The 54,205-nt window shown below is 68.7% G+C and carries 58 protein-coding genes, 2 pseudogenes and 1 riboswitch; of the genes and pseudogenes, 32 read left to right on the top strand and 28 right to left on the bottom strand.

The window, feature by feature from the left end; genetic code table 11:
- Positions 1–105: 105 nt before the first annotated feature.
- The 3 genes from ACFVHO_RS22720 to ACFVHO_RS22710 all read left to right on the top strand — a co-directional run bounded on the left by ACFVHO_RS22720 (position 106) and on the right by ACFVHO_RS22710 (position 2,587).
- Positions 106–573 carry an FG-GAP repeat protein gene (locus ACFVHO_RS22720; RefSeq protein ID WP_385717428.1) on the top strand — a complete coding sequence of 156 codons (468 nt, stop codon included), beginning with the start codon at positions 106–108 and terminating at the stop codon, positions 571–573.
- A 166-nt stretch (positions 574–739) separates the two neighbouring features.
- Positions 740–1,348: a hypothetical protein gene (locus ACFVHO_RS22715; protein ID WP_385717427.1), complete on the top strand. Its 609-nt coding sequence runs from the start codon at positions 740–742 to the stop codon at positions 1,346–1,348.
- A 369-nt stretch (positions 1,349–1,717) separates the two neighbouring features.
- Positions 1,718–2,587: a hypothetical protein gene (locus ACFVHO_RS22710; protein ID WP_385717425.1), complete on the top strand. Its 870-nt coding sequence runs from the start codon at positions 1,718–1,720 to the stop codon at positions 2,585–2,587.
- 39 nt (positions 2,588–2,626) lie between these two features.
- Here ACFVHO_RS22710 and ACFVHO_RS22705 read toward each other — a convergent pair whose 3' ends face one another.
- Positions 2,627–3,721, bottom strand: a complete 1,095-nt coding sequence (locus ACFVHO_RS22705; protein WP_385717422.1) for a T6SS phospholipase effector Tle1-like catalytic domain-containing protein — start codon at positions 3,719–3,721, stop codon at positions 2,627–2,629.
- Between the two features lie 273 nt (positions 3,722–3,994).
- Between ACFVHO_RS22705 and ACFVHO_RS22700 the strand changes: the two genes are divergently transcribed.
- The 3 genes from ACFVHO_RS22700 to ACFVHO_RS22690 are packed head-to-tail and all read left to right on the top strand — an operon-like array spanning position 3,995 to position 7,319.
- Positions 3,995–4,990 carry a caspase family protein gene (locus ACFVHO_RS22700; protein WP_385717419.1) on the top strand — a complete coding sequence of 332 codons (996 nt, stop codon included), beginning with the start codon at positions 3,995–3,997 and terminating at the stop codon, positions 4,988–4,990.
- The gene (locus ACFVHO_RS22695) at positions 4,987–6,279 is read left to right on the top strand and encodes a hypothetical protein (RefSeq protein WP_385717416.1); all 1,293 of its coding nucleotides are present in this window, start codon (positions 4,987–4,989) and stop codon (positions 6,277–6,279) included. The genes ACFVHO_RS22700 and ACFVHO_RS22695 overlap by 4 nt, the downstream gene beginning before the upstream one ends.
- Positions 6,279–7,319 (top strand): ComEC/Rec2 family competence protein, encoded by a 1,041-nt coding sequence (locus tag ACFVHO_RS22690; RefSeq protein WP_385717414.1) that lies wholly within the window; start codon positions 6,279–6,281, stop codon positions 7,317–7,319. Before ACFVHO_RS22695 ends, ACFVHO_RS22690 begins: the two co-directional genes overlap by 1 nt.
- Before the next feature lie 93 nt (positions 7,320–7,412).
- Here ACFVHO_RS22690 and ACFVHO_RS22685 read toward each other — a convergent pair whose 3' ends face one another.
- Positions 7,413–8,255 carry a MerR family transcriptional regulator gene (locus ACFVHO_RS22685; RefSeq protein WP_385717411.1) on the bottom strand — a complete coding sequence of 281 codons (843 nt, stop codon included), beginning with the start codon at positions 8,253–8,255 and terminating at the stop codon, positions 7,413–7,415.
- Between the two features lie 227 nt (positions 8,256–8,482).
- On the opposite strand from ACFVHO_RS22685, the gene ACFVHO_RS22680 reads away from it, so the two are divergent.
- Positions 8,483–8,956: a hypothetical protein gene (locus tag ACFVHO_RS22680; RefSeq protein ID WP_385717408.1), complete on the top strand. Its 474-nt coding sequence runs from the start codon at positions 8,483–8,485 to the stop codon at positions 8,954–8,956.
- 94 nt (positions 8,957–9,050) lie between these two features.
- On the opposite strand, the gene ACFVHO_RS22675 is transcribed toward ACFVHO_RS22680, so the two are convergent.
- Together ACFVHO_RS22675 and ACFVHO_RS22670 are read right to left on the bottom strand one after the other, a co-directional pair.
- Positions 9,051–9,326, bottom strand: coding sequence for a hypothetical protein (locus ACFVHO_RS22675; RefSeq protein WP_385717405.1), 276 nt, complete (start codon positions 9,324–9,326; stop codon positions 9,051–9,053).
- A 157-nt stretch (positions 9,327–9,483) separates the two neighbouring features.
- On the bottom strand, positions 9,484–10,038 hold the full coding sequence (locus tag ACFVHO_RS22670) for a hypothetical protein (protein ID WP_385717402.1): 555 nt from the start codon (positions 10,036–10,038) through the stop codon (positions 9,484–9,486).
- A 199-nt stretch (positions 10,039–10,237) separates the two neighbouring features.
- On the opposite strand from ACFVHO_RS22670, the gene ACFVHO_RS22665 reads away from it, so the two are divergent.
- Together ACFVHO_RS22665 and ACFVHO_RS22660 are read left to right on the top strand one after the other, a co-directional pair.
- Positions 10,238–10,873, top strand: a complete 636-nt coding sequence (locus ACFVHO_RS22665; RefSeq protein ID WP_385717399.1) for a TetR/AcrR family transcriptional regulator — start codon at positions 10,238–10,240, stop codon at positions 10,871–10,873.
- Complete coding sequence (locus tag ACFVHO_RS22660; RefSeq protein ID WP_385717396.1) at positions 10,870–11,292, top strand: Dabb family protein; 423 nt, start codon at positions 10,870–10,872, stop codon at positions 11,290–11,292. Before ACFVHO_RS22665 ends, ACFVHO_RS22660 begins: the two co-directional genes overlap by 4 nt.
- 40 nt (positions 11,293–11,332) lie before the next feature.
- Here ACFVHO_RS22660 and ACFVHO_RS22655 read toward each other — a convergent pair whose 3' ends face one another.
- Both ACFVHO_RS22655 and ACFVHO_RS22650 read right to left on the bottom strand, forming a co-directional pair.
- Positions 11,333–12,112 (bottom strand): SDR family NAD(P)-dependent oxidoreductase, encoded by a 780-nt coding sequence (locus ACFVHO_RS22655; RefSeq protein WP_385717393.1) that lies wholly within the window; start codon positions 12,110–12,112, stop codon positions 11,333–11,335.
- 219 nt (positions 12,113–12,331) lie between these two features.
- The gene (locus ACFVHO_RS22650) at positions 12,332–13,183 is read right to left on the bottom strand and encodes an oxidoreductase (protein WP_385717390.1); all 852 of its coding nucleotides are present in this window, start codon (positions 13,181–13,183) and stop codon (positions 12,332–12,334) included.
- A 206-nt stretch (positions 13,184–13,389) separates the two neighbouring features.
- Here ACFVHO_RS22650 and ACFVHO_RS22645 point away from each other — a divergent pair, with 206 nt between their 5' ends.
- Entirely contained in the window at positions 13,390–14,040 is a 651-nt protein-coding gene (locus tag ACFVHO_RS22645) for a helix-turn-helix transcriptional regulator (protein WP_385717389.1), read from the top strand.
- 49 nt (positions 14,041–14,089) lie between these two features.
- Here the strand turns inward: ACFVHO_RS22645 and ACFVHO_RS22640 are convergent, their stop codons facing one another.
- Positions 14,090–14,551 carry a VOC family protein gene (locus tag ACFVHO_RS22640; RefSeq protein ID WP_385717386.1) on the bottom strand — a complete coding sequence of 154 codons (462 nt, stop codon included), beginning with the start codon at positions 14,549–14,551 and terminating at the stop codon, positions 14,090–14,092.
- 247 nt (positions 14,552–14,798) lie between these two features.
- On the opposite strand from ACFVHO_RS22640, the gene ACFVHO_RS22635 reads away from it, so the two are divergent.
- Positions 14,799–15,008, top strand: coding sequence for a DUF1330 domain-containing protein (locus ACFVHO_RS22635; protein WP_385717648.1), 210 nt, complete (start codon positions 14,799–14,801; stop codon positions 15,006–15,008).
- A 96-nt stretch (positions 15,009–15,104) separates the two neighbouring features.
- Entirely contained in the window at positions 15,105–15,845 is a 741-nt protein-coding gene (locus ACFVHO_RS22630; RefSeq protein ID WP_385717383.1) for a class I SAM-dependent methyltransferase, read from the top strand.
- Positions 15,846–15,863: 18 nt separating this feature from the next.
- On the opposite strand, the gene ACFVHO_RS22625 is transcribed toward ACFVHO_RS22630, so the two are convergent.
- Positions 15,864–17,003, bottom strand: coding sequence for a PucR family transcriptional regulator (locus ACFVHO_RS22625; RefSeq protein ID WP_385717381.1), 1,140 nt, complete (start codon positions 17,001–17,003; stop codon positions 15,864–15,866).
- 88 nt (positions 17,004–17,091) lie between these two features.
- On the opposite strand from ACFVHO_RS22625, the gene ACFVHO_RS22620 reads away from it, so the two are divergent.
- The 4 genes from ACFVHO_RS22620 (at position 17,092) to ACFVHO_RS22605 (ending at position 20,554) form a co-directional block, all read left to right on the top strand.
- Positions 17,092–18,147, top strand: coding sequence for a ferredoxin reductase (locus tag ACFVHO_RS22620; protein WP_385717378.1), 1,056 nt, complete (start codon positions 17,092–17,094; stop codon positions 18,145–18,147).
- A gap of 7 nt (positions 18,148–18,154) precedes the next feature.
- On the top strand, positions 18,155–19,273 hold the full coding sequence (locus tag ACFVHO_RS22615) for a fatty acid desaturase family protein (RefSeq protein ID WP_385717376.1): 1,119 nt from the start codon (positions 18,155–18,157) through the stop codon (positions 19,271–19,273).
- Positions 19,274–19,487: 214 nt separating this feature from the next.
- Positions 19,488–19,979: a hypothetical protein gene (locus ACFVHO_RS22610; RefSeq protein ID WP_385717374.1), complete on the top strand. Its 492-nt coding sequence runs from the start codon at positions 19,488–19,490 to the stop codon at positions 19,977–19,979.
- Positions 19,980–20,134: 155 nt separating this feature from the next.
- Positions 20,135–20,554, top strand: a complete 420-nt coding sequence (locus tag ACFVHO_RS22605; protein ID WP_385717371.1) for a hypothetical protein — start codon at positions 20,135–20,137, stop codon at positions 20,552–20,554.
- 154 nt (positions 20,555–20,708) lie between these two features.
- Here ACFVHO_RS22605 and ACFVHO_RS22600 read toward each other — a convergent pair whose 3' ends face one another.
- A complete protein-coding gene (locus tag ACFVHO_RS22600) occupies positions 20,709–21,305 on the bottom strand; it encodes a DinB family protein (RefSeq protein ID WP_385717368.1) in 597 nt (198 codons plus the stop codon).
- Between the two features lie 232 nt (positions 21,306–21,537).
- Entirely contained in the window at positions 21,538–22,461 is a 924-nt protein-coding gene (locus tag ACFVHO_RS22595) for a GNAT family N-acetyltransferase (protein WP_385717645.1), read from the bottom strand.
- 368 nt (positions 22,462–22,829) lie between these two features.
- On the opposite strand from ACFVHO_RS22595, the gene ACFVHO_RS22590 reads away from it, so the two are divergent.
- The 3 genes from ACFVHO_RS22590 to ACFVHO_RS22580 all read left to right on the top strand — a co-directional run bounded on the left by ACFVHO_RS22590 (position 22,830) and on the right by ACFVHO_RS22580 (position 25,557).
- Entirely contained in the window at positions 22,830–23,081 is a 252-nt protein-coding gene (locus tag ACFVHO_RS22590) for a hypothetical protein (RefSeq protein ID WP_385717365.1), read from the top strand.
- 393 nt (positions 23,082–23,474) lie between these two features.
- Entirely contained in the window at positions 23,475–24,062 is a 588-nt protein-coding gene (locus ACFVHO_RS22585) for a DinB family protein (RefSeq protein WP_385717362.1), read from the top strand.
- Positions 24,063–24,165: 103 nt separating this feature from the next.
- Positions 24,166–25,557 (top strand): serine/threonine-protein kinase, encoded by a 1,392-nt coding sequence (locus ACFVHO_RS22580; protein ID WP_385717359.1) that lies wholly within the window; start codon positions 24,166–24,168, stop codon positions 25,555–25,557.
- A 255-nt stretch (positions 25,558–25,812) separates the two neighbouring features.
- Here ACFVHO_RS22580 and ACFVHO_RS22575 read toward each other — a convergent pair.
- Positions 25,813–25,887, bottom strand: a pseudogene (locus ACFVHO_RS22575) (chitinase); the annotation flags it as partial.
- Complete coding sequence (locus ACFVHO_RS22570; RefSeq protein WP_385717356.1) at positions 25,887–26,225, bottom strand: glycoside hydrolase family 19 protein; 339 nt, start codon at positions 26,223–26,225, stop codon at positions 25,887–25,889. The pseudogene ACFVHO_RS22575 and the gene ACFVHO_RS22570, both read right to left, overlap by 1 nt.
- A 371-nt stretch (positions 26,226–26,596) precedes the next feature.
- On the opposite strand from ACFVHO_RS22570, the gene ACFVHO_RS22565 reads away from it, so the two are divergent.
- Both ACFVHO_RS22565 and ACFVHO_RS22560 read left to right on the top strand, forming a co-directional pair.
- Positions 26,597–27,109 (top strand): hypothetical protein, encoded by a 513-nt coding sequence (locus ACFVHO_RS22565; protein WP_385717353.1) that lies wholly within the window; start codon positions 26,597–26,599, stop codon positions 27,107–27,109.
- Between the two features lie 119 nt (positions 27,110–27,228).
- Positions 27,229–27,492 (top strand): hypothetical protein, encoded by a 264-nt coding sequence (locus ACFVHO_RS22560; protein WP_385717350.1) that lies wholly within the window; start codon positions 27,229–27,231, stop codon positions 27,490–27,492.
- 339 nt (positions 27,493–27,831) lie between these two features.
- On the opposite strand, the gene ACFVHO_RS22555 is transcribed toward ACFVHO_RS22560, so the two are convergent.
- Positions 27,832–28,647, bottom strand: a complete 816-nt coding sequence (locus ACFVHO_RS22555; RefSeq protein ID WP_385717347.1) for an SDR family NAD(P)-dependent oxidoreductase — start codon at positions 28,645–28,647, stop codon at positions 27,832–27,834.
- A gap of 540 nt (positions 28,648–29,187) precedes the next feature.
- Between ACFVHO_RS22555 and ACFVHO_RS22550 the strand changes: the two genes are divergently transcribed.
- Positions 29,188–29,574, top strand: a complete 387-nt coding sequence (locus ACFVHO_RS22550; RefSeq protein ID WP_385717344.1) for a RidA family protein — start codon at positions 29,188–29,190, stop codon at positions 29,572–29,574.
- Positions 29,575–29,625: 51 nt separating this feature from the next.
- Here the strand turns inward: ACFVHO_RS22550 and ACFVHO_RS22545 are convergent, their stop codons facing one another.
- The 4 genes from ACFVHO_RS22545 to ACFVHO_RS22530 form a co-directional block, all read right to left on the bottom strand.
- Positions 29,626–29,784, bottom strand: coding sequence for a hypothetical protein (locus ACFVHO_RS22545; protein WP_385717341.1), 159 nt, complete (start codon positions 29,782–29,784; stop codon positions 29,626–29,628).
- A 175-nt stretch (positions 29,785–29,959) separates the two neighbouring features.
- On the bottom strand, positions 29,960–30,412 hold the full coding sequence (locus ACFVHO_RS22540) for a hypothetical protein (protein ID WP_385717338.1): 453 nt from the start codon (positions 30,410–30,412) through the stop codon (positions 29,960–29,962).
- Between the two features lie 32 nt (positions 30,413–30,444).
- Positions 30,445–30,657 (bottom strand): hypothetical protein, encoded by a 213-nt coding sequence (locus ACFVHO_RS22535; protein WP_385717335.1) that lies wholly within the window; start codon positions 30,655–30,657, stop codon positions 30,445–30,447.
- A complete protein-coding gene (locus ACFVHO_RS22530) occupies positions 30,657–31,178 on the bottom strand; it encodes an HAD domain-containing protein (RefSeq protein WP_385717642.1) in 522 nt (173 codons plus the stop codon). The genes ACFVHO_RS22535 and ACFVHO_RS22530 overlap by 1 nt, the downstream gene beginning before the upstream one ends.
- Before the next feature lie 282 nt (positions 31,179–31,460).
- On the opposite strand from ACFVHO_RS22530, the gene ACFVHO_RS22525 reads away from it, so the two are divergent.
- Both ACFVHO_RS22525 and ACFVHO_RS22520 read left to right on the top strand, forming a co-directional pair.
- Positions 31,461–32,000, top strand: a complete 540-nt coding sequence (locus ACFVHO_RS22525) for a GNAT family N-acetyltransferase (RefSeq protein ID WP_385717332.1) — start codon at positions 31,461–31,463, stop codon at positions 31,998–32,000.
- 589 nt (positions 32,001–32,589) lie between these two features.
- Positions 32,590–34,287: a chitinase gene (locus ACFVHO_RS22520; RefSeq protein WP_385717639.1), complete on the top strand. Its 1,698-nt coding sequence runs from the start codon at positions 32,590–32,592 to the stop codon at positions 34,285–34,287.
- A 241-nt stretch (positions 34,288–34,528) separates the two neighbouring features.
- Here the strand turns inward: ACFVHO_RS22520 and ACFVHO_RS22515 are convergent, their stop codons facing one another.
- The 3 genes from ACFVHO_RS22515 to ACFVHO_RS22505 form a co-directional block, all read right to left on the bottom strand.
- Positions 34,529–35,188, bottom strand: coding sequence for a TetR/AcrR family transcriptional regulator (locus tag ACFVHO_RS22515; RefSeq protein ID WP_385717330.1), 660 nt, complete (start codon positions 35,186–35,188; stop codon positions 34,529–34,531).
- A 107-nt stretch (positions 35,189–35,295) separates the two neighbouring features.
- The gene (locus ACFVHO_RS22510) at positions 35,296–35,913 is read right to left on the bottom strand and encodes an ABC transporter permease (protein ID WP_385717327.1); all 618 of its coding nucleotides are present in this window, start codon (positions 35,911–35,913) and stop codon (positions 35,296–35,298) included.
- Positions 35,914–36,034: 121 nt separating this feature from the next.
- Positions 36,035–37,078 (bottom strand): medium chain dehydrogenase/reductase family protein, encoded by a 1,044-nt coding sequence (locus tag ACFVHO_RS22505; protein WP_385717324.1) that lies wholly within the window; start codon positions 37,076–37,078, stop codon positions 36,035–36,037.
- Between the two features lie 384 nt (positions 37,079–37,462).
- Between ACFVHO_RS22505 and ACFVHO_RS22500 the strand changes: the two genes are divergently transcribed.
- Positions 37,463–38,119, top strand: a complete 657-nt coding sequence (locus tag ACFVHO_RS22500) for a TetR/AcrR family transcriptional regulator (RefSeq protein ID WP_385717321.1) — start codon at positions 37,463–37,465, stop codon at positions 38,117–38,119.
- Positions 38,120–38,667: 548 nt separating this feature from the next.
- A complete protein-coding gene (locus ACFVHO_RS22495; protein WP_385717318.1) occupies positions 38,668–38,940 on the top strand; it encodes a PLD nuclease N-terminal domain-containing protein in 273 nt (90 codons plus the stop codon).
- Positions 38,941–39,012: 72 nt separating this feature from the next.
- On the opposite strand, the gene ACFVHO_RS22490 is transcribed toward ACFVHO_RS22495, so the two are convergent.
- The 3 genes and pseudogenes from ACFVHO_RS22490 to ACFVHO_RS22480 form a co-directional block, all read right to left on the bottom strand.
- Positions 39,013–39,693: a DUF4232 domain-containing protein gene (locus tag ACFVHO_RS22490; RefSeq protein WP_385717315.1), complete on the bottom strand. Its 681-nt coding sequence runs from the start codon at positions 39,691–39,693 to the stop codon at positions 39,013–39,015.
- 253 nt (positions 39,694–39,946) lie between these two features.
- A pseudogene (locus ACFVHO_RS22485) lies at positions 39,947–40,150 on the bottom strand (NTP pyrophosphohydrolase); the annotation flags it as partial.
- A 156-nt stretch (positions 40,151–40,306) separates the two neighbouring features.
- On the bottom strand, positions 40,307–43,906 hold the full coding sequence (locus tag ACFVHO_RS22480) for a hypothetical protein (protein ID WP_385717312.1): 3,600 nt from the start codon (positions 43,904–43,906) through the stop codon (positions 40,307–40,309).
- A gap of 520 nt (positions 43,907–44,426) precedes the next feature.
- Between ACFVHO_RS22480 and ACFVHO_RS22475 the strand changes: the two genes are divergently transcribed.
- Entirely contained in the window at positions 44,427–44,708 is a 282-nt protein-coding gene (locus ACFVHO_RS22475) for a hypothetical protein (RefSeq protein WP_385717310.1), read from the top strand.
- A 173-nt stretch (positions 44,709–44,881) separates the two neighbouring features.
- Here ACFVHO_RS22475 and ACFVHO_RS22470 read toward each other — a convergent pair whose 3' ends face one another.
- From ACFVHO_RS22470 to ACFVHO_RS22460, 3 genes are all read right to left on the bottom strand, one after another.
- Positions 44,882–45,643: a MerR family transcriptional regulator gene (locus ACFVHO_RS22470; RefSeq protein ID WP_385717307.1), complete on the bottom strand. Its 762-nt coding sequence runs from the start codon at positions 45,641–45,643 to the stop codon at positions 44,882–44,884.
- Positions 45,644–45,929: 286 nt separating this feature from the next.
- On the bottom strand, positions 45,930–46,346 hold the full coding sequence (locus tag ACFVHO_RS22465) for a hypothetical protein (RefSeq protein ID WP_385717305.1): 417 nt from the start codon (positions 46,344–46,346) through the stop codon (positions 45,930–45,932).
- A gap of 395 nt (positions 46,347–46,741) precedes the next feature.
- Positions 46,742–47,257 carry a PadR family transcriptional regulator gene (locus ACFVHO_RS22460; protein ID WP_385717302.1) on the bottom strand — a complete coding sequence of 172 codons (516 nt, stop codon included), beginning with the start codon at positions 47,255–47,257 and terminating at the stop codon, positions 46,742–46,744.
- 85 nt (positions 47,258–47,342) lie between these two features.
- On the opposite strand from ACFVHO_RS22460, the gene ACFVHO_RS22455 reads away from it, so the two are divergent.
- A complete protein-coding gene (locus tag ACFVHO_RS22455) occupies positions 47,343–48,590 on the top strand; it encodes a carotenoid oxygenase family protein (RefSeq protein WP_385717299.1) in 1,248 nt (415 codons plus the stop codon).
- Between the two features lie 265 nt (positions 48,591–48,855).
- On the opposite strand, the gene ACFVHO_RS22450 is transcribed toward ACFVHO_RS22455, so the two are convergent.
- A complete protein-coding gene (locus ACFVHO_RS22450) occupies positions 48,856–49,332 on the bottom strand; it encodes a hypothetical protein (protein WP_385717296.1) in 477 nt (158 codons plus the stop codon).
- Between the two features lie 682 nt (positions 49,333–50,014).
- Positions 50,015–50,213: riboswitch (cyclic di-AMP (ydaO/yuaA leader) on the top strand.
- 4 nt (positions 50,214–50,217) lie between these two features.
- Between ACFVHO_RS22450 and ACFVHO_RS22445 the strand changes: the two genes are divergently transcribed.
- Complete coding sequence (locus ACFVHO_RS22445; protein WP_385717293.1) at positions 50,218–50,976, top strand: transglycosylase SLT domain-containing protein; 759 nt, start codon at positions 50,218–50,220, stop codon at positions 50,974–50,976.
- 73 nt (positions 50,977–51,049) lie between these two features.
- On the opposite strand, the gene ACFVHO_RS22440 is transcribed toward ACFVHO_RS22445, so the two are convergent.
- On the bottom strand, positions 51,050–51,835 hold the full coding sequence (locus ACFVHO_RS22440) for an MBL fold metallo-hydrolase (protein WP_385717636.1): 786 nt from the start codon (positions 51,833–51,835) through the stop codon (positions 51,050–51,052).
- A gap of 98 nt (positions 51,836–51,933) precedes the next feature.
- Between ACFVHO_RS22440 and ACFVHO_RS22435 the strand changes: the two genes are divergently transcribed.
- The 3 genes from ACFVHO_RS22435 (at position 51,934) to ACFVHO_RS22425 (ending at position 54,115) form a co-directional block, all read left to right on the top strand.
- Entirely contained in the window at positions 51,934–52,536 is a 603-nt protein-coding gene (locus ACFVHO_RS22435) for a TetR/AcrR family transcriptional regulator (RefSeq protein WP_385717291.1), read from the top strand.
- Between the two features lie 88 nt (positions 52,537–52,624).
- The gene (locus ACFVHO_RS22430) at positions 52,625–53,173 is read left to right on the top strand and encodes a GNAT family N-acetyltransferase (protein ID WP_385717288.1); all 549 of its coding nucleotides are present in this window, start codon (positions 52,625–52,627) and stop codon (positions 53,171–53,173) included.
- Positions 53,174–53,248: 75 nt separating this feature from the next.
- On the top strand, positions 53,249–54,115 hold the full coding sequence (locus tag ACFVHO_RS22425; RefSeq protein ID WP_385717286.1) for a GNAT family N-acetyltransferase: 867 nt from the start codon (positions 53,249–53,251) through the stop codon (positions 54,113–54,115).
- Positions 54,116–54,205: the final 90 nt, after the last annotated feature.

Raw genomic sequence — 54,205 nt, 5'->3', positions numbered from 1 at the left:
GCGCCCGGCAGTCCCGGCATCGCCCCGGCCGGGGCTCCTGTCAGTTCCCTTCGCAGGGACCCTTCGCGATCGGGGCGCCGTACGGCACAGTCGGCGGGAAGGAGGGTGCCGGGTACGTCGTCGTGTAGGGGTCCGGGCGCGGTCCGGATCACGCGCGCCCCCCGGGTCGTCGACCGCGGCACGGCGGGGGTGCCCGGTGACGTCGCGGAGTACGACAGCTGCGGGAGGGAGTTGGCCGTCGGCGACTTCGACGGGGACGGGTACAGCGATCTCGCCGTCGGGGGCTTCTCGGCCAGGGCACTTGTGCTGTGGGGGCCCGGCGACGGGCCGACGGGCGCGACCTGGACTGTACCGGCCCGGACGACACCCTGGAGAGGGACCCGAGCCCGCTGCTCGACGTCACGGCGGAGCTGGACGGCCTCGGCCACGGCTTCCGTGCTCTGCTCTCCGACGCAACACCGGCCACCGGCACTCCACGCACTCCGTGTGGGTCAGGTCCGCGCGCCGGGTCAGGAAGATGCTGATCCTGATCATCTCGGACCCCTCAAGGCACTTGGGGGCGTTCCATGGTGACTCCGGGTGACTCCGGTGGAGTTCTCGGTCCTGGTGGTGCGAGGGGCGTCAGTTGACGGAGCGGTCCTTGTCCTCTCAGTGCCGAGTCATCGCCAGGGATCACACGTCGGACCGGCCGGACGCAGGGGGCGTCGATGTCGCCACAGGACCTGGTTACCGTTCTGCCATGACAGACGAAGCCCCGATCACAGCTCAGGATCCGATCGCCGAACACGTCGCCGTCTGCCCCGTCACACCCTTTGTGGTGGAGCAGATCGTCGGTCTGGCGGAACTGCCGTGGGACGACCGAACGGTCCCCGATGCGGCGATGCGGCGTCTGGGCTGGCGCGAAGGTGACGACTTGCCGTTGGAAGACACTTTCGTCACGGCCGAAGGTCATCTCGTTCATCTCGGGAGCCATCTCGCCCTGTCGTTCGCCCACTTCTACTGGGTGGGCGGCGAGGACTGGGGGGAGGACTTCTGGGGCACGTTGTCCGGCTGGTCCAGCCACGAGAACGTCGGGCGAGAGGTGTTCGATGCGCAGATCGATGCCGCTGTCGCCGGATTCAGTGAGCGACTCGGTCCGCCGGAGCGCGACCTCAGGACCGAAGGCGGCACCCTGGCCATGGGGCCGGGCGAATGGCGGCACGCGGCCTGGCGCCGCGGGAGCAACCTCCTCGTCATCGGCCCACGCCACGAAGGGCTCTCCTACTTCCAGTTCGAGGAGGCCGTGGTCTACATCGGACCAGTCGAGAAGACCGCTCCATGGCCCGCTCTCCACGATTTCATCGCCTGAACACCTCGCGACACCTTGCCTCGGACCCGAACGTCATCCGAGGGCGGATACGCGCGATCGGCCTCCGCCTGGACGAACGCAGCGTTGCCCTACACCCGCCGGCCCGGTCTGGGCGCATTGGTGATGTCAGCGGAGTGATCAAGTGTCGGCCGGGGCACCGCTGTCGAGACTGGAGGACCTGGAGCGCTCCGTCGCACCCGAAATGGCTTGTCCCTGGGGCTGATGTCAACCATGATCACCTCATGACGACCAGAAAGGGCCATGCCCTCTAGGCGCCCCGTTCCGCTCTCCGCCGCTCGCGCGCCGCCGATTTCCCGCACCGCAGCGCCCGATGGCCGTGACCGACCGTCCACCCAGGAGAGCCCACCCGTGCAGAAGACCGTCCTCGTCCCCTACGCCCACCTCCCCCGGGCACACCACGAGCGCCACGTCCTGGCCAGTACCGTCGACGTTTTCGGCGCCGCTCACTGGCTGCTCGGTGAACGCGCTCCGCAGCGCGGCGGCGATGTCCCGCCCTTTGACGCGCTGGTCGTGTCCGTCGATCCGGGCGGCAACGTCGAACTCACCGAGCTCAGCGCCGTGCGGGCCCGCTGGCCTCACCTGGACCGCCTGCCCGACGGCGGGTTCGTCGTCGCCGCGTCTCGCGTCCGCCGGCACGAGGACGGGAATCAGGTCCAGGTCTTCGACGCGCTCGGCCGCGAGACCTGGTCCTTCTCCGTCGGGGACGCCGTCGAGCACCTGCTCGTGGACGAGGCCGGCCAGATCTGGGTCGGGCACTTCGACGAGAACCCGATCGGGATCCACCGCTGGAGCTCCACGGGTCAGCACACCTGGACGTCGGACGACGCCCGCATCTCCGGTCTCTTCGACTGCTACGCCCTGAACGTGTCGGGCACCGCCGCCTGGGCGTGCCCCTACACGGACTTCCCGCTCGTCGAGATACGCCCGGACCGCACCGATCGGCCCGTGAGGGTGTGGGCGAACAACCATATTTGGGGCTCCCACGCGGTGGCCGTCCACGGTGAGCGGGTCGCCTTCTACGGCGGCTACGGCGAGGAGCAGGACCGACTCGCCCACGGAGAGATCATCGAAACATCCGTCGAGCCAACGGACGTCGGCCTGCTTACCCAGCCCGATGGCACCGCCCCCGGCCGCCGGCGGGTCGTCGGCCGCGGAAGCAGGATCTACGTCCAGGCTGAGCCCTTCACCACCTGGGGCGTGTTCGACCTCAGCGGCTGATGTGACATCCGCGCGCCCGGATCGCGCGGTGTGATCCCGTCAGCGGGCGCCCGGGTGCGGCGACAGCCATTCCTTGTCCGCCCACCCGACACCGGCCGGGATCCGCTTCGCGTACGCGGCATCGGATTCGATGCGCAGCCGTACGGTGTCGTGCACCCGGGCGCCGTCGGGGACGCGGCGGCGCCGGTAGGTGAGCAGGGCCCAGACGGCGCCCATGCGGTGCACCGTGGCCAGTGCGTGAGCGGGGCGGAGTGTGACGTGCTTCGCGTATGTCCCGTCCTTGAGCAGCAGACCGGAGTCGAGGGCGCCGTCCACGATCCACTTGAGGGTGACCGTGGAGAGCTTCGCGGCATCTTCTGGTTCTGGCTGCTTCGGTTTGTCGCCCTCGAAGGTGCCGCCCACGTCGGAGTGGACTCCGGCGAACCAGACCTCCTCGATCAGCGGGCCCGGTGCCCCCGGTTCCTCAGGGGGGAGGACGAGGTACTCCTCGTACGGTCGGCGCTTCTCGTCGATGGAGACGGCGTGGCGGACCCGGTGGACGTTGGAGATCCGCCGGGTATGGAGCCAGCGCAGGTTCCAGCGCAGCAGTCCGGCGGCCTTCACCGAGTCCCACAGCCCCATGAAGTGGACTGGGATGCCCGTCCGTTCGTCGACTTTCCGGCTGAACGCGGCAGCGAATTGGTGCAGTTGCTTCCAGTCGTCTTTGCTGAAGGTGCGGTTCTTGGCGTAGACGGCGATGGCGTACGGGACGAGGTTCTCCGAGCCGGGGCGGAGCAGGCCGACGGACTTGAGCAGCCCTGCGAGGGCGCGGGCGGTGTAGGCGCCGCGGCTGAAGCCGAAGAGGTGGATCCGGTCGCCGGGTTCGTAATGGTGCATCAGATACGTGTAGGCCTCGGCGAGGTTGGCCTTGAGTCCGGAGCCGAAGGCGAGCCCGAGGAGCTTGGAGAGCTTGCGGGCGGGGAGCGACCAGGCACCGGCGGCGGAGAAGGTGCCGACGCCGGGGTCGTAGTAGGCGATCTGCGCGGTGGGGTCGCGGAGGTCGAGCATCTCGTAGAGCTTGACCACATTGGTGTTGCCGCGCGCCTTGAGCTGATTGCCCGTACCGTCCAGGCACACCACGATGTTCTTGCCCATCACGGTCTCCAAGGGACAGTTATCCGCATTTGCTTCTATAATAGGAGCAAAGCCTCCCACCGGTCTGCCGGTGCATCGTGCGGAGGTCCCATGGCCGGTTTCACGGTGCATCTGGACGAGAACGCGGGGCCCTCGTCCACGCACGCGCTCGTCATCGGGGTCGGGGCGTATACGCATCTGAACGGTGGTCCCTCGCCGACGGACCACCCGGGCGCCGTGGGATTGAGGCAGCTGTCCTCACCGCCTCTCTCAGCTCGCGCATTCGCCAACTGGATGATCGATCAGTATCACGACGAGCGAAAGCCGCTGGCGACTCTCGCGCTCCTGCTGAGCGAAGCGGCGCCCACCCCCTTCGTCCACCCGAAGACGCAGGCCAACCATGTTGTCCAAGCGGCAACCATCGACAACATCGTGGACGCCATCAAGGAGTGGAAGGACCGGGGCGACCACGCCGAAGCCCGGCTGGTCTTCTATTTCTGCGGTCACGGCGTCTCACTGGGAACCGACTCCTCTCTGCTGGCGGCCGACATGTTCGCCGACCGGAACAGCCCACTGAACGGCGCATTGCACTTCGAGGCGCTGGTCCGGGGACTCAACAACTGCAGGGCCGCCCAGCAGGTCTTCTTCGTCGACGCCTGCCGGGAAGGCTCCGACGCACTCGTCAACACGGTGGGCAGGGACACCCTCGGACGGGTCGTCGTCGGCGGGAACCTGCGCCCCGCCGGGTTCGAACCGCGCATGCACGCCGTCCTCTACTCGACCATGCTCCGCGCGGCGGCCGTCGGACGTGCCGGGGGCGTCAGTCTGTTCACCGACGCTCTGCTGCGGAGCTTCGACGGCTCGGCGAGCGAGAACACCGAAGACAGCGTGTGGCGGGTGACCACCGCCACGCTCCTGCACTCGATCGTCCGCTTCATGCAGGAGCCTTCGTTCGCGGGCACCCTCGTGGGCGCTTCGACACCGACCAGCGGCGAGTCGTTCGACTTCGACTTCCACCAACTGAGGGGCACCCCGGTCGTCCCGGTGTACATCGGTTGCGCGGCCCCCGAGGACAACGCGCGCGCCGAATTCGTCTGCAAGCGCCCCGGCGGGGAAACGCTGCGCCGCCCGCCGCCCGACCCCGCCGAAGAACCCGACTTCCGCGAGTGGGCTCCGTTCCTGTCGCTCGGCCAGTACGAAGTCGAGGCCATCCTGGGCCCCGCGGACCTGCGCACCAAGAAGCTCGACGCCCGACCGCCGTTCTTCCGCGTCCGATTGGCTCGGCCATGAGCACCGCCCTCGCCGTCAGGCTCCACCTCTCCCGCTCCCCCACCGGCGAGTCCAACGAAGCGGTGATTGTCGGTGACATCCTCTCGGCCGACCTCAAGGGCGAGAGCCGGCACCACATCCTGATCCCCTGCGGGATCGATCCCCGCCCCACGGTGTATCCCGTGACGCCCGGCCGCTACCTCGTGTCGGCGACCCTGCCATCGGGGCTGGTGCTGACGGAAGACGCCGTGGCGGTGGAGGGTAAGGAGACTCCGGTCGAGTTCGCCATGACGGATTCCCCCTACGAGACGCACTCCTGGCAGTACCTCATGGGCAACATCGAGTCGGGCAGGGTCTACCACAGCCCCGCCGAGGTCCCGCTCGCCAAATCGATCGCCTCGCGGTCCATGGTCGCCCCCGCATCCACGCCGCGCGAGCCCGCCCTCCAGGCCGATGTGGACCTGACCCGGCTCGCCACCTGGATCGGCGACGCCTCGCCCGCGAACTGCGCCTTCGCGTCGATGCTGGCTCTGGGGGACAACCTGCCGGGCGAGCCGGTCGCCCGGCAGATCGCCCGGGGCGAGCCTCTCGTCCTCCCGGAGCCCGACGTGCGCGGGGAGGCGGTCTCGCCGCTCTACCGCTTCGGCCCGACCGGACCTGTCGGAGCCGTCGGCGATCCGCCCGGTGAACGGCAGTTCTTGGTCGTGGAGGCCGAGGAATCCGTACGCCTGGTCACCCTCCCCCTGCCCTGGGGCAGCAGCGAGGTCGAGGTTCTGGTCAATCTGCGGCAGAGCCCGACCGGGAGCGCCGTCGCCATCGCCGTCCGCGATCCGGCGATCGGAGCCGGTCTGGCGTACATGTCCCAAGGCGCCCTCGACATGGCGGCCCAGCTCTTCACCGATGTCGAGGCGATGCTCTACTCCAAGTCCGTGAACCCGCTCGCGGCGGCGGCCGGGGCCTACGTGCTCATCGGCACCGACCACACCAGGGGCGAGACCTACTGGGATCCCTGGCTGGAGCGGCTGGCTGACTCCTACCCCTGGATCAGCGACGGGGCGATCCTGCGGGCGATGCGGATGCTGCGCCGCACTCCGCCGGACCTGCGGCGGGCGCGGGACGGGCTGATCGAAGCATTCGACCGAGGCATCCCCTTCTACACGCTCGGGCTCGTCTGGCTCGTCGACGGGCTCTCCGCCTTCCCCGACGATCCCGAGTGCGTACGCCGCCTCGACGAGGTACGCCGCCTGTCGTGGCAGGCCGACATGCGCCAGCCGTTCCTGATTCTCGACCTGAGGCAAGGGAGTGCGTGATGATCCGGCTCAGGATGCTGCCCGCAGAGGACGGCGACTGCCTGCTCCTCGAGTACGGCGACGACACATTCATGCGAAGGATCCTCTTCGACGGTGGACGGCACGGCACCTACGGACGGATCAAGCCCCTGCTCGCCGAGCTGGACGGCCTGATCGACGTGCTCGTGGTGACCCACGTCGACCAGGACCACATCCTCGGCGTACTGGCACTGCTCGAAGACCCCGACCGGACGGTCGAGTTCGGCGACGTGTGGTTCAACGGCTTCGACCACCTCCACGACCGCGAGATCTTCGGCGCGGTGGACGGGGAGAAGCTCACCACCGAGCTCATCGCCCAGCAGCTCCCCTGGAACACGGCCTTCGAGGGCCGCAGCATCGAAGTCGGCCATCCCCTGACCTGGTTCGACGACGGATCCACGATGGAAGTGCTCGCCCCGGACCGCCGACTGCTGGAGTCGCTGATTCCCACGTGGAAGGCGAAGTGTCAGGAGGCGGGGCTGATCCCGGGCGTGGACCCCCTGGAGAGGGAGGCGGCGCCCGGCATCGAACGCTTCGGCGCGATCGACGTCGACGAGCTGGCCGCCGCACCGTTCAAGCGGGACAGGTCCCCCACGAACCCGACCAGCATCGCCCTGCTGTTCGAGTTCGAGGGCACCCGGATCGTCTTCACCGGCGACGCGGACGACCCGCGCCTGGTGGACTCGATCCGGCCGCGGGCCGAGGACGAGGGCGGGCGCCTGCGGATCGACGCCTTGAAGGTCGCCCACCACGGCAGCTCCAAGAACGTCTCGAACGAGCTCCTCGGCCTCCTCGACTGCGGGCGCTACCTGATCTCCACCAACGGAAAGGTCCACGGCCATCCGGACGACATCGCCATCGCCCGGATCCTGAAGAACGGCGGGGCGAGCAAGGACCTCGTCTTCAACTACCGGGATCGGGCGGCGGACTGGGACCTCGCCGGCCTGAAGCAGGAGTTCGGCTACCGCGTGCTGGCACCCGCACCGGCCGACGAGGACGGCTTCGTCACCGTGGAATTCTGATCGCCGACCGGGTCCAGCCCGCGGACCCCGGACAGCCTCGTCCTGATCTCCAGAGGCAGGGGGCGGGGCCGCGTCGGTTCCAGGCACAGGCGATCAGCTGTCCGCGGAGTCGTCCTGGCCGAGGAGTTGCGCGGTGAGTTCCATGCAGCGCATCCGGGCGGGAGAGAAGTCGTACGGCATCTTGGTGACAGCTTCGAAGGCGCTCATCTGGACGGCTTCCTCGCCATTGAGGTCGGCATCGTAGATCTCGAAGAGCCTCTCCTCGGCCGTTTCCAGCCCAGCGGTCTCGATGGCCTCATGCAGGGCCTTGTGGTGGGCGAATCGCTGTGCGGCGAGTTCCTCGACGCGAGGGTCATCGGGGTCGACGCCGTCATCGAGGGCGGCCTCGGCTGCGTCGAGACGGTCCTCCTCGGCCCGCAGGTCGGGGTGGGTGGCCAGCACGATGAACACGCTGGCCTGCACAGCGGCGCCCAGCGGGCCGAAGACCCGTTCCGTGACCAGCAGGGATTCCAGGTCGGAGGGTCGCAGCGCGCCAGGGGGCAGATGGCTAAGCCGGTCCGTCACCAGGTCAGAGAGCAACCCCAGCGGGTTGCCCACGGCCCGCAGGCGCTGGACGGCCGCGCGCTGGCGCCTGATGGCGGCTTCCTGGGCGGCCAGGGATTCCTCCAGCCGGTCCAGGTTCTCCTCGATGTCCCGGGTTTCGTCGAAGGCGGCCCGCATGTCGTCGAGGCTGATGCCGGTCTCTGCCATCTTGCGGATCCACAGCAGGCGGATCATGTCGTCGTAGCCGTAGCGGCGGCGGCCGTCCCCGCCTCGCTCGGGCTCCGGCAGCAGCCCGATCTGGTGGTAGTGGCGGATGGCGCGCGGGGTGGTCCCGGCGAAGGCAGCGGCATCACCGATCTTGATCTGGCGGGGAGGTGTGACGGAGGAGTACATCGCAGACGGAGCCTTTCGTGCTGTGGTGCCTCCGAGGACAGCACATGCCGCTACGGCAGGTGCAACAACACCCCCGGGTCCCATCCCCAGCCAAGCCCTGGCCACCGCTGGGGCCGATCGAGGTGATCGTCGAAGTCGACCCATCCGCTGGCCGGTCTCGCGCGAACTACTACCGACGGCGGCGTTGCCGCCGCTCGACCCGCACGCTTCCAACGAAAGGAAAGCCCGTGAGTCGAACAAAAGTCCTGGCGCCCACGGCCCTCTGGGCGGCAGTCGTCCTCGCGCTCGTCGCGATGGCCGGGCTCTTCGCTCCCCGGTCGCACGCGTCGGCACCCGCCGCGCCGGTGGCGCACACGGCGCAGACCGCCGCGACGCCCGGAACGACGACCCGAGCCGCGGCCGCCCCCGACTTCGACATCGAGTCCTTCACGTGTTCTGCGAATCGCACGCAGGGCGGCCCAGGGCAAATCACCTGTAAGGCCAAGTGGTTCGGGGGCGAGCCCAATTTCGATCCGACATTCCAGGCCGACCCCGGGGGAAGCAACCCGGTAACGAACTCCAGCAATTCAGCCCGGACCGCGACATTCACCTTCGGGTGCCTCCGCAGCAGGGAATACACCGTGACCCTGTTCATCAGCGACCGTAACGGCAGCAAGACCCAGACCAAGACGGTCCCCTACATCCCGTGCGGCAACTCATGACACCACTGGAGTGACCGGCGAGCTGGTGGTGCCTGCCCGGCATTGCTGCCAGGCAGGCACCACCTTGAGGGCAACGATCCGGCCCCGGCCCTGGTCAGGAGGGCTCGGTCAGAACCCACAACTGCCAGACTCCGGCGGGTCGGCACTCGTAGGCGCGTACGCCGTTCTCCATGTACCACCGGCCGCGCTCGTGGCAGCGGTTCAGCTCGTCCGGAGGAAAGTCCGCCACGTGGTGCCAGCCCGGACCGGCTGCCGGAGTGGACTGTACGGGCGTGGGTGCGGGCGCGGAGGCCGCGGCAGTTGCGCTGTGGCTCGCCACCAGCAGGGATGCGGCCGCAGCCGCGAGGAGTACGCGTTTCATGGTTCGCATGGAACGCATCCTTCCGCAGCTGGCGGGTCCACATCGGTGGAGACCGCTCCGCCTTCCCTCGATTGGACTAAAGGTGATACGTGCAGCCTGACTTTGGGACATGGCGCGGCTCTTGAGAGTGCGGCAGTCTGCGCGCCCGCCCATTGCCACTATTGCCTCATCGCGTTCTGAGCTTGCGGTTTCCGGCCCGGTCCTTCGCGATGTTTCGTATCTTCCTGCTGCAGCCTGACCCGGCGAGCAGGGCGAGTACCTCCGGCGACGTCGACTGCTCGGCGAGAACGCGCTGCATCCAGTACGTGACCTTCGCCAACTCGACCGGTGTCGGCACGTGACCGTCCTCGATGGACAGGTGGAACAGCCAGTCGTGGATGCGGCGGCGAATGAACTCGCGGTACTCCCCCGTTTTGAGCTGGTCGATCTCCGGCAGCAGTTCGGCCGACCACTGCCGGAACTCGGCAGGACCGGTCACCTGCGTGGCGATCCTGTCCACGAGGGCGACCACCGCCGTCTTGGCCCCCATCTCGTGGGGGTCGCGCAGGATCGTGGCGACGATCGCGCGGTCCCGGTCGCGGCTCCGCGAGGAAGCGGTCACCGAGACGACGCGTTGGTACGCGGACGATCGGACGTGCTCGTCCGCGAGGGCTTCGTCGACGTCCACGTCGAGGATGTTGGCCCCCGCCAGCAACTCGGCCACATCGGAACGCAATGTCATCGCTTCGTCCCCTCTCGCACGACCGGACTCCACATCGTGGGCACCGACCTCCGGCCCGCACGCTGAACCAAACGAAACGGCCCGTTGGTACAGGATCCCCCCTCCCCCGCCCCTGACGAATCTGGCCGCGTCGGGTTGACAGACTCAGGAGTGCACAAAATACTAACGGCGTTAGATTTCCTAACGTCGTTAGGGGTTCATGGTGGGGAAGCGCGAAGAGGTACGTCAGCGGACGTTCGCCGAGATCCTGGAGACAGCGGGCCGCATGGCCGAGGCCGAGGGCTGGCGAGCGGTGACCATCCGGCGGATCGCCGCTGAGATCGGCTACAGCGCGCCGGTGATCTACCAGCACTTCGCGAGCAAAGAGGCGCTCCTGCACACGCTGCTGGAGCGCACCAACGGCGAGTTGGCGCAGCGGATGCGAGCCGCCGTGGCCGACGCACCGGCGTCACGGGGCCCGCACCTGGCCGCGGTCGCGTACCTGGAGTTCGCCCGGTCACGGCCCGGCCTGTACCAGCTCATGTCGGGCGCACCGGGCACGGACGTCGATGCCTCCACCCGCCGCGCCGCCGCCGACGACGTAATCACCTTCACCAGGCAGCTCATCGGCGCATGGGCGGCCGAGACCGCAGCCGAACCTCCCAGTATCGAGGACGCCTGCGACCTGCTGTGGGGCACGCTGCACGGCCTCGCGAGCATCGGGTCGATCAAGGACGTCGGCTACGACCGCGCCCTGCGCCTGGCCGACCAGGCGGTGACGGCACTGCTCGGCTACTGGTCATCCCCGACCGCGAACCCCGAAGGCCGCCCGCAGACCGCTAAGGAAGAGAAATGATCTATCACCACAACCGATTCACCTTCAAGACGACCGCCACCGCCCAACAGCGCGAGGAGGCCCTCGCCAGCCTGCGCAACCAGGGCGAGTCGATCGACGCGGTCACGCGCTACGTCGTCGGCAGAGACATCGGCGGCGAGTTCGAGTACGGCGCCGTCTTCCTCCTCGAGGACCTCGACGGCTACTGGGAGTACCTGATGGCGCCCTCCCACGCCCACACCGACCGGATCGGCCTGCCGCTCCTGGAGTCCTTCGTCTCCTACGACACCACCGACAGCGACGACCCGGACATCGCCCAGAAGATCGCCGACCTGCACACGCGACGCTACGCCGGCGACCCGGCCCTCACCGAGTTGGTGGCCAACCTCCCCTCCTACACCGGCAGCGGCGCGCCGACCCCCGCCACCCCGGGAGCGTAGCCGCGCCGACGTCACGGCCCCGGTACGCGCCCGCGGCAGATCATCCGGGCGTGATGGGTCCGAGGTAGGTGCCGCCGGAGACGTCGATGGTCTGGCCGGTCACCCAGCGCCCTTGCGGTCCCGCCAGGAAGCCCACCACGTCCGCGACGTCCTCCGGCTCGCCGATCCGCCCGAGCGCGGTGATCGACTCAAGTCCGGCCACTGCCTCGGGAACCTCGGCGTAGTGGGCGATCATGTCGGTCAGCACCACCCCGGGTTCGACCGTGTTCACGGTGATCCCACGTCGGCCCAGTTCGTTGGCGAGCGACGGGCCAAGGGCAGCCAGAGCCGCCTTGGTGACGGTGTAGCCGATCTGGTGGGGGTCCGCGATCCGGGTGGACGCCGAGCCCACGTTGACGATCCGCCCGCCGTCCCGCAGCAGCGGCAGCGCCCGCTGGACCACGAAGACGGGCGTGCTCACGTTGATCGCAAGGAGTCGCTCGAACTCCTCCTCGGTGAGCTGCCCGATCGAACTGACCGAGTGAATGCCCGCGTTGTTGACCAGGATGTCCAGGCCGTCCGCACCGTGATCGGCGAGCCCGGCGGTGAGCCCGTCGAACAGCCGGTCCACCGCACCGCTTTCGCCGAACCGGGCCTGCACCGTGAACGCCCGGCCACCGGTCTCGGCGATCCGCGCCACGGTCTTCGCAGCGGCCTCGTCGTTGCTGCCGTAGTGGACCGCGACCAGCGCCCCCTCGGCGGCGAGCCGCAGAGCGACCGCGCGCCCGATCCCGCGCGAGCCGCCCGTCACCAGTGCGGTCCCGCCGTCTAATTCACCCATGAACGCCTCTTCCCTCGTGAAGTACGCGGTCGGATCCAAGAGCGATTCAGCCTAAGGTGCCGCAGGGGGATGCGGTGGTGATCTCCCGATTGCGCGTGACGAGCAATGCGCGAGGCCAGGCGGAACGGCTGTCCAGCACCGGACAGGAGCTGGCCCTGGGCCAGCTGGTGATGACGGCCGCCGTCGGGGCCCAGTGCTTGGGCCCGACGGCGAGTGACGTCAGGCGGATCGCCTGACGTCGTCGTAGTCGGTGGAGGCCGACAACTCGGCCCACGCCAGCATGTCGCGCTCGAAGGCGTCGCGTCCGGCCTGGACAAGCCGAAGGGCGTCGGGGCCGAGCAGCAGGCGCGTCGGCGGCTGGTCGGCCGCCACGATGCGCAGCACCGCGGCCGCGGCCTTGTCCGGGTCGCCCGGCTGACGCCCGTTGCCTTGGGTGCGCCGGGCACGCAGCGGCTCGAACAGCTCGTCGTAGCCGGCGATCGCACGAGGGGCGAAGACCATCGAGCGGCCGGCCCAGTCGGTGCGGAAACTTCCCGGCTCGACGGCCGTGACATGGATGCCGAAATCGGCGACCTCCTTGCCGAGCGTTTCGAGGATGCCCTCCACCGCGAACTTGCTGCCGTGGTAGAAGCCCAGACCCGGCATGGTGATCAGTCCTCCCATCGAGGTGACGGCGATGATGTGGCCGCAGCGGCGCTCCCGCATGTGCGGCAGCACGGCCTTGATCACTGCCACGGTTCCGTAGACGTTCACCTCGAACTGACGGCGAAGGTCGTCCATCGACGACTCCTCGAAGAGGCCGTCATGGCCGTACCCGGCGTTCGCGACGAGTACGTCGACCGGGCCCAGGTCGCGCTCGGCCTCGTCCACGACCGTGTCCACCGCGTCGTGGTCGGTCACGTCCAGGATGCGGGCGTGCGCGTCGCCGGCGAGCGCCTCGAAGGCCCGTGCGTCGGCGGGCGTGCGTACCGTGCCCACCACCCGGTGGCCCGCGGCCAACGCCGCGCGTGCGAGCGCGCGGCCCAGGCCGGTGCTGACGCCGGTGATCAGGAATGTCTTGGTGTCCGACACAGGAGTTCCCTTCGTACGATGCGAACAGAGGCCGACCCGGGCGCGGTTGGGCCATGGCCGGTCTCGACACGTTCCACTTCAGCACCGGAATCGGCTGCTGATCGGCCTCCGGGGGGGCGCTTCGCCCTGGGGACAGCCGGGCCAGGGGTCTGCCAGTCCCCCTTTCGCCGGCCGTCGGGGCGATCTTGAGCCCTATCGTGAACGGCATGGACCGCAACACGGCTCTCGGCGAGTTCCTCCGCTCTCGGCGGGCACGGATCACCCCTCATCAGGCGGGCCTGTCCGACGACGGCGCCTCACGGCGAGTGCCAGGACTGCGCCGCGAAGAGGTCGCGCAGCTGGCGGGCGTGAGCGTCGACTACTACGTACGCCTGGAACGCGGACGCCGACTCAACGTCTCCGAAACCGTCCTTGACGCCATCTCCCGCGCGCTACGCCTCGATTCCGTCGAACGCACCCATCTGTTCCAGCTCGCCAAACCCGCCGCAGGCAAGCCCCGCCGCACGGCGACGCGTCCACAGCCGGTCCGCCCGGGGCTGCGCGACCTGCTCCGGATCCTCGATCACACCCCCGCCCTCGTGCTGGGGCGGCGACTGGACGTGCTCGCGTCCAACCAGATGGCACGTGCGCTGCTCACCGACTTCGAGGTCCTGCCGCACCGTGAATGGAACCTGGTGCGGTTCATGTTCGGCCCGCTCACCCTCAATTACGAGTCCCTCACCCTGCCCGCCGACCAGGACCAGCGGCTGAGCGTCTACACCGCCGAGGCGGGCTCCAGCTCCGAAGAGGCGCTTCGGCTACTGGCCGCGTGGATACGGCAGCCCGAGACCTCGCACGGACAGCGCGCAGATCATTAGACACCCGCCGGTCCGCGAGGAGCGGTTGTGAGCTTTGCGTTGATTACGTTCAGCGATGCTTTCTGGGCTTCTCGTCGATGGCGGGCATCGGCTTCCCGCCCGGATGCCACCGGTTGAGGAAGCCGGCCTGCCTGCCGACGTCAACGAGTTCGATCCGGGCACCGATGCTGTCCATCTGGTGATAGGCGAACGGCCGGCCATAGGGGCAACCGGAGAAGTCCACGGGCACGCCCTCTTCTTCCAGACGCTGGGACCCGCGCCGCACATCGCTGGTCCAGAAGCCCATGTGATCGAACCTGGCTCCCCTGGACGCGTCCCAGGGACTGCCCGAGGGCCCTTCGATGAGCTCGATGAAGGGCGGCCCGCCCGCGGTGAAGACGATGCGGAAGTCCCACTCACCGAGCCGGTCGGACACTGGCTCACTCCACTCGACTCCGGCTGCACGCCGAAGGTCCTGCATCGCCTGCTCGATATCCGGGACCACGAAGCACACATGGTAAAAGGCAGTCATTCACCCATGATCAAGCACGTCACCCCAGAGGCCCAGAGCTTAAAAAAACAAGCTGAGAACCTGCACTTGGACCCTGCTCACCGGACTGCCGAGGCCGGTTGCCGGAGACCCTGCTGTCTGTGAATCTGCGGGACCGCGGCCGACCTGACCGACGACACCAGGCAGTACGCCGCCGAAGCCATCGCGCTCTACGACGTCACCACGCTCGACGACGATGAGCGGAAACGCCAGCCATGGCGGCCATTAACTGGTCACAGGCTCCACGCCCGAGCCCGTGGAAGGCACCTGGGACTCCTCCCGGCTCGTGGTCATCGAGTTTCCCGACATGGACCGGATCCGGGAGTGGTACGACTCCCCCGAGTACCGGCGAGCCCGAGAGATACGAGAGGGCAAGGCCCGGGTGGGAATGCTGTTCGTCGAGGGTGCCCCACCCGAGGGCTTCTCCCTCCCGGCCTAGGACCTGTCCGGCGCGCCACGGGCCGGACCGGGGCTCGGGCCGGCCAGTGCCCTAATCGTGTTGACCGCCCCCGGCAAGCAGTGCTGGAGTCACCACGTGGACAGCATCCCCGCCAACCGGCGGCTCTGGAACCAGATCAGCAGCGCCTACCAGCACGAGCACGACCCGCAGATCGGCGCCGCACCCCGGCTGTGGGGCATGTACTCCATCCCCGACGCGCACCTGCGCGCCCTGGGCGACGTCACCGGCAAGCGCGTCCTCGAACTGGGCTGCGGCGCCGGTCAGTGGTCCCGGGCGCTCGCCGCCGAGGGCGCATCCGTGGTCGGACTCGACCTGTCCGAAGCCCAACTCGCCGCAGCGGCCCGCGCGATGGGAGCGGCCCGCTACCCGCTGGTGCAAGGCGCCGCCGAACACCTCCCCTTCGCCGACGACAGCTTCGACCTGGTGTTCTGCGACTTCGGTGGGCTCAGCTGGGCTCCCCCGCATCTGGCCGTCCCGCAGGCCGCACGCGTCTTGAGCCGAGGTGGGCGCCTGGTGTTCAACGTCGCCAGCCCGTGGTTCGAAGCGTGTTACGACGAAGCCGCCAGCCGCGTGACCACGACGCTGCAGCAGGACTACTTCGGGCTGAACACCATCGCCGAAGGCGACGGCGCGACCAGCTATCAGCTCACCTACGGCGACTGGGTCAGGGTCCTGCGCGGCGCGGGTCTCATCATCGACGACCTCATCGAGCCGCGGCCCGAACCGGGAACACTCAACGGCTACAACGAAACCGACCCACCCGACTGGGCACACCGCTGGCCGGCGGAACTGCTCTGGGTGACCCACAAACCGTAAGGACGGTCGAAGTACGCGTCAGCCGGCCCGAAGCCCGACCGCCAGCGTCAGTTCAAGGACCCGGTGTGGCGTCGCGAGATCCGGAAACAGCTCCCGCAGCTGCGCCATCCGGTACCGGACCGTCTGGGGATGGACGAACAACGTCGCCGCCACCTCGTCCCGCCTGCCCTGGTGCAGCAGCCACGCCCGCAACGTCTCCTCCAGCCGCCGTGCGGTCGCGACAGGCAGGTTCCGCAGCGGTGCGAGGGCTCGGGCACGCAGGTCTGCGAACGCGTCCGCGTCGGCGGTCAGCACCAGCTCGGGCAGGTGGTCCTCGGTGTCGCGAATGTCCGAGGAGAGGGAGCGCGCGCGTACGGCTCGTGCGTACGAGGCCGACGCACGAGTCCACGGCCGGGCCGGGCCCACCACGGCGGTGCGGTCGGTCAGCTGCCGCATGAGATGTGATCGGTCGGCATCGGGGACGAGCAGCACACCGGTGGAGTCCGGCAGATCGTCGAGGACCAGGGTGCTCGGGTCGAGCGCGCGGTAGGCCGGCCGGGCCTGGGCGGCGGGCAGCAGGACCGCGGTCAGCGAAACCGGAGGCTGCCACCCGGCCCGTTGGACGGAGGCCAGCAGCACGTCCGGGCTCGCGCCGGCGAGGAGGTCGCGGGCCAGGTGTTCCAGGTGGCGCTCGTGGGCCCGGCCCCGGGCGGCCAGTTCGTCGGCGTGGCCCGCGGCGCTCGCGGCGGAGAGCTCGTCGATGTAGGCGAAGGTCAGCTCGGCGAACTTGGCGACCTCGGCGGCGGGCAGACCTGCGGGTACGGCACCCGCTGCCAGGCATCGCCAGGCCACGCGGGCGCCGACGCGGTAGGCGCTGAGCAGGGCGTCCATGGAACGGCCGTCGCGCACCTCGCCGCGGCCCAGCTCGTAGGCCGCGTCCCCGGCGTCGCCGCCTGTGGCCTTCCCGCTCGCGAGGTCCAGGTAGTTCCCCAGGGCGGTGCGGACGGCTCGGCGGATGGTGGCGCCCATGCGACCCGAAAGGGCGTTGGCGTAGGAAGGGACCTCGTCGATGATCGCCTGGACGACCTCGTCGGCGGTGGTCTTCAGCGCTGCCCGAAGCGCAGTGACCGTCGTCTCATCCAGGGCCAGTTCGCTGGCCCTCCGGATTGCATGGCTCACGTTGTTTGTTCCCTGCGAACAATTCGGCCGAACAGATTCACATCCTACGGTCAGGACTTTACGCCCTGAGGCGCACCAAGCTGGGGCCATGACGAGTGCAGCCCTCCGCAGCAGGGCGTGGAATCTGCTGGAAATGGTCACGACGCCGCTGCTGCCGTCGGACTACCTCGACCTGGTCAGCCCTTTGCGTGCGGGCGCTGACCTGCGTGGGCGCATCGAGGCCGTGCACCCCGAGACGCGTGACGCCGCGACCATCTTGATCAGGCCGGGACGGGGCTGGCGCGGCCACACGGCCGGTCAGTACATGCGGATCGGGGTCGACGTCGACGGGGTGCGCCTGTGGCGTGCCTACTCCATCACCTCGCCGACGAACCGCCAGGACGGCCGCGTCACGATCACCGTGAAGGCGATCCCGGACGGCAAGGTCAGCAATCACCTGGTCCGCAGGGCCAAGCCGGGCACGCTGATCCAGCTCGATCAGCCGGCCGGTGACTTCGTGCTGCCGCAGGCCAGGCCCGCCAAGGTGCTCTACCTGACGGCCGGCAGCGGCATCACGCCCGTGATGGGCATGCTGCGCGACACCGAGTTCGACGACGCCGTCATGGTCCACTGCGCTCCGCAGCCGCGCGACGTGATCTTCCGCAGCGAACTGCACGACCTCGTCGCGGACAAGAAGCTGCGGCTCACCGAGGTGCACACCGACACCGACGGCATGCTCGACATCGCCCGTCTCGGCGAACTCGTGCCCGACTGGGCCGAGCGCGAGACCTGGGCCTGCGGGCCCGCGGGCCTGCTCGACGCCGCCGAGAAGCACTGGGCCGAGCACGGCGTCCACGAGCGCCTGCACACCGAACGCTTCCGCCCCAGCATCGTCGTCGCCGGCGACGGCGGCGAGGTCACGTTCAGCGCCACCGGCAAGACCGTGGACGCGGACGGCGCCACGCCGTTGCTGGACATCGGCGAGGAGGCCGGTGTGCTCATGCCTTCCGGGTGCCGCATGGGCATCTGCTTCGGCTGCGTCACGCCGCTCAAGACGGGCGCCGTCCGCGACCTGCGCACCGGCGAGATCACCGAGGCCGAACCGGGCGTCCTCATCCAGACCTGCGTGTCCGCCGCGGCGGGCCCCTGCGACATCGAACGGTAGGAACACCTTGACCGCCATCGACCCCACCGCCCACCTCACCGCGGAGCAGATCGAGGAGCTCGGCCGCGAGCTGGACGCGATCCGCGACGAGGTGATCGCCAGCCGCGGTGAGAAGGACGCCGCGTACATCCGCAAGGTCATCGCGGCGCAGCGCAAGCTCGAGCTGGCCAGTCGGGGCGTACTGCTGTTCTCGAGGTTCCCGCCCGCGTGGGTGCTCGGCACCGCCGGACTGTCCGTGGCGAAGATCATGGACAACATGGAGATCGGCCACAACATCCTGCACGGCCAGTGGGACTGGATGCGGGACCCGAAGATCCACTCCACCACCTGGGAGTGGGATCACGTCTCGCCGGCCGACCAGTGGAAGCACTCGCACAACGAGCTGCACCACACGTACACGAACGTGATCGGCAAGGACAACGACCTCGGCTACGGCATCATGCGCGTCGACGAGGACCAGAAGTGGCACCCGTTCCACCTCGGCCAGCCGCTGTGGAACTTCGTCAACGCCTGCTTCTTCGAGTACGGCATCGCGGCGTACGACCTGGAGCTCGGCAAGAACCTGAACAAGCGCCGCCGCAAGAACCCGGAGTTCCGCGCGCGGGCCAGGGCCGTGGGCCGCAAGATCCGCAAGCAGGTGCTCAAGGACTACGTGGTCCACCCGCTCCTTTCGGGTCCGTCGTTCCTCCCCACGCTCGCCGCCACGTTCACCGCGAATCTGGTCCGCAACCTCTGGTCCCACTCGGTGATCATGTGCGGCCACTTCCCCGAGGGCGTGCAGGTCTTCGAGCGCCGGTCGATCAAGGGCGAGACGCGCGGCCAGTGGTACCTGCGCCAGATGATGGGCTCGGCGAACATCAGCGGCAGCAAGGCCATGCACTTCATGACCGGCAACCTCTCGCACCAGATCGAGCACCACCTGTTCCCGGACCTGCCCAGCAACCGGTACGCCGAGGTCGCGGTGAAGGTGCGCGCGCTGTTCGAGAAGTACGAGCTGGAGTACGTCACCGGGCCGCTGCCCAAGCAGGTGTTCTCCGCGTGGCACAAGGTCTTCCGGCTCTCGCTTCCGAACAAGAAGCCCGAGGTCAAGACGCCGGGGCGCGAGCGGGAGCTCGTCGCGGCCTGATTCCCGTGGACCACTGCACCGATCCCGCGACCGCCACCGCAGCCGCCGCGGCGCCGCCGCCCGACTGCTGACGGCCTGTGGCCGAACCGGAGCTCGGCCTGGCCGCCGACCGTGTTTCGGCCCTGCCCGAAGGTCCTGGTGACGGCCTCCGCGACCGCCCTAGCGTCGGGCCTGCCGGTCCATGAGGGCCGGCCACCGAACGAGGGAGAAGAACGTGACCGTCTCCACGAAGCCCGTGCTCAAGCACGTCAGGACCGCGGCCACCGTGGTGGCGATCGGGACCGCCGCCACCCTGGCGGGCCCGGCGCCCACTGCGAACGCGGCACCCCCTGCGAAGGCCCCCGCTGCGAGCACAACAGGCAGTTGGTGCCGTCCGCCCCTGTGTTCTCAGACCTGGAACGACAGCGGGAAGGGCTTCTACGCCCTGAAGAACTGGTGCAAGAGCACTGGGAGCACCGGCAGCTACACCACCAAGAAGCCGACCTGCAACAACCAGAAGAGGAACTGGCTCAAGCCCGGTGAGCGGACCAAGGGCACCCAGGACTGGGACGTCTTCCAGGTGAAGAAGGGACGCTGCTTCAAGGTCGACTTCGAGCTCACCCCGGGCCGCGACTTCTCGAAGAAGTACAACCGCAAGAACAAGAAGACCATCTACGTCAAGGTCGCCAACAACGCCTTCGCCAAGGTCCGTAGCTCCACCTGCTGATCCGGCTGTAAGCACCGCACCGGGCACGTGGGCCAGCGTCTCGCGGTGCCTGCGCCTCGGCCGTTCTTGAGTCAACTCAAGAACGGCCGCAGAGGTTGGAGGGGATGAGTACGGATGCTCATGCGCCCCGCGGTCCTTCCGGCGAGTGTGCAGCCATGACACGAATCCGCCCGGGCCGGGCCGTGAAGGGGGCGATGGTCACCGCTCTGGCCGTCTTGGTGTGCCATGTGATCCTAAGTACGGGGCTCGCGAGGGCACGCGCCGAGCAACAGGCCCGTCCCGAGGAAGCTTGGGCGGGCACCGGCGTGTGGCTCGCCACGTTCGTCCTGAGCACTGTGCTCGCGATGCCCCTGCTGTTGTGGGCGGGCATGCGGATCGTGCGGGAGAAGCACTGCCACCTGCTTGTCATCGGCGGCAGCCTGACCTGGTTCTTTGGAGCCGGGTACGGCGTCGACGGCATCGACTCCGTCGAGGGCGGTCTTCTGCCGGTGCCCTTGCTCCTCTGCGTCGTCGCCCTGGGAGCTCTCCTGCCCATCCTGACAGGGCCTCCCGACCACGAAGCAACGGACGCATAGCCTGGACATGAGAGCCGCACCGCCCACGGGGTCGCCGACCGGCAGGCCGCACCGCGCGAGGCGGTGTCCGTGGACCAGGGACCGGTGGGCGGGGAGTTAGGCCGAGCAACTCCGGGGAACTCCGGGGGAACTCCGGAGCAAGGAACGGCCGGATTCAGGGAGCCTCATCAGCCTTGATGCGTGCGGCCGACCTGGCGGCCTGCTCGACCTTCGCGCGGTAGCCTGCGCGGGCTTCCTCGTCGATCTGCTGCTCGTGTTCGGGGCGTACCCCGGTCCGGCCGTCGACGCCCTCGCGCAGGATGTCGGCGTGCCCGGCATGCCGGTTGGTCTCGCCGAGGACATGGACCAAGATGGCGAACAGGTTCGTGTTGGGATACGGCTCCGGCCACCACGGCACGTGGCCGGGGGCGTCGAGGGGAAGCTCGTTGATCGTCGCGTCCGCGTGTTCCCACGTGCGCCGACAGAACTCGATGATCTGATCGCGGGTCTCGTCCTCGGCCGCCCACTGATCGCTGCCGTCGTAGTCCTGCCACCGGGACAGCGGCTCCGGGCAAGGGCGGCCGAAGACCTCGCCGAAGTACCTGGCCTCGACGGTGGCCACGTGTTTGACCAGGCCGAGGAGGTTGGTCCCGGTCGCCGTCAAAGGCCGGCGGGCGTCGTACTCGGACAAGCCGTCGAGTTTCCAGAGCAGCGCCTTGCGGTCCCGCCGCAGTCTCGTGTGCAGGTTGTTCTTCGCGAAGTCATCGATCATGCGGCATGAGCCTGCCATGGGCTGCTCGTGGTCTCAAGATCCCGTACGTGGTCCGCAACGACTGGCAGAGCTGAGGCCCAGCTGACTTGCCTCAATCTGTTTGAGGCACTGCAGCCCGGTGGCCAGGTCTGCCTCAGGTCGGGTGAGAGACCTGCCGAGTTGTCTCACCCGACCTGAGGCAGCCTGGGTGTTTGCTGGGGCGCCGTCTGTGGCGCCTCCGCCCGGTGCTCAATCAGTTCCAGGTCATATTGATCTCACGCCCGAAATTGACGTATCCAGCACGTTGGAAGGCGTTCGCCATCGGGACGTTGCCCAGGTCTGTGGACGCGCGGATGCGGGGGACGTCTTGCTCGGCAAGGATGCGGGTGCCCTCTGCGAGGAGGTCGTCGATGTAGCCATTGCCGCGGTGTGTGGGCAGGACCGCGATGTAGGTGATGATCGCGTTGTAGCCATTGTGGGCCGGGAGGACGAACCCCACTGGCTCTCCGTCGGGCAGTGTTGCGATCCGCCACCAGTCTCGCGGGCTTGTGTAGCGTGCCAGCTCGTCCTCGTAGTGCTTGACGGCCGCTTCCTGAGCGGACATCCGGGTCAGGTCGTCACGGCCATGTGCGTCCAGCGTGCCGTCCAGAACCGAGGTCATCAAGGCCACGAGCTCTCTGGCATTGCGGAACCGGCGGAACGCAAGGCGCTCGGTGGGTTTGGGGACTGGTGATTCCGGGTGCCATTCCAGCCGCAGTCGTTCGACGAAGAGCCGGGCACCGGTCCTCTCCAGTACCGTCATGCGGTCCTCGACGGCTTGTCTGGTCACCGTGTTCTCGCGCCAGTCCGGCGGGACGAGACGGCTGTACTCAGGGGGACGCGATCGGTTCGGAAGGGTGGCGGCCATCGCGGTGCGCAGGAGCCGCACCCCGATGTCCCTGTGATCGGGAGTTGGGGCGTTGTCGTCGATGTCGAGGACATCCAGGATGAGGGGTGTATCGCTGCCGGCTCGACTCCACCAGGCAGCTCTGGCCAGTAGGCGGTCACCGCGCACGGCGACCCAGATCCATTCCGGGCGTCGGCGGCCGACGGCAAGGTCGTATGCCAGTTCCTCGTTGAGGACGTAGGGCAGTTGGGAGAAGATGTCGAGTTCTTCGGGTCCGTTGATGGGACGCATGGTCAGGTCGTTCTGTTTCACGGTTCAGGCACGCTCCGGTGAAGGCGCCTGTCCGCTCCGGGGTCAGACGCGGTCCGCGCCCCGGGAGGACGCAAGCGCGGTGATCATGGGGATCATCGGCTTATCCCTCCTCTCGCTGTCGTGCCCTCGCCCTCGTGGCACGGGCCCGGTCGCAACGTCTATCCAACTGCGGCCCCTGTGCGCAAACCGTTTTCGATCACCCCCCGTATGGCCGTGTCAGTAACGGGGAAACGTCAGGGGACAGGTCCGGAAGTCCTTGGTGGGCTGGTTGGTGGCTCTGCGGGTTGTCTCATTGCGCAGGATCAGCGGAGCGTGGCCCATCCGGTGTGGTGAAGGGTGAATTTGTAGTGGGTGAGGCGGTCGCGGACCCACTTGGTGAGAGGGTCATCGATTTCGTCGGGATCGTAGCCGACGACGATGCCGCGGGAGCTGACTTCGCCGATGAACGGGACAAGGCCGCCGTCGCGCAGGGCGGCTCTCTCCCAGTGATCGGAGGCGAGCAGGCCAGAGAGCCCGACTATCTCGGCCCCCAGAAGTCCGCTGCATCCATCCCGGCCCCCACTGACCCAGCACCGACGCGGTACAGCGACCGTAGGTAAGGCGGGCCAGCGGCACCTCGGAAGGACTGAGACACCGCCCTACTTCCCCAAGTGGGACTGAGACGCGGCCACCGTTGCCACAGATGGACCGAGACTGCCCCAGGTCCACTGAGACAGGACACCAGCTGTGGCCGCCGCCCTGACCTACCACCAGAAGCTCGCAAAACTCGCCACGTGAGACAACCTCTCAGTCACCCCATAACCAGCCTGAGTCGTCTACCGAGTGGCGGTGCGACGCGGCAAGCCTGCGCCAGCTCCATCAACGGCCTGATCCGGAACGGCGCCCCCAGCTGATCGAGGAAGCCCGCGCCAGCCAACAGCTGATTGCCCCTATCGCTCCGGGCACTGGGCACAGGTTGAGCCCGGTGGCCGCGCATGACAGGCTCATGTCCCGTGATCGATGAATCCACGAAAGAGTACTTACACAGCGATCTACGAGAGATTCGCGAGGTGATGCTCTGGAAGCTCGACGGGCTCGGCGAGTACGACGTCCGCCGCCCTCTGACCTCGACGGGAACCAACCTTCTCGGCCTCGTCAAGCACCTGTCGATCTTAGAGTCCAGGTACTTCGGGGAGGTCTTCGACCGGCTACTCCCCGAACCTCTACCTCAGTGGGACGACGCCGCAGAGCCCGGCGCCGACATGTGGGCGACCGAGTACGAGACACGCGAAGAGATCACCGATCGCTACCGTCGCACCTGGGAGCACGCAGACGCGACGATTACCGCTCTCGCCATCGACTCCCCCGGCCACGTGCCCTGGTGGCCACGCCCCAACGTGAAGCTCTTCAACATCCTGGTCCACATGCTCACCGAGACCAGTCGGCACGCCGGGCACGCCGACATTCTGCGCGAACAACTCGACGGCTCGACTGGCACCTACGCAACCCCGCAGCGCGACATGACCGTCTGGAAAACCCACGTAGCGAAGATCGAGCGGGCCGCCAGAGCAGCCGCCACCAAGCTCGACCACCATGGTTGACGATCCTCTGCACCGCACCGCCTGTCAGCTCCTGGAAGCGGCCGCCAGTCACCCCTTGATCGGCAAGGCCGGTCCTGCGCGGTACCCCGGCTATATTCCATGCGTGGACGACGATCACAGGCAACTCCTCGCGGGACGCTACCGGTTGAGCCGACTGCTCGGCCAGGGAGGCATGGGCGCCGTCTGGCAGGCCCACGATGAGCAGTTGGGGCGCGACGTCGCTGTCAAGGAGTTGCAGCTGCCCGAGCATGTGAGCGAGGCCGAGCGGCAGAACTGGATCGCCCGCCTCGACCGCGAGGCCCGCGCCGCCGCACGGCTGAAGCATCCGGGGATCATCACCGTTCATGACCGGATATCCGGCCCTGATGGACGGCCCTGGATCGTCATGGAATTGGTGGACGGCGGGTCCCTGGCCGACCTCATCGAGGCGCAGGGCGCGCTCACGCCCCAGCGGGTCGCCGATATCGGGCGGCAAGTGGCGGCTGCGCTCGGTGCCGCTCACCGGATGGGGATCACGCACCGGGACATCAAGCCCGCCAACATCCTCCTCGAAGAGGACCGGGTCGTCCTGACCGACTTCGGGATCGCCGCCCTCGAGGGAGACGCCACCCTCACCGCCACCGGCATGATCATGGGCACGCCCGCGTTCATGGCCCCCGAGCAGGTCCGGGGCCTGCCCGCGACGGCCGAGTCCGACCTCTGGTCCCTGGGCGCGACGCTGTACGCCGCCGTGGAGGGCCACGCCCCGTTCGCCGGGACGGCCCCGAGCGCGATCCTGGTCGCCGTCGCCACGGAGCCGCCGATTCCGGCCGTGCGGGCGGGGGTGCTCGGCCCCGTACTCGACAGGTTGCTGTACAAGGATCCAGCCGCGCGCCTGACCATGGATCAGCTCCAGGCCCAGCTGAACGGCGCCGCCGCACCAACTCCCGCCATGGCCATGGCAGCTCCCGTTGCGTCTCCGACTCCCACAATGCCGGCGCGGAGCCCCGCCGTGCGGAAGGCCGCGGCGGGGCCCACCGCCGAGCCGGTGCCCGCACCGCGCCGACGTTTCTCACCGTGGGCCAAGCTGGGCGCGACGATGCTGGTGATCGCGGTGGTCTCGTATTCCGGGTACTTCCTCGACAAGCGGGACGACGACAACGCGTACGAAGCCAACCGGACTGTGGCCGACGCCCTGCCCGTCCCCACGGGGTTCTCCCGGCCGACCACGAACCGCGTCGACCAAAGCCAGGCACAAGTGGCGTACACGTGGCCCGACCCGTGCGTCAAACACTGCGCCGACCAGGTTCTCCTGGCCGAAGAGTGGATGAAGCAGCAGGCGGGCGTGGCCCGGGTCGACACCCTCGGAGCCGAAAATGGGGGCTGCCTCAACGACAAGCACGGCTGCCCCATCCTGATAGAGCAGGCGCCGTCGTACAAAGACCCGACCCTGCAGAGCGCCGCACTCCAGACAGAGGGCAACCGGCTCACTTTCCGGGTCCAGGTGGGCCGATAGCCGCCGGCCGCTCGTCCTCCTGGCAGATAACGGCCGCCGTAGAGGGGTGTACCCGCGATCACGTGAGTCTGTCGGTGGGTTCGAGCGCTCGAGGGACTCATTGTCGGACGCGGCTGGTGGCGCCACACCCTGTGACGCCAGTCGCAGCGAGCATCGGGCTCTGCGGTGGTGCGCCAGGGGGCCGCGGACGCTGTGGATGTGCGTCATCCACAACCACAGCGCGGTCTTCCAGGCGATGTCAGCATCGGTCGCCACGAGCTCGGGGTTGTTGAGCCCGTCGAAGCCGATCGCATCACCGGCGGGCCCATAGTTGTAGTTCCACGCGAGCATCAGCGGGCCGCGGCCGTAGTACTCCTTGCCCGACACCCCGGGTACTGGGTGTTGCTCTTGTCGACGTAGTGCTTCGACGGCCTGTCCCACTGCTCGATGTAGGCGAGATGACCGGTCTCGTGTGTCACGTGGGCAAAGAAGGCAGCGATCTCCCACAGGCTGTCCTTCTCCGAACTCTTGGTGCCGAAGCCCGGAAAGCTGTCCAGCGCGGTGATGAACGCGCTGCGGGTGTAGAAGCTCTTCCCCGGTGTCGAACTGTCCGCCTGGTCGATGATCCCGTCGAAGAACGCCTCGGTGACGACGTCTGGGACGTTCACGACCTCGTTGGCTTCAGACATGAGCCCCCTCTTCCGGCAGCTGCCGAGCGCGACGAGTCCATCGCATGGCGTGACACACGCGATCATCCCGCAGGACGATCGAGCATGAGACGGAATTCGCCGCTCCTTGCGGGCCGCCAGGTTCTCCAGCGTGATCGGCTCCCGCGCGGCCGGGTCCAACGCGTCGAGGGCGGGGCGCAGTTCGGGGTACCGGGTCCTCGGGGGTCACGGCCGTCCGTTCCCGGGCTCGGCACAGCGGGTAGGCCGGTAGGGAGGAAGTCTCGGCCCGCCGTGTGCGCGGCGGGCTTCCGTGGCGTGCTGCCCCGTCCCTGTCAGCCCCACCCGGGTCCGGCCTCGGCGCGGCGCGCCCCATGCCTCAAGGAGCACCCGACATGTCCGTACCCATTCCCACACGACGGCTTCCGCTCCGGCGCGGTCCGCACGCCCAGTACCGCCGCTCGTTACGCCGCTTCGTGGCCCTGTTCAGCGGGCTGCTGCTCGCCCTGTCCGGGCTGCTGGCCACCGCCCCGCCGGCGTCGGCCGCGCCACGGCTCACCCTCTTCGGACCTTCTGAAAACCTCGATCCCGTAGGGGTCGGGACCAGCTACAACTACAGCTTCGCCCTGAGGGGGAACGGCGACATCACCAGCGCGCGGGCCACCCTGACCCTGTCGGGCACCTTGGCGAACATCGCCGACGCCACCCCCAGCACCGGCAGCTGCACGTTCACCCCGACGGTCGCCACCTGCGACATCGGCGACATCCCCCGCGGGATCATCCCTGAGGTGATCGTGGCAGTCACGCCCTACGCCGCGGGCACGGTGACCGCCACCGTCACCGGTACCGCTGACGGCACGAACGACGTCAGCGGCACGGAGTCCACCACGGTGACCGCCGTCAGCTAGAACGCCGGAGCCTTGGTCCCGCCGAAGCCCAGCCTCAGCAGTGACCAGGGCCTGGCCGGGGCGGGCGGCGGGCACCCTCAGCCGAGAGCCCGCAGCGTGCGGCGCGCCGTCGCCTTGAGGTGGGCAGGGACCTCGGGATCGGCGTCCAGGGTGTAGTCGGCGTCGGGGACAGCGACAAGCTCGCACACACGACCTGGACCGGGACCGGCGGCTGGACCAAACCCGTCCTGCTGGACGACCACAAGTCCCGAAACACTCCGGCCCTGCTCACCTGCAAGGCCGGACCTGCAGGCGCCGAACAGGATGCCCTGCTCCTCGTCTACCGAGGCATCGACGGCTACCAGGCTTTGACGCGCGATGTCATCGAACCCGACGAAACATGATCGTTTCGGGGCATCGGCCTGCCTACAGCGGGCGCTATACCCCTCTAGCTCGCCCTCGACCGCTTCCATCCCTCAAGGCCGGAAGCGGTCCTGCATCAGCTACCTGTCTCAACTGAAATGGTCGCCGCAGTTCAACGGGCCGGCGACAAGCCCCGGCCTCACGCCACCAGCGTCAACCCACAGCCAGATCCGCAGCAACCAATGGCCAGCTCTTCCGTGTAGCAGCCTTCCAATTCAGGTTCTAAGGGAACGCCGGGCAGACGTGCACCGCCGTGGGCCCCGTGCCCGGCGCCGCCGGCAGCCCCGTGGCAGCCCAAGGTGGGGCTGTCCAAGAGTCCGCTACAGGCGCGGGATGCGCGGCTCGATCCGGTGGCCGAAGGCGGCACCGCCCACACCGACCGTGGTCATCCCGCCGTCGACGGTGAGGACGGCCCCGTTGACGTAGGACGCGGCGGGCGACAGCAGCCAGTCGATCACCCCAGCGACCTCCTCAGGATCACCGGGCCGTCCGGCGGGAGTGAGCCGGTTCGCCTCCTCGTACGCCGCCTCGGCGCCACCCGCCAGTCCCGCCTCCGACGCGAAGCGCGCCATCCGCTGGTCGGCCATCTCCGTACGCACCCAGCCCGGGCACACCGTGTTGGCCCTCAGCCCCTGCGGCCCATAGTCGACAGCCAGGGAGCCACAGAGGTGGAGCAAAGCCGCCTTGGACGTCGCATAAGCAGCGTTGCCGACGCTGTTGCGCAGCGCGGCGACCGAAGCGACGGCGACCACCGCACCACGGGCCTCCAGCAGATGCGGCAGTGCCGCACGCAACAGCAGGAACGGGCCGGTGAGGTTGGTCCGCATCAGCTCTTCCCAGTCCTCGACCTCGGTGTCGCCGACCGCGCCGCCCCGCCCGATTCCGGCGTTCAGCACCACACCGTCGAGTCTTCCGTAGGCCGTCACCGTCGTCTCGACGAGCTCGCGCACGGCCTCGGGGTCAGCGGCGTCGGAAGGCTGGGCCAGCGCTCCGGTCTCCTCGGCCACCCGGTGCAGTGGCTCGGGCCGCCGCCCGGAGATCACGACCTGGTGCCCTGCCGCGCGCAGCAGCCGGGCGGTGGCGGCCCCGATTCCCGTTCCCCCACCCGTCACCAGGACAACACGCTGTTCCGACATGGTCGTTCGCCTCCGAAGATGGTCAGCTTCCGGTTCCCCGCACAGTGATCATAAGAAGCCTCGGCACCGCCTGGGCGCCTGCCCGGTCGACTGTCAACGCACCGACCGGCGCCCGGGGCCGTTCGACGAGCGCACGGTTCCTTCAACGTCGCGGCACTACGTGTCGCCGCGAAGAAGTTCCCAAAGGCCGCACGGACCAGTGCTCCTGCGACGGGCTGTGCCCCCTTCCGACATGGCCAAGAGATCTCCGCACGGACGCGCAGCCGGTGGGCCAGGGCGCCCCGGTGGTAACCGGCCCGGAGGTCATCGGTATCCGGCCAGAGCCTCGGCGATCCGCGAGCTCACAGCATCGACCACCACGACCTCCGGCGCGTTCCAACTACCGAACCGGCAACCGCCCACACGTCCTTAAGTGAGGCCGGCTGGGTACGTCGATGCGCGGGCGTGATGGCGCCTCTCGTAATCCGCTTCCCCTGGATCCTGCCGGTGGATGATGATCGGTCCGCAGCCATGCCGTCCGTCCAGAGAGCGAGGCAGTCGATGGAACTCGTGCCCCACAACCCGACCGAAGGCGTCTACCCGGCAACCGACGACTATGTGCACGCCATGGAGGTCCGAGGCACCGGACGGCTGTTGTACGTCGCCGGCACCATGGGGCTCGACCCGGCCGGGAAGCCAGGGACCGGCTTGGAGGAACAGCTCGAACTGATCTGGTCAAACATCCGTGCCATTCTCGCGTCCGCCGATATGACCGTCGACAACATCGTGCGCCTGACCAGCTACCTGCGGGATCCCGATTATGCCGAGGCCAACGCTTCCGCCCGAACGGCCGCACTCGGCGGCAGACGCGTCCCGACCACCGCCATCGTCGCGACCACACTGGACAGCGACTGGCTCGTCGAAATCGAGGTCGTCGCCGCTGGGTGACAGTCCACACGCGCAGGCGCAGATCGGCCCGGGCCCCGAGGTGCGGACCACTCAGCGGGGCCGCCTGCCCGCCGTGGCACGCAGGTCACGGCGCGGCGGGTCGCCGATTATGAGGCCGAGTCGCTCGGCAGGTTCGGCGCCCGGCCATTCCCGGCGGGGCTGGGCCAGGGAGAGCAGGCCGGGCATCCGGGCGGGCGTGTCCTGGGGCATGCCCGCCACCCTGTCTCCACCTTTGCGATGCGAGAGGTCCTATTGCTGAGCTCGACATCTGCCTGCCGCTTCCCCTGCACGCCACATACGTGCTGCGCACCCGGGAAGCGGGCAAGCACGCCCTGATCAGGTGGTAGTTGACCGGGCACGAGATAAGAAGCGTGTCGTGCAAGTCCTACGCCTTCGAGGTCTCCTTGTTGCTAGGCCACTCGAAAAGAACGACGCGCCAGCGGCTCTTCACGTGCACCAGATCAACTGTCTCCCGCAGCGAGCGCCCTTCACTGGCAGAGGCTGTCAGGGCGACTCTGCCCATGTAGTCGCCCATTCGGTCATACTTAATGGGCGCTTTCGTGATGGTGAGCCCCTTGCCACCCTTGGATTGAATGATCTTGTCTGCCTGCTTCCGCGACCACGGCTCGTCGGGAGCGTCTCCCACTTCCAGGAGGGCCTTCACGTCACGGTCGTTGAGGGCTTCGACGTAGCGCTTGACTGCATCCGGAGCCCCCGAGGGCGGGGAAATGCTGCCAGGGTTATCGCTGCCATCAGTGGCATCCCCGGCGTCGGCGACGCCACAGCCCGGGGTGAGGAGCAACACGATGGTCGCTACGAGCATCCGTCGCCCGCTCATGGCACCTCCACGGTCAGCCGACTGTCAGCTTCTCAGGCGCGGTCTGCACTCCACCAGGTCCTGGGGCGCTTGCGAAGGGTCCTATTGATGTTCCTGTTGTACACGTTAGAGGCGCGATAGGTGAGGTAGGAATTGCCGTTGGTCCTCACCTTGGTGGCGAGCATCGTGTGGTTGTTGTTGTGGTCGAAGTCTGCTGGGTGCAGCTCTTCCACGGGGACCTCGTCGCGTGGTGCGGAGTTGTCCATTAGCCCCGGTGTAGTCGCAACCAGTGGTCGAGTGTGGCGAAGTCCCTGTCTGTGATGCCGTGCCGGGCATCGACGCGATGCAGGAGGGCTTGGCCCGGGAGGTGTGTCTCGGTCCAGGTCCGGTCCGTGTCTGTGATTTCGTCATCGATCCAGGCGAAGGGGCGTCCGGCTGCCCAGCGGAAGAGGTCACGGGTCTTCCAGTGGAGTCCGTCCTGCTGGTCTGCGTCGGACGGTTCGGGCCAGTTCACTACGGGCAGCTCCGGCAGGCCCAGCCACGGGGCGAGGCATTCGTTCGCGTCGGACATCCACGTGGTGGCCCACACCAGCTCGCAGGGCAACGCCATCAGCCGGGGCCCAAGTGACGGATTGGCCCTGGTGATCAGCGGATTTGTACCGGCTTCCGGTACGTGGTGTCCGGTCCGGTAGGTCGGGTATCCGCCTGGAAGCTGTTGCCGCGTCGCCCCGAAGGGAATGAGTGGGCCATCTACATCGAGAAAGAGAAGGGGCAGCGTAGAACCGATCACGTCTGCACGGTAATCGTGTTCCAGCTCGCGCGACAGCGGTCCGAGCGCCGCCTCCGGCCAGGATGTTCTCGCTTCGGGAGGACGGCGAGGGCGGCGGTGGGCTCGTTGGTCGAAGAGTTCCGGCAGCGGAAAGCAGTCGGCCGCGCGCAGATACAGGAACTCCGGGGACCGGATTGCCGAGTTCACCGAGAGGCCCGCAGCCGATGGCGAAAAGAGGGCTCAGACCAATGGGGTCCGTGAACCTTGATCGCTTCCGCGCCTGCTGATTGGCTGGCCGGTATGACTGACCTCGGACCCGTCGCCTGGCCACCTGCCCCGATCAGGACCGAGAGGCTCGTGCTGCGGGAGGCCGAGGCCCAGGACCGTGTGGCGTTCATCGAGCTGCACTCCTCGCCAGAGGTGCACACCTACCTCGGCGGCCCCCGGCCGAGTGACGAGCTTGAGCGCGAGATGCCCGAGGTGCCCGGGCGGTGGCCCGGGAGTTTCGTCGTTGATCTCGATGGGGCGATGATCGGCCAGATCCTCCTCAGGAGGGCAGCAGAGCACAGTCGCCCGGCTGCCGCGGGGAAGGCCGATCTCGGTTACCTGTTCCTGCCGCACGCCTGGGGATTCGGGTACGCCGCCGAGGCATGCGCGGCCGCACTCGATTGGCTCGTCGGCGTGATTCCTGACGAGCCGGTGGTACTCACCACCCAGACCGCCAACGTCACCTCGATGCGCCTCGCGGCGAAGCTGGGGTTCACTGAGGTGGAGCGGTTCGAGGCCTGGGGCGCCGAGCAGTGGCTCGGCATGTGGACGCCCGTCACACCGTCCCATTGAACTCGTGCGCGGCAGCGCCGAGCCGCTGACCTCATGCTCGAAGACAGGCGCTGACGCAGGCAGATCAGCCCGTCGCCGAATCTCTGGCCCCAAAGCGGCGAGATCCGGGACGCAGCTCACCGATCGACACTTCCCCGGCCGGTTCCATGGGGTTGCGCGCTCGCGCTGGTCGCGGAGTTCGTAGACCGTGTCAGTGGACCTGGAGCGTGCGAGTGCGTACTGCTGACGGCGCATATCGTGCTCGGCCCCGCGCAGCGCAGCTCGCAGAAGCAGGCCTGGGGACAGGCCGGCATCGCGCGGCAGGGTGCCCCCTGGCGCGGCGGCCAAGGGCGACCCGGTCGGTACTGGCCCACCTCCTGGCCGACCTCCCGGTCGGGGCGCTCGGGATGACGGGGCCACGGCCGCTGAGCGCTCCGCCGCAGGTTCTCCTCTCCAGAGGTCTTGACAACTCCATTGGTCTGGACCAACTTTGCGCGCAATAGCGGTGGCCACCGTCATCGCTTACGTGCTTCACCTCTCTCCCAGGAGGCACCCCGTGCACCGTGTGCGCCAGGACAGACCCGGCGTCCGCCGGAGAATCAGCGCGGTGATGGCCGTCGGTGCGGCCGCCGCGCTCGCCGTCACCGCGCTCGCCGCGCCCGCGCAGTCAGCGGACACCAACGCAGCCGGCACCAAGGCTGCGGGCACCAAAGCGGCGGACGTCAACGTCGCCAAGAACGCCGGGTTCGAGGCGGACCTGAGCAACTGGACGTGCGCCGCGAACAGCGGTGCCGCCGTCACCTCCCCCGTGCACGGCGGCGCGAAGGCCCTCAAGGCCACCCCGTCAGGCCAGGGCACCGCCGAGTGTTCCCAGATCGTCGCGGTGAAGCCGAACTCGACGTACAAATTGAGCAGTTGGGTGCAGGGCAGCTACGCCTACCTCGGCGCCCGCGGCACCGGTACCACCGACGTGTCGACCTGGACGCCGGGCACCTCGTCCTGGCAGCAGCTCTCCACCAGCTTCACCACCGGCGCGAACACCACCTCGGTCACCGTGTACACACACGGCTGGTACGGACAGAGCGCGTACTACGTGGACGACGTGAGCGTCTTCGGACCCGACGGGGGCGGCGGCCCCGACCCGGTCGAGATACCGCCCGTCCCGGCCGGGCTGGCCGCGGGCACGGCGACGCCCACGTCGGTGGACCTGTCCTGGACGCCGTCGTCCACCGCAACGGGATACACCGTCTACCGCGACGGCACGAAGGTCGCCTCGGCCAGCGGCGCCTCCACGACCGTCACCGGCCTCACGCCGGAGACCACGTACAGCTTCCAGGTGAGCGCCTCCAACGCGGCGGGCGAGTCGGCGAAGTCGACGGCGGTGTCCGTGACGACGCCCAAGGGTGACGGTGGCGGCGACGGCGCCGTGCCCCGGCACGCGGTGACCGGCTACTGGCAGAACTTCAACAACGGCGCGACCGTGCAGAAGCTGCGGGACGTGTCCTCGCAGTACGACATCATCGCCGTGTCGTTCGCCGACGCCACCACCACTCCGGGGCAGATCACCTTCAACCTGGACCCGGCTGTCGGCTACGCCTCGGTCGCCGACTTCAAGGCGGACATCGCCGCGAAGAAGGCCGCGGGCAAGTCCGTGATCCTCTCGGTCGGCGGTGAGAAGGGCACCATCTCCGTCAACAGTGACGCCTCCGCGACGGCGTTCGCCAACAGCGCCTACGCGCTGATGCAGGAGTACGGGTTCAACGGCGTCGACATCGACCTGGAGAACGGCATCAACCCCACCTACATGTCGAAGGCGCTGCGCCAGCTCTCGGCGAAGGCGGGCCCGAAGATGGTGCTCACGATGGCACCGCAGACCATCGACATGCAGTCGACATCCGGTGGGTACTTCCAGACGGCGCTGAACGTGAAGGACATCCTCACGGTCGTCAACATGCAGTACTACAACAGCGGTTCGATGCTCGGCTGTGACGGCAAGGTCTACAGCCAGGGCAGCGTGGACTTCCTGACCGCGCTCGCCTGCATCCAGCTGGAGGGCGGCCTCGACCCCTCGCAGGTCGGGATCGGCGTCCCGGCGTCGACACGCGGCGCGGGCAGCGGTTACGTGGCCCCGTCGGTCGTGAACAACGCCCTCGACTGCCTGACCCGCGGCACCGGCTGCGGCTCCTTCAAGCCGTCGAAGACGTACCCGTCGCTGCGCGGCGCCATGACGTGGTCGACGAACTGGGACGCGACGGCGGGCCACGCGTGGTCGAACGCTGTCGGCCCGAAGGTGCACAGCCTTCCGTAGCGAACGAACGCCCTGGAGGGGCGGACGGACCGAACGCGGTCCGTCCGCCCCTCCAGGCATGTGCGGGCCGGGCCCGCCTCGGTAGTCGGGGCGCCCCCGGTAGACCACCGCACACGCCCGCATCACGGAGAGAAACAGGGAAGCCATGGCCTCACGGACGAGGCACTCGTCGGCCAGCACGATCCTGATCACTGGGGTTCTTTCCGGGGCGCGTAGCAGAGGGCGGCGGCTGGTACGGGACTCAGCTTTCGGTCAGGCGCGCCAGTGAAGTGATGACGCGCTCGGTGATGTGCTGAGGGCAGTGGAAGGACGGGGTCACGACACGCTGATGGGCGAGTCCGTGCAGGCCCACCCACAGGGCCGTGGCGTCGGTGGGCACATCGGTGCTGGTGACCGCGCCGACGGTGGCGCAGTCACCCAGGGCGTCGACGAGTACCGCCATGGACGACGCGCCGAGCATGACGCGATCGGTCTCGGTCAGTGAACTGTCGGCCGGTGATGGTGTCCACAGGCCGCCGAACATCGTGCGGTAGCGCGAAGGATGGTGGCGGGCGAAGTCGAGGTAGGTGTCGCAGACGGCCAGCAGCCGTTGCCGTGGATCATCGCCTGCCTGCTCGACGGCTGCGCGCAGAAGACGCTCAAGACCGGCGAACTGCCGCTGGACGACGGCCAGCATGACGGCCGCGTGGTCGGGGAAGTGACGGTAGATCGAGGGCGTGCTGACACCTACTCTGCGGGCGACCGATCGGAGGGTGACGGCGTGCTGATCGCCCGTCTCGTCGAGCAGATCAGAGGCGGCATCGATGATCTCTGCACGCAGTCGCCCGCCCTCTCCACGGCGATTGCGGGCGCGGGCACGTCCAGCGGGAACCGGCGTTGTCACCGATCCGGTTGCCTTCACTGTGTACGCCTCCTCGTCGTGTAAGCGGTCGATGCGTCTGCCTGTCGGGCCAGATCAGCGATTCGCGTGTCCTGAAGGGGCTGTTGGGCGAAGTGTCCCCTGCAGGGTCAGTGCCGGGTGGAGGCGAGGCGGCGGTGTTCGAGGAGGGTGGCGAGGGTGTAGGCGCCGCCTCCGGCGATGGTGAGGACCCAGTAGAAGTTGGGGTTGCCCATGAGGAGGGCGGCGGTGGAGGTGAGGGCGAGCCAGGTGCCGAGGGTGTAGTGGAGGAGGTTGCGGCGGGCGGCGCCTTCGGCGACGTACATGAGGCCGACGACGAAGCCGGAGCCGGTGGGCCAGAGCAGGGTCCGGATGTCGGGGTGGTCGAGGGTGGCGCTGAGTCCGGTGATGGCGAGGAAGAGGGCGGCGAAGGCGGTGACCCAGGCAGCGCCGAGGAGTTGGCCGGTGCGCACGCTGTCAGGGTCGGTGCTGGCGCGTTGGGCGCGCAGGGCGGCGCGGGTGGCCTGGATGGTGCCGAGGGCGAGGCCGCCGCCGAGGAGGGTCATGGGCAGCCAGCCGGGGAGGTCGAGTACGGGGTTGTCGCCCTTGGAGAGGGCGGCGGAGCCGTGGCCGAGAACGTAGGCGAGCCCGAAGCAGATGTAGGTGCCGAGGTTGGCGACGTCGCCGGTGGCGGGGCGTTCGGGGGCCGACTGGCCTGCGGGGGCGATGGCGGCGGCAACAGAAGACATGGCGGATACCTCCAGGGGGCGTTGAGGGCGGGTGATGGCCACGGGGCTGGACAGGTGACGGGAAGGCCGTGGCGGGGAACGCTTGAGTGCTGCACTGGCGGGCGCGATGCAGCGCCGAGGGTCACACCTCGGGGAGGATGACGACCTTGCCGGCGACGGTGCGGGATTCGGCGAGTTCGAGGGCGGCTGCGGCCTCGGTGAGGGGGAAGGTGGCGGCGATCTGGGGGACGAGGGTGCCGTCGGCGACCAGGCGCAGGACCTGGGTGAGGTCGTCGTTCATGTGCTGCTGCCATACCTGCTGGTTGCGGCGCTTGCCGGCCCAGAGGTTGTAGAAGTGGGCGCTTCTGCCGTTGGGCAGGGCGTTCCAGGTGCCGAGGCGGGCGAACAGTTTCAGGACCGGGAGCTGGGAGCTGCCTGGTTCGTTCTTGGTGGCGGCGCTGCCGTAGGAGACCAGGGTGGCGCCGCGGCGCAGGAGCTGCCAGGACTGGGTGATGGCGGGGCCGCCGACGTGGTCGAAGACGGCGTCGACGCCTGCGGGGGCCAGGTCGCGGATGCGGGTGTACAGGCCGGGGTCGCGGTAGTCGAGCGGGGTGGCGCCCAGTTCCCGGACGAGGTCGTGGTGGCGGGGTGAGGCGGTGCCGATCACGGTGAGTCCGGCGTGCCGGGCGAGCTGGACGAGGGTGGAACCGACACCGCCGTTGGCGCCCAGGACCACGATCGTCTGGCCGGTGCGGACCTGGGCGATGCGGTGCAGCATCTGCCAGGCGGTGACACCGTTGACGATCACGGTTTCGGCGGCGGCCGGGGCCACCCCGGCGGGCACGGGCATCAGGTCGGCGGCGTCGACCAGCAGGTGGCTGGCCCAGGCGCCGGTCTTGGTGATGGCGGCGAACCGGCATCCGACGAGCGCGGCGTCCACCTGCGGGCCGGTGGCGGTGACGGTGCCGACCAGGTCGTAGCCGGGCACGAAGGGGAAGGGCGGCTGGTCGTAGTACTTGCCGCGGCGCATCTGCTGCTCGGCGAAGCTGACGCCGGTCGCCTCCATCCGCAGCACGACCTGGCCCTGGGCGGGGACCGGCATGTCGTGGGTGCGCAGGTGCATGCCGTCCGGCTCCACCTGGCCGGGCAGGACGATCTGGGTGACGGAGACGGTGGAGCTGGTCATGGCTACCCCTGAAGGTTTCGGCCGTTCGCTTACATGCGTAAGGCTATGCGCGTTCACTCGCACCCCGCAAGAGCTCACGGCCATAAACTTACAGCGTTAGCCGATGGTGGGAACAAGCGGGCGAAGTCGGGCCTATCCAGCTCTCCAGGGGTGGTTCGTACAGATGCGACGCCACGCCGGGCGGGATCGCGTGAACGGCGACGCCTCCGCCGCCGCCAGACAGGAGGGCGCGGGCTCTGGAGCCTCGAGCCCCGGCCGGAGCAGCTGACGCGACGCTTTCCGCCGCGCCTCGGTCCTGGCCGACTGGCCCCGTACGACTCCGGATGCACATCACGCGTACGAAGGGGCTAACGCCCATAAACTTGTGCGCGTAAGATTACGATGATGAACGAGACTGACGTGACGACTCCGGACACGCCCCAGCAAGAGAGCCGCGTACGCAACCGGCGCGGCGAAGGCGGCCGACTGCGCGAGGACATCATCGACGCCGCCGCCGCGCTCCTTGACGAGACCGGCGACGAGCGCGCGATCACCCTGCGCTCGGTCGCCCGCAAGGTCGGCATCGCCGCCCCCTCGATCTACCGGCACTTCCCCGATCAGCCCGCCATCATGCTCGCCGTCGTACAACGCGAGTTCGCCGCCCTCGCAACCCACCTGCGCACCGTCGTCCAGAGCGCCGGCGACGACCCACGAGAGCGGCTGTACGCCCTCGGCCGCGCCTACCTCCGCTACGCCCAGGACCACCCCGGCCGCTACCGCACCATGTTCGGCGGCCTGTGGATGCCCAGCCTCGGCGACAGCTCCCTCACCGAACAGGACCTCACCACCCTCGGCGAGGCAGCCCTGCAAGTCCTCACCGACGCCCTCGCCGACTGCGTCACCGCAGGCCAGTCAACAGTCGACGACCCAGAACTCGACGCCGTCACCCTCTGGGTCGCCATGCACGGCCTGGCACACCAGTACACCGTCATCCGCATCTTCCCCTGGCCCGCGGAAAACGTCGCCGACGCACTCATCACTAGGGTGGCCAAACTGACGTGAGCTGACCCCAGCTTGTGGCACGCAATCTGGTCACGGTGACGCCCGCCGACATGCAGGACCTGGACGCCGCGAACTCTTCTCGCGCCTTCGCCTCACCCTCCCCCAGGGCGTCCAGGTTCCGGGGCGAATCCTCCTATGCCGGCCAGCTTCTCGTAATCCAGGCCGACTGCGGCGGAAATGAACTCTCGCCGACTCGAACCCCGCGCCGGGCGGTTCATCGTCGACGCGACGGGCAGGGCGGGACGGCTCCGTTCAGGTGTCCGCGCACACCCGTACCCTGGCCGACCGCTGCCCCGACGGGGATCAGGACCATGGCACTGAACGATGCCCGCGACCTACTACGCAATCGATCCGTTCATTGCCGTCCTTTGTCCACGTAGAAATTACGGAAGCGGACATGCGTGCTCGGCGCATACGTTCGTTCAGTGCTCGGCCACGACGCACGCGGTCGGCTTCATGAATTGCTGCCGAACGCGACCAGCAGACCTTCCACGTAACGGCCGGAGAGAACACCGAGGTCAAAGCGAGCAACCCGAGAGAAAGAGCACATGCACACGCTCCACACTCACCACACGGTCCTCGCCGCCGGCGGCAGCCAACCGTTCTTCGACTGGCTTCTCGTCGCTGTGACCGTGTTCCCCGTTCTCGTCTACGTGGCGCTGCTCATCGCCTCGCTGATCAGCATCGTCTCCTCGCCCCTCAGCAGAGGGCCCAAGGTGCTCTGGGCCATCTTCACACTGGTCGCGCCCCTCGCCGCAAGCATCATCTGGTTCTTCATAGGCCGCCGTGAAGCCCGGCTCCGCGCGACCGCTGCCTCATAGCGCTACAGCCGACGCGCCGTCATGGTCGAACTCCACCACGTTGGCCACGGCGGTCAGCCGTGAGCACCGCCTCTAGTCGGTGGTGTGGGTGGGGTAGACCTGAACGTCGGTGTAGGCGCCCTTGATCGCTCCCGCGTTCGCGGGCCAGTCCAGGGTCACGCTGTGGGTCTCGTTCGGGGGCGTCACCTCGATGTTGGTAGGGCTCGCGAGGCTGTCGCCGGTGGTGTCGATGTCGTAGGCGAGGTTGAAGACAGCGGCGTCGCCGGGCTTGAGGGTGGTGACACGCGGCTGGGCCTGACCCCGCTCGATCGGGCTCGAGGTGTTGTCGGAGTCTTTGATGTCGACGCCTGCGAAGCCCGTGGCCGAGCAGGTGGTCGAACCTCGGTTGATCATGGTGATGTTGATCCTGCCGGAGGTCTCGTCGGGCGCGGCGTCCGCGGCGTCGATGGCCAGGTCCGCTGTCTTGCAGAACGTGACCTTGCCGCCGGTCCCCGTCGCGCCGTTCGGGGCAGTCTCTGCCTTGGAGCCGCCGCCGGAACCCGCCTTCTCGTCGCCCGCCTCCGACTTGGCGTCGCCGGAGCCCGCTCCGCCCTGCGGCTTCGTCCCGCCCTCCGAGGACGAGGACGAGGAGGACGAGGACGAGGAGCCCTTGGAGGACTTGTCCTTGCCGGAGTCGTCGCCGCCACAAGCGGTGAGCGAGAGGGTGGCGGCGACGCCGAGAGCGGCAAGAGCGGAGAGGCGGGTGTGCTTCACGGTGTTCCCCCCGGAAGTAGGGCGGTGCATGTCATGTGGTCGGAAGTATTTGTATCTCGCACCGAGTTACAGGCCGTCCACCGCGACGTCCTCGTTCTGTCACAGGCATATCGCCGAACAATCGAGCAAAGCTGGCATGCCGTCATGGCTTCCGTCCCGGGGGGCGTTCCCGACTCTCGGTGAACGTCAACTAGCCCAACGGTGCGCAAGCGTTGAGTCAGCACGACAGGTGAAATACCGACCGAGAATCTCGCTCGCCGACTCCCGCAGCGCCCCCGACACCGAGTTCGTAGTGCCCCGGGAAACGGTACAGCTGCTCGGCACGCCGATGGACGAGAAAGCGACCTTGGCCATCACGGCACACCACCACTCCAACCCGGTGCAGCCAGCCCTCCCGAACAGCGTCCCGCCGACTGACAACCCCCAACACACGATCCTGCGCATCGACGCGTTCCACGAGTTCATCCACGCCGCACACGATCGCAGTACCCACTGACACCCGCCCGGAATGCCCGGACACGCACGCAGTCAACGGCCGTCGGGCCGGCCTCACCGAAGGGATGTCTGTGGCTCAACCCCAACTCTGGCCAGTGGCCACGCCGGGAGGGCAAGTTCAGCCGCAGGGCGAGGCCTTGGGCTGCCCGCCGAGCCGTTGCTTCCAGTGATTGCTGCGGGCCAACGCGCAGATGTCCTTGGCGGCCCGGTCCGCGTCGGTGTCCCACAGCCGGGCCGAGCCCTCGGAGCTCAGGGTGACCAGACGTTTCCCGTCGGGGCTGAACCCCACGGTCCACACCCACTCCTTGTGGCCTCTGAGGACGGCGGTGGTCCGTCGTGCTGCGACGTCCCACAGGCGGACGGTGTGGTCGAAGCTCCCGCTGGCCAGCGTGCGCCCGTCGGGGCTGAAGGCCACCGAGGAGATGCCGTTGGGGTGGCCTCTGAAGGTGCCGACCTCGCGGTGGGAGGACACGTCCCACAGGCGGACCACGGAGTTGGCTCCGGCGGTGGCGAGTGTCTTGCCGTCCGGCGAGAAGGCGGCGGTGAAGGTGGCCAGGGCGCCTGCGGAGAAGGTTGCCGTCGGACGGTGGGTGGCTGCGTCCCACAGCCTCACCGTGGTGCGGGTTCCGGGGTCCCTGCCGTTGTAGGTGACGGCGATCGTGCGGCCGTCCGGTGAGTAGTTGATGGTGGCCAGTCCCCCGGTCCGACCGGACAGCACCGCTTTGGTCCGGTGGGTGGCCACGTCCCACAGCCGCACCGTGCGGTCGTCGACCGCGGTGGCGAGTGTCTTCCCGTCCGGGGAGAAGGCCGCTTGCCTGATGGTGCCGGTGTCGCCTTTGAGCGTGGCTACGGCCCGTCCGGTCGTGGTGTCCCACAATCGGGTGCCGTCCCTCTGGTGCACGGTGGCGATCAGACGTGCGTCGGGCGAGAACGTCAGGCCGTAGGTGAACCCGAGAGAGGTGGCGAGGGTACGCAGAGGGCGGGGCCTGCGCGCGGACCACAGTCGCAGTGTTTTGTCGGCGCTGCGTCCCAGTGGTCCAGCGACGGTGGCGAGGGTGCGACCGTCCGGGGCGAAGGCCACCGCGCGTGCCGCGTCCCCGCGTCCGCCGAGCGTGGCCTTGGTCCGCCGCGCGGCCACGTCCCACATCCGCACCGTTGCGGTGTCGCCGTCGGACGGGGTGAGCAGGGTGCGGCCGTCCGGGGCGAAGGCGAGCGCGCTCGCGCTCAGGATGCTCGCGCTGAAGGAGGCCGTGTTCTGGCGGGTCTTGGTGTCGTACAGCCGCACGGAGCCACGGGCGCTGCCGGCGGCCAAGGTGCGGCCGTCGGACGCGAACGCCAACGCGTTGGCGCCGGTGGCGAGAGTGGCGGTGGTGCGGCGGGCGGCCACGTCCCACAGCCGCACGGTCCTGTCAGTGGCCCCGCTGGCGAGGGTGCGGCCATCGGGGCTGAAGGCGAGCGCGATGGCCGACTGCTGGTGGCCGGTGAGCACGGCGGTGGTCCGCCGCGTCCTCATGTCCCACAGCCGGATGGTGGAGTCCTCTCCGGCACTGGCCAGGAAGCGGCCGTCGGGTGAGAAGGCCACCGCCACCACATACCCGGTGTGCCCGGTGAGGTCGCCGACCGTGCGCCGGGACTTCACGTCCCACATCCGTACCGCGCTCTTCCCGTTGCCGCTGGCCAAGGTCCGGCCGTCCGCGGAGAACGCCATGGACGTCACCCGGCTCTTGAGCCCGGTGAAGGTGGCGGTGGTGCGGCGGGTCCGCAGATCCCACAGCCGTACGACGCGGTCGTCACCGGCGGTGGCCAGCGTGCGCCCGTCGGGGCTGAAGGCGAGCGCGTACACCTTGTCGACGTGACCGGTGAGTGTGCCGAGCAGCTGGTGGTCGGCCGCGTCCCACAACTTGACCGTGCGGTCCGCGCTGCCGGTGGCGATCACGCGGCCGTCCGGTGAATAGGCCACCGCGAGCACCTCCGCGGCGTGGCCGGTGAGTTGATTGGCCCGGTAGGCGGCGTGCGCGCTGAGCAGGCTGCCCCTGGCTTCGACGGTGGGCGCGACCTGGTAGCCCTTCAGCGCGGTCAGCGCCGCCGCCTCGGGCTGCTGGTCGCGCAGCTCACCCGCCTGTGCGGCGTACTGCCGGGACTGGGCCGTCTGCCGAGCCTTCACCGCCTCGTGCCGCTGTTGCTCACTGCTCCGGTACTGGTCCCACGCGATCACGCCCGCGGTGAGGGCGAGGACGAGCAGGACGGACAGCGCGCCGGTGAACTGGCGCAGGCGCCGGGTGATGCGTGCCGCAGCGCGCTGTTCGCGGTCACGGGCGGTGCTGCTCGCGGTGAGGAAGTCCCGTTCCCGCGGGGTGAGATGGCTTCTGGCGTCGGGGGTGGCGAAGGCTTCCTCGGCCGCGGCCAGGCGGGTCCCCCGGTACAGCGCACCAGGATCGTGGTCGAGGTCGCTCCAGACGTGGGTGGCCTCGGTGAGCCGACGCAGCGTGCGCAGGGTGTCGCGGTCCTCCTCGATCCACCGGCGCAGCCTCGGCCAGGCGGTGATGAGGGCTTCATGGGCGATCTCGACGGCAGTGTCGTCGAGGGTGACCAGCCGGGCGCGGGCCAGAGGGTTCAGCACGGTCTCGAGATCTGGCTCCGTGCCGTCGGCGGTGGCGAGCTCCGCCCGGTCGACGGGTCGGCGGGTGTCCGGTGAGCCTTCACCCGGGGTGATCAGGCGCAGCAGGGTACGGCGGGCCGTCTCGGCCTGGGGCGGGGAGAGTCGGGTGTAGAGGTCCTCGGCGGTCTGGGCGATGGCGCCGTGGATGCCGCCGGCGGCTTCGTAGCCCTCCAGGGTGAGGGCACGGCCGCGGCGGCGGCGCCAGGTCTCCAGGAGCGTGTGCGAGAGGAGCGGCAGTCCGCCGGGTTCCCCGTCCGTCTCCTCGATGAGGCGGGCGGTCAACGCCCTCTCCACGATCAGTCCTTCGGCGGCCGCGGGTTTGACGATGACGTCACGCAGTTCGTCCGGTGTCATGGGGCCGACGGGCAGGCTCGCCTCTCCCAAGACCCCGGCAAGACCTTCGTGCTCCAGGCAGCGCGCGTAGAAGTCCGCCCGTACCGCGAGCACCACCCGCAGTCGGCTCCCGGGTTCCTGGGCCGACAGCAGCAGGCTGACGAACTCCCGCCGCTGTGCCGCATCGTGGCACAGGGTGAAGGTCTCCTCGAACTGGTCCACCATCAGCCACGTGTCTCCCCCTCCCCCGGACGGGACGAACAAGGCCTCGTGATCGTGCACCGGCCGCGGGCCGGGGGTGAGGATGCGGATCGCCGCCGGGCGCAGTGCCGGGTCCTTGGTGTTCTGCAATCGGGGGATGAGGCCCGCGCGCAGGAGAGAGGACTTGCCGCTGCCCGAGGCTCCGAGGACCACGAGGCACCGGCGGGCCTCGGCCAGGGCGGTGAGCTGATCCACCAGTCGGGCGCGGCCGAAGAACCGCGCCTGATCGCCGGGGTCGAACCGGGCCAGACCGCGGTAGGGCGAATCCGCCGGTTCCTCGTCCATGGCCCTGGACCGAACGGCCCGCTCCTCCTCGTCGCGGGCCGCGTGCCAGCGCCGCTCCCAGTCGGCCAGGTCCCCGCCGCACGCCGTCACGTAGGCCCGCGTCAAGGGCAGGGACGGCAGCGTCTCCCCCGCCGCCGCGCGTGCCAGTGCGGCGACCGAGTACTCCGCCGTCTCGGCCATCGCCCGGTAGGTCGGAGTTCCTGCCTCCCCACGCAGTTTGCGCAACGCGAAGGCGAAACGCTCCACCGGCCCCGCCCCGGGATCGATCGGTTTCTCTCGGCGTCCCACCCAGCTCAGCCTCCCCGTCGACGTACGGCTGCCCACCCCAGCACAGCGACCCCAGTCCGAGAAGGCACCCGCGAGCCAACTCCCGGCCCCGACCCGACTACCCGTCTTTTGTCTACCTGCACGGACACGGGCTGCGAGACAACGAACCGGCCACTGAAATCACTTGGGCACGGTCGGCGCCATCACCGATGAACGCGGTCGGAGGGGAGGCGGCGCCGGCTCAGTTCCCACTCAAGGACGGAGACCTCGTATGAGGCACAAGCTCGCCGTATCGCTCGGCGCGGCATCACTGAGCACGGCGGTCATGCTGGGCGCGGCACCGACTGCCCCTGCGGCACCTGCCGCGGATCGAGTCGGGACGTCCGCGCCGGCTCCGGCAGCGGGTGACGTCAAGTCTTCTGGCCAGCAGTCGGTGTCCGCCCAGACCGAACTCCGGTCGAGCATCCCGTGGAAGAAGCGCGGGAGCGGGAAGGTACGCCGCTGCGCGCGGCACGGGAAGCTGAACACCTGGGGCTATACCGACAAGCTCACCCTCAAGAACAGGTGCGGCCGCAAGTTCACCTACCACCTGGAGATCAAGAGCAATCCGGACCGGTGCGTGAGCGTGAAGAAGCGCAGCTCCAAGAAGGTGACCTGGAACTATCCGGGAAAGCTGGTGAAGGTCCGCAACGGCCGGGTCGGCGGCAGGTGCTGATCTGACCGTCGATGGTCGCGGGTCCGGACACGAAGGGGGATGTCCGGGCCCGCTTCGCGCGTCCTGCGCCGCGATGAGATCGGAACACAGGACGAGGTCGCCCGGTCGCCGGCCGCCCTGCCGTGCACATGGATCGGGCCGCCGCACCCCCGTGGCGGCGGCCCGGTCCCGGCTCAGCGCAGCCGAGTTGCGGCGTACGCCTCGATGGCGGCCCGCTGGTACGCGGCCAGGCCCGGCGCGATCGACTCGTACGCCGCGCGCCAGTGCTCGTTCTCCACGCAGCAGCGCCCGATCGCGAGGTACTCCTCGGCGGTGGCTGCCCGGCTCCGGGCCAACGTCCGGTACTGGGCGTCGATCTCGGCCTGCACCGCGTCGGCGTCGGCGGGCCGGCCGGTGGCCAACAGCTCGGCCAGCCGGATCATCTGCGCCGTGCGCTCGCGCTCGTCGGCCTCGATCTCGTCCTTGCTCAGCGCCGCGGTGTGCCGCTCGACGGCCCCGACCAGCTCCGGGAAACCGTGCAGGACCTTCATGCACTGGGTGGACCGGATGCCCTCGAACAGGTTCTCCGGCCGGCTGATGCCGATCATGTCTGTGCCGTCCTTCCTGGACTGCTCCAGTTCGGTGATCGTGCGGGAGACGGTGCCGGCCAGGGCGTCGAGCCGGTCGCGCTCGGCGAGCAGCCGACGGTGATGGCCCCGCAGGGCCTCCAGCTCGTCGACCTGCGCGGCCAGGATCCGGCCGATCTCGGGCAGCCCCAGGCCCAGCGTCCGCAGCACGAGAACCTGCTGCAGCCGCAGCAGTTGACGCTCCTCGTAGTAGCGGTGGCCGTTCGCCCCGATCCAGGCCGGCGGCAGCAGGTCGATCTCGTCGTAGTGCCGTAGTGTCCGGGCCGTCACGCCCGACATCCGGGCGACCTCCGCGATCGGCCAGGCCATCGCCGCCTCCCTCACGCGTGCTTCACCGGGCCGGAATCTCCGGCCCTGCTCAGGACGGTAGAGGCTTCCGCTGCGGCAGCCTCAAGCCCAGCTCTCAGAACCTGTCCTTGAACCTGGAAAGGTCTTGCACATGAACCCCGCGACTGGCGTGCTGACGATTCAAGCCCTTCGTGCGGCTCGTGACTCGACGATGTTGTGGACCTTGCCCTGGCCGTCGTCGACGAGCCGCCACCCGGCTTGCCATCGTTCGCTGCGCCGGAGGACCCGTTGGAGCCGTCTGAGACGGCTACGGGCGGTTCAAATCGGGCTTCTCGCGAAGCCTTCGGTTGCTTCCATCATCCTCGAGAGCGAGACGGGTTAGCTCGGTGAGGCGAAGCATCGAGTCACTCATATAGTTCATTTGCAAATATGCCGTACGAGCCCTCTCCAGCGCTGTTCGACGAACTTCCTCAGATGGGTCCGCAGCACCATCGGCAACGGAGCGCGCTGCTATTGCCAGGCGGTACACGTGATCCTCCAATTCCAAGGCGACTTTCGACACCATCGCAGGGCCAGCGAGGGACACCTCGATGCGAACAGCGCCGTAATGATCGCGTAGGCGTTCGCAGTCGGCAGCAAATTCGGGAGTGATGACTCCTAGTGCGTCTTCCGCCACCTCTGGCAGGTCACGGGCATGGGTGAACACGGCCACCGCTGCAATCATCAAGGACCTATAGCTGCTGTGGCGGGACTCTATGCGGGCTCGGCGATGCTCAGAGCGAGCTGCTATCCGTGCGCCTTCACGCTGAGCCCGCCCGATGGTGAAGGAGGCTCCGATCGTCCCAACGGAACCAGCTAGAGCGCCCATAACCGCTGCGGTACCTGCGTCCATCCTGCGATTCTCCGCGTACCAGTTGCGCGCGCAAGACCACCTCGCAAGAAGGAATCGGACTTGGTCCAGGTGGAAGATGCGCACCCACCTCACGAGCCTCACCCGAGAGGTTCAAGGACGGGTTCTCAGCTTCTTGCGCGCCGGTCGGCGGCCGCCAGGGCGGTGAGCATGATCGGCCTGCTGTCATGCGCGGCGCTGCGGAAACTCGTGACCATTCCCGTGCTCGGCTATTGCTCCACCAGCTTCGTCCGGGCCCACTCGGCCCAGTCCCGGTGCATGGCCTCGAAGCGGAGGCCCCACTCCAGCGCCAACGCGCCGTAGACCGACAGCGCGTCGTCGCTCCAGTCGGTCTGGTCGCGCACCTCGCGCAGCTCCTCGTGCCGTTCGTCGGCCGCCTTCGCGATGTGACCCAAGAACTCGCGGGCCTCGGCCGGGCTGATGGCGTTGAGGAAGAACACGCGCAGGATCAGGTCGTCGCGTCGGGGGCGAGGTGCCACGTCGATCATCCAGCGCCGCAGTTCGACGCGGCCGTCCTCGGTGATCTCGTAGACCTTCCGGCCCCGCGGTCCCTCCTCGATCACTGCGATCAGTCCCGTGTCGGCGAGCTTGGCCAGCTCGCCGTAGACCTGGCTCTGGGTGGCCGCCCACGCGTGGCGAAGCGAGTTGTCGAACTTCTGCATCAGGTCCCAGCCGCTGCCGGGCTCCTCGGACAGCAGGCCGAGGACGGCATGTCGAAGGCTCATGCGTGAACTCTACCTTCCATTGTTGACAGGTCGAATCCAGACCTTCTAGTTTTGACATGTCAACATTGACATGTCAGGAGGTCCCATGGCTACGACCACCTTCCATCTCAAGGGGAACTACGCCTCCGTCCACGACGAGCTGACCGCGTACGACCTGCCCGTCACCGGGGCGATACCGCCCGAGCTGAACGGCTGGTACCTGCGCAACGGGCCGAACCCGCGCGAGGAGTCCGCGCACTGGTTCGTCGGTGACGGGATGATCCACGGGGTCCGGCTGGAGAACGGGCGGGCCGCCTGGTACCGCAACCGCTGGGTCCGCACCCGCAGCTTCGAGGACCCGGCGGTCCAGGAGTACCGGGAGGACGGCACGGCGGACCGGACGGCGTCGGTGGCGAACACGCATGTCGTGAACCATGCCGGGAAGACCCTCGCGCTCGTCGAGAGCGCGCTGCCGTACGAGGTGACGCACGAACTGGAGACCGTCGGGCCCTACGACTTCAACGGCAAGCTCACCACGGCGATGACCGCGCACCCGAAGATCTGCCCGGAGACCGGCGAGCTGCACTTCTTCGGCTACGACTGGCAGGAGCCGTATCTGACCTACCACCGTGCGGACGCACGCGGCGAGTTGGTGCTGTCGCGGTCGATCGACGTACAAGGCCCCACGATGATGCACGACTTCGCGATCACCAGCCGTCACGTGGTGTTCCTGGAAATGCCGATGGTGTTCGCTCCCGGTCCCGGCATGCCCTACGAATGGGACGAGGGCTTCCAGGCGCGGATCGGTGTGCTGCCACGGCACGACCCGCGCGCCCGGGTGCGCTGGTTCCCGATCGACCCGTGCGTCGTGCTCCACACGCTCAACGCACACGACGCGGGGGACGCGATCGTGCTGCACGCGGTGCGGCATCCCCGGCTGTCGTGGAGCGAGGCCCTGGAGTCGCCCTCGGTCCTGTGGCGGTGGACGATCGACCTGCGTACGGGAGGTGTCCGCGAGGAGCAGATCGACGACCGCCCGGTTGAATTCCCGCGCATCGACGACCGGTTCGCGGGCCTCGATGTCCGGTACGGCCACGTCACCGGGCGCGACGCGATCGTGCGGTACGACCTCCACGCGGGCGGTTCGACCGCGTTCGAGCCCGGCGAGGGATATCGTCCCTCCGAAGCCGTGTTCGCGCCCCCGAACTGGCTCATCGCGTACGTCTACGACCGCGCACGCGACGGAAGCGATCTGGTGATCCTGGACGCCACCGACCTGCGGAAACCGGTGGCGACGGTGCACCTCCCCGCCCGCGTGCCGGAAGGGTTCCACGGCAACTGGATCGCGGACTGAGCCCCCCCCCGGGGGGGAGCACAGCGGCAGCACCCGTCACGGCATGCGCGGTGTTCACCACTCCCCCGACGTCGGCCGCTCACTCACGCTGCCGGGGAATTCCCGGCCGCACGCCGCCGACCGGGCCACAGGTCGTCATACGAAGCGTCCATGAACTGCACCTGCGGGGCTCGCAGTGCCGACGCGTCGGCCGTCTCACCACGGGCTGCCCCCTGGGCCGCCCCTGCCGGGGCAGTTACGGGACGGTCTTTGGGCGCGGGTCCGATCAGGCCCTGCCGTAGGCGTGGCCGCTGCTGCACCTGGCGATCGGATGCCCCTTGCGGGCCAGGCAGATACTCAGCCTGACCCGCTTTCCCTCACGGATATTGAACACACCTGATTTATTGGTCCCTTTGCCGCACGCACGGCGGTAGTACGCCCGGTAGCGCCCGTCCTGACGCCACCTCACGTGCTGCACGACGCAGTATCCGTCGGCGTCCGCGTCGTAGATGTGCCACACGTCGCCCCGGTGGTAGAACTTGACGAATCCCCACGAGTTGCTGATTCCCGCATTGGCACCCCTGTTCGCCTGGATGTCGGTTTCCGGTGTCTCGGTGTCTACTGCAGAAACCGGAGTAGCGAATGCCAGATCCGGGGTGGGCGTACCACCTCGGGCCGCGGCAGGAGCAGTTGCGGCTGCACTCAGTACAGTTGTCGCCGCCAGCGACAATGTGCCGAGTGTCTTGGCGATCTTGCGCTTCATGAGAAGTTCTCCGTTCGCTTCATGACGGTTTCTCCGTCCGTGAGTTGAAGCTGAGTCACGGCGCCACTGCGCACACCCCCGCCCTCGTCGGCAGCGGGTGGTTCAGGCCGTGCCTCAGGCATTTCAGCGGACGGCCGGTTTTCTCACAGCCCCCGTTCGTGCCGGTAGACAAACTGGCTACGCGCGGTCGCCGGTGCTGCTTGCGGGCGCCCCTAGGAGCGTGGGCGTCCGGGGCGAACGGCTAGATCTTGGCCTCGTGGGCGTAAGGCTCCAGCTGCAGGCATCAGCGTCCTTGCCAGCTCACCAGCAGCGGTGTGCGACCAAGCAGACCTTTAGGGTTTGTCCGACTTTGCTCCGGAATTCACTTTCTCGCGCCATTGATGGCGTACACGAAGTGCTCCCTGCATTGTGTGGCACTTGGGCGGAATAGCACGCTCTGCTGCGCCGTCGAGACACGTTCCGGCCCGCACTCCATTCAGTGAAATGGGTCACGCCGGTCGGCCGGGGGCGGCTGCGCCCCGCCGGGAGTCGTGGAACGCACTTCCGTTCCACGCAAAGAAAGTTGGGGTTTTTGATCAAAGCGTGCGAGAGGTTGTGGATCTCCGGGATGAGCTTCGCTGATTTCCCGTTTGATTTCCGGTCTTGTTCCGTCCGCGTTTTCTCGCTTAACGTCGCCGTCAATCCGGATGGAACGCCGAATCCTGCCGCTGTCCGGAAACACTCCCACCCACTCACTCACTTCGCATGGCAGGAGCGGGGGACCCAGGTAAGACGCCGGTCCGGATTCCGGAACGGCTCGGGGTGAAGTCGCACTCGCATGTGCGGCCGGACATCTCCCGTCCGAACCCGACAGCTCACCTCGCAGGCGACGGAGAGGAATTCGTCATGCCTGCAAGGGGAAAGCACCGCCGCCCCAAGTCCAGCCCGCTCGCCCGGGGCATCGCCGTCGCGGGCACCGGCGGGGCCGTGCTCGCGCTCCCGGTGCTCGGCGCGGCCGACGCCACCGCCGCCGCACAGGCCGGCACGGCCGCCCAGCCCGCCGCGGCGCCCAAGACCTATGTGGTCGCCGCGGGTGACTCTCTTTCCACGATCGCCCGCGAGCACTCCGTGAGCGGCGGCTGGAAGAAGCTCTACCAGGACAACCGGAGCGTTCTGGGCGACGACCCGGGGATGATCCGCCCCGGCCTCAAGCTCACCCTCGGCGGCAAGAACCCTGCCAAGCCCGCGCAGAAGCCGGACACCGCCGACGGGCGGGCGGACCGCTCCGAGCGTGACGGCACGCTCGCCGCCGAGCCCGCCGCCGCCCCGGCCCCGAAGGCGTACACCAACGACCTCGACGGCTGGATCAAGGAGTCGCTCGACATCCTGGCCCAGCACGGCATCCCCGCCTCCTACGAGGGCATCCACCGCAACATCATGCGCGAGTCCTCAGGCAACCCGCTGGCCACCAACAACTGGGACTCCAACGCCGCCGCGGGAACCCCGTCCAAGGGCCTCCTGCAGGTCATCGACCCGACCTTCGCCGCCTACCGCCTGCCCGGCACGTCGATGGACAGCTTCGACCCCGTCGCCAACATCACCGCCGCCTGCAACTACGCGGCCGACCGCTACGGCTCGATCGACAACGTCAACGGCCCCTACTAGGCCCCCGTCCCGCCTCGCCTGCCGCGCGCCTTCCTCTGAACCGGGGCGCAGCCCTGCCTCGCCGGGCTTCCGATCATGTGGCCAGGTCCAGCCACTCCCCCACGGCCAGGACGCGTGCGCGCGGCCCGGCGTGCGCGCGGAACTCGTTCTCCGGGTCGAGGACTTCGGTGTAGCCCGCGATCTTGTCGGGCTGTTCCGGCTCGTAGTGGATCGGCACCGCGTACCGGGCGTCGAGGATCTCCGCTGCCGCGGCGGCCTGCTCCGGGTCCATCGCGGCGGGCAACGGGCTCGGCGGCTGCAGGTGCGGTGCGTCGACCACGGGGCCGTTCGCGGGCAGGAAGACCGCGTCGAACGGGCTGAACCGGCGCGCGACGAGCCACCAGGAGCCGTGGAACATCGTGTCGCCGCCGTGGAAGACCCGCTGCCCGTCGGCCTCGACCACCCAGTTCAGCTGTGGGTCGCCAAGGCCGTCGACGGCGGGCACCGCGGTGACGCGGAACGGCCCGATGTCGCGGGTGGCCCAGGCGTCCACAGCCTCGGCGGCCAGCCGGTGCAGGGCCAGCTCGCGCTCGGCCAGCAGCGTCGTCACGTTGTCCGTCTCGTCGCCGTGGCCGGGTGCCGGCCGCAGCACGGGCGCCCCCGGCACCAGCGCGTCGGCGAGGGCCGAGGCGTCGGTGTGGTCCCGGTGCAGGTGGGTGACCAGTGCGGCGGCGGCCTTCCCGCTCGGCTCCGCCAGGCCCTTGTCAGGCTTCCATCCGGTGAACAGCGGTGAGAGGTCCCGCACGTAGTCGATCAGCAGTCGCCTGCCGTCGCCCGCCTCGATCTCCAGCCCGGCCCAGCCCAGTCGTCGTACCCGCATCTCGTACTCCTTCGTCTTCGCTCCGGTGAGCGACACGGAATTTAGCGTACGAGCGTTCTCCAAATCAATAGCGTACGCGCGTACGCTATCGTTGGCGCATGTCACCACGACGCTCAGCGGCCGAGGCACAGGCCACCAGGGGCCGGATCCTCAGCCGCGCCGCCGAGATCGCCTCCGAGGAAGGGCTGGACGGCATCACCATCGGCCGTCTCGCCGAGGAGCTGGAGATGAGCAAGTCGGGGGTGCACAAGCACTTCGGCACGAAGGAGACGCTGCAGATCTCCACCCTGGACAAGGCGTTCGTGGACTTCTGGCACCAGGTGGTCGAGCCCACGCTGACCGAGCCGCCGGGCCTGCGGCGGCTGCGCGCGGTGTGCGCGAACTCCGTGGACTACCTGGAAGCTCCACTGCTCCCCGGTGGCTGCCTGATGACCGCGGCACTCAGCGAGTACGACGGTCGCCCCGGCCGGGTCCGCGACGCGGTCGCCGAAGTCTGGTCACGCTGGCGCCACCAACTGCGCACGGACCTGGCCTCGGCGGTGGACAACGGCGAGCTTCCCGCCGGGTTCGACGTCGACCAGGCGCTGTTCGAAATCGTCGCCGCCGGACTGGCGCTGAACGCCGCCATGCAACTCCAGCACGACAAGACGGCCGCCGACCGGGCCCGCCGCGCGATCGAACGCGCCCTGCACCAGACCTGACCACACGCCAGAGCGGACGCCGGTCGAACAACCGAGCCGAAGACCCGCACAGCAGAAGGCAGATGAACGCCCGTGCGAAGATCGCGGCGTGAACGATCTCCGCTTCCGCCTCGCCGACGACACCGACCTCGCCACTCTCGTCCGACTGCGTGACGACGCCGCCCGCTGGATGATCGCCCAAGGCGTCACCGGCCAGTGGCAGCCCGGCGAACTCGGCACGGACCACTTCCGCAAGATCATGAAGCACGGGGAGATATGGCTCGCGGAGGCCTCCGGTCAGGTGATCGGCGCCTGGGAGCTGTGGTGGCAGGACGAGGACGCCTGGGGACCCCAGCCGCCCACGGCCGGCTACGTGCACCGGCTGATGGTCGACCACGGCAGGGTTCCGTCCGGCACCGGAGGCCATCTCCTGCACGCCGCGGAGCGCCGCGTCGCCGACGCCGGCCGGACACTCGTGCGCCTGGACTGCCTGTCCGGCAACACCCGCCTGCGCGCCTACTACCTCGACTCCGGCTACCGGGTCGTCGGCCACAAGGAAGGCAAACCACAGCCGGGCGGTACGCCGAAGTCCTTCACGCTCCTTGAGAAGTCGGTACGAGGCGACAGCGAGGGGGCGACAACCGCCCGCCAGGACTAGGGCCTGTCCTGGCGATCTGACTGGCCGAGCAAAACCAGGTGTGGCCGATCGCCGCGATGGTGTGAGATGCGGGACATGACGATCGTTCTGAACGAGCCCGGCGTCGACGGGCTGACCAGGGCCGTGGATGCCCTCCGCGTGTGGCAGGACGACCACACGCCGCTGCAACTCCATCCGGGAGACCTCGGCTGGGCCTGGGCGCTCGGCGCGGAGAGGCTGGCTGCGGACGTCCGCACCTGGAGCGTGGACGGACGGATCATCGCCGTTGGATACCTGGACGGCCCCGATGTGCTGCGCCTGACGACCGCGCCGGACCTGCGACAGGACGGTGATCTGGCGCGCCAACTGCTGGCGGACCTCAATGATCCGGGACGCGGGGTCCTGCCGCCCGGGAAGGTCGGCCTCGAAATCCCCGACGGCGCCCTGCTCCGCGAGGTCCTCTTGGAGGCGGGCTGGAATCTGGACGAGCCGTGGACGCCGCTGCGCCACGACCTCTCCGAGCCGGTGCAGGACTCCGGCCTGCGGATCGAGGTGGCCGGTCCGGAGACGGCGGGGGTACGGACCGCAGTGCACCGCTCGGCGTTCGGCAGCCCGAGGTTCACCGAGGAGATCTGGCACGTCCTCGCGGCCGGACCGGTCTACGCCGACGCCCGCTGCCTGATCGGATACGACGACCAGGACAACGCGGTGGCCGCGGCGACGGTCTGGTCGGCCGGGCCGGGCAAGCCCGGCCTGCTGGAGCCGGTGGGCGTGCACGCCGACCATCGCGGGCGCGGCTACGGGACGGCGATCAGCGTCGCCGCTGCGGCGGCGCTGCGTGAACTGGGCGCATCCAGCGCACTCGTCAGCACACCGAGCTCGAACGCTGCCGCCGTCGCCGCCTACAAGGCCGCTGGATACGAGCCGTCGCCCGAACGACTCGACGTCAGCCGAGCCGCCTGAATTTGATCAGGCGACGGTACCGGACGCCCGAGCAGGCCGGTGACAACCCGCCGTTACCGGCCCGGGGCACCGCACCGCGCGGTGCGGTGC

Source organism: Streptomyces sp. NPDC127108, from assembly GCF_042677545.1.
Taxonomy (GTDB): Bacteria; Actinomycetota; Actinomycetes; order Streptomycetales; family Streptomycetaceae; genus Streptomyces.
Note: the sequence above shows the minus strand (reverse complement) of the source record. Positions and strands in the feature narration are given on the sequence as shown.

Bases quoted from the DNA above. Each gene is read 5' to 3' on its own strand.
- ACFVHO_RS22715 (WP_385717427.1), top strand. From the start codon at position 740: ATGACAGACGAAGCCCCGATCACAGCTCAGGATCCGATCGCCGAACAC.
- ACFVHO_RS22595 (WP_385717645.1), bottom strand. From the start codon at position 22,461: ATGCGTCCCATCAACGGACCCGAAGAACTCGACATCTTCTCCCAACTG.
- ACFVHO_RS22665 (WP_385717399.1), top strand. From the start codon at position 10,238: ATGGTGGGGAAGCGCGAAGAGGTACGTCAGCGGACGTTCGCCGAGATC.
- ACFVHO_RS22520 (WP_385717639.1), top strand. From the start codon at position 32,590: ATGGCCGTCGGTGCGGCCGCCGCGCTCGCCGTCACCGCGCTCGCCGCG.
- ACFVHO_RS22450 (WP_385717296.1), bottom strand. From the start codon at position 49,332: ATGAAGCGCAAGATCGCCAAGACACTCGGCACATTGTCGCTGGCGGCG.
- ACFVHO_RS22480 (WP_385717312.1), bottom strand. From the start codon at position 43,906: ATGGCCGAGACGGCGGAGTACTCGGTCGCCGCACTGGCACGCGCGGCG.
- ACFVHO_RS22690 (WP_385717414.1), top strand. From the start codon at position 6,279: ATGATCCGGCTCAGGATGCTGCCCGCAGAGGACGGCGACTGCCTGCTC.
- ACFVHO_RS22685 (WP_385717411.1), bottom strand. From the start codon at position 8,255: ATGTACTCCTCCGTCACACCTCCCCGCCAGATCAAGATCGGTGATGCC.
- ACFVHO_RS22555 (WP_385717347.1), bottom strand. From the start codon at position 28,647: ATGTCGGAACAGCGTGTTGTCCTGGTGACGGGTGGGGGAACGGGAATC.
- ACFVHO_RS22460 (WP_385717302.1), bottom strand. From the start codon at position 47,257: ATGAGCCTTCGACATGCCGTCCTCGGCCTGCTGTCCGAGGAGCCCGGC.
- ACFVHO_RS22445 (WP_385717293.1), top strand. From the start codon at position 50,218: ATGCCTGCAAGGGGAAAGCACCGCCGCCCCAAGTCCAGCCCGCTCGCC.
- ACFVHO_RS22565 (WP_385717353.1), top strand. From the start codon at position 26,597: ATGTCCGTACCCATTCCCACACGACGGCTTCCGCTCCGGCGCGGTCCG.
- ACFVHO_RS22465 (WP_385717305.1), bottom strand. From the start codon at position 46,346: ATGATTGCAGCGGTGGCCGTGTTCACCCATGCCCGTGACCTGCCAGAG.
- ACFVHO_RS22570 (WP_385717356.1), bottom strand. From the start codon at position 26,225: ATGTCTGAAGCCAACGAGGTCGTGAACGTCCCAGACGTCGTCACCGAG.
- ACFVHO_RS22510 (WP_385717327.1), bottom strand. From the start codon at position 35,913: ATGTCTTCTGTTGCCGCCGCCATCGCCCCCGCAGGCCAGTCGGCCCCC.
- ACFVHO_RS22505 (WP_385717324.1), bottom strand. From the start codon at position 37,078: ATGACCAGCTCCACCGTCTCCGTCACCCAGATCGTCCTGCCCGGCCAG.
- ACFVHO_RS22705 (WP_385717422.1), bottom strand. From the start codon at position 3,721: ATGGGCAAGAACATCGTGGTGTGCCTGGACGGTACGGGCAATCAGCTC.
- ACFVHO_RS22455 (WP_385717299.1), top strand. From the start codon at position 47,343: ATGGCTACGACCACCTTCCATCTCAAGGGGAACTACGCCTCCGTCCAC.
- ACFVHO_RS22670 (WP_385717402.1), bottom strand. From the start codon at position 10,038: ATGACATTGCGTTCCGATGTGGCCGAGTTGCTGGCGGGGGCCAACATC.
- ACFVHO_RS22495 (WP_385717318.1), top strand. From the start codon at position 38,668: ATGCACACGCTCCACACTCACCACACGGTCCTCGCCGCCGGCGGCAGC.
- ACFVHO_RS22535 (WP_385717335.1), bottom strand. From the start codon at position 30,657: ATGGACAACTCCGCACCACGCGACGAGGTCCCCGTGGAAGAGCTGCAC.
- ACFVHO_RS22470 (WP_385717307.1), bottom strand. From the start codon at position 45,643: ATGGCCTGGCCGATCGCGGAGGTCGCCCGGATGTCGGGCGTGACGGCC.
- ACFVHO_RS22545 (WP_385717341.1), bottom strand. From the start codon at position 29,784: ATGCCCCAGGACACGCCCGCCCGGATGCCCGGCCTGCTCTCCCTGGCC.
- ACFVHO_RS22695 (WP_385717416.1), top strand. From the start codon at position 4,987: ATGAGCACCGCCCTCGCCGTCAGGCTCCACCTCTCCCGCTCCCCCACC.
- ACFVHO_RS22540 (WP_385717338.1), bottom strand. From the start codon at position 30,412: ATGAGCGGGCGACGGATGCTCGTAGCGACCATCGTGTTGCTCCTCACC.
- ACFVHO_RS22600 (WP_385717368.1), bottom strand. From the start codon at position 21,305: ATGATCGATGACTTCGCGAAGAACAACCTGCACACGAGACTGCGGCGG.
- ACFVHO_RS22675 (WP_385717405.1), bottom strand. From the start codon at position 9,326: ATGCGAACCATGAAACGCGTACTCCTCGCGGCTGCGGCCGCATCCCTG.
- ACFVHO_RS22605 (WP_385717371.1), top strand. From the start codon at position 20,135: ATGACACGAATCCGCCCGGGCCGGGCCGTGAAGGGGGCGATGGTCACC.
- ACFVHO_RS22550 (WP_385717344.1), top strand. From the start codon at position 29,188: ATGGAACTCGTGCCCCACAACCCGACCGAAGGCGTCTACCCGGCAACC.
- ACFVHO_RS22425 (WP_385717286.1), top strand. From the start codon at position 53,249: ATGACGATCGTTCTGAACGAGCCCGGCGTCGACGGGCTGACCAGGGCC.
- ACFVHO_RS22645 (WP_385717389.1), top strand. From the start codon at position 13,390: ATGGACCGCAACACGGCTCTCGGCGAGTTCCTCCGCTCTCGGCGGGCA.
- ACFVHO_RS22525 (WP_385717332.1), top strand. From the start codon at position 31,461: ATGACTGACCTCGGACCCGTCGCCTGGCCACCTGCCCCGATCAGGACC.
- ACFVHO_RS22655 (WP_385717393.1), bottom strand. From the start codon at position 12,112: ATGGGTGAATTAGACGGCGGGACCGCACTGGTGACGGGCGGCTCGCGC.
- ACFVHO_RS22700 (WP_385717419.1), top strand. From the start codon at position 3,995: ATGATCGATCAGTATCACGACGAGCGAAAGCCGCTGGCGACTCTCGCG.
- ACFVHO_RS22500 (WP_385717321.1), top strand. From the start codon at position 37,463: ATGAACGAGACTGACGTGACGACTCCGGACACGCCCCAGCAAGAGAGC.
- ACFVHO_RS22620 (WP_385717378.1), top strand. From the start codon at position 17,092: ATGACGAGTGCAGCCCTCCGCAGCAGGGCGTGGAATCTGCTGGAAATG.
- ACFVHO_RS22440 (WP_385717636.1), bottom strand. From the start codon at position 51,835: ATGCGGGTACGACGACTGGGCTGGGCCGGGCTGGAGATCGAGGCGGGC.
- ACFVHO_RS22640 (WP_385717386.1), bottom strand. From the start codon at position 14,551: ATGACTGCCTTTTACCATGTGTGCTTCGTGGTCCCGGATATCGAGCAG.
- ACFVHO_RS22435 (WP_385717291.1), top strand. From the start codon at position 51,934: ATGTCACCACGACGCTCAGCGGCCGAGGCACAGGCCACCAGGGGCCGG.
- ACFVHO_RS22660 (WP_385717396.1), top strand. From the start codon at position 10,870: ATGATCTATCACCACAACCGATTCACCTTCAAGACGACCGCCACCGCC.